Annotated in this window: 41 protein-coding genes (1 of these 41 running past the window's edge); 22 read left to right on the top strand and 19 right to left on the bottom strand. The window is 70.4% G+C overall.

Annotated features, from left to right (window positions below):
- Nucleotides 1–297 precede the first annotated feature (297 nt).
- Both lanKC and ACIBF5_RS12305 read left to right on the top strand, forming a co-directional pair.
- Nucleotides 298–2,928: a class III lanthionine synthetase LanKC gene (gene lanKC / locus ACIBF5_RS12310; RefSeq protein WP_396810843.1), complete on the top strand. Its 2,631-nt coding sequence runs from the start codon at nt 298–300 to the stop codon at nt 2,926–2,928.
- Nucleotides 2,929–3,009: 81 nt separating this feature from the next.
- Complete coding sequence (locus ACIBF5_RS12305; RefSeq protein ID WP_121153817.1) at nt 3,010–3,138, top strand: SapB/AmfS family lanthipeptide; 129 nt, start codon at nt 3,010–3,012, stop codon at nt 3,136–3,138.
- Nucleotides 3,139–3,225: 87 nt separating this feature from the next.
- Here the strand turns inward: ACIBF5_RS12305 and ACIBF5_RS12300 are convergent, their stop codons facing one another.
- Entirely contained in the window at nt 3,226–3,828 is a 603-nt protein-coding gene (locus ACIBF5_RS12300) for a response regulator transcription factor (RefSeq protein WP_396810841.1), read from the bottom strand.
- Between the two features lie 96 nt (nt 3,829–3,924).
- Complete coding sequence (locus tag ACIBF5_RS12295; protein ID WP_396810839.1) at nt 3,925–4,530, bottom strand: response regulator; 606 nt, start codon at nt 4,528–4,530, stop codon at nt 3,925–3,927.
- A gap of 145 nt (nt 4,531–4,675) precedes the next feature.
- On the opposite strand from ACIBF5_RS12295, the gene ACIBF5_RS12290 reads away from it, so the two are divergent.
- Nucleotides 4,676–5,848 carry a PLP-dependent aminotransferase family protein gene (locus tag ACIBF5_RS12290; protein WP_396810837.1) on the top strand — a complete coding sequence of 391 codons (1,173 nt, stop codon included), beginning with the start codon at nt 4,676–4,678 and terminating at the stop codon, nt 5,846–5,848.
- A gap of 34 nt (nt 5,849–5,882) precedes the next feature.
- Here the strand turns inward: ACIBF5_RS12290 and ACIBF5_RS12285 are convergent, their stop codons facing one another.
- Nucleotides 5,883–6,533, bottom strand: coding sequence for a hypothetical protein (locus tag ACIBF5_RS12285; RefSeq protein WP_396810835.1), 651 nt, complete (start codon nt 6,531–6,533; stop codon nt 5,883–5,885).
- 243 nt (nt 6,534–6,776) lie between these two features.
- On the opposite strand from ACIBF5_RS12285, the gene ACIBF5_RS12280 reads away from it, so the two are divergent.
- Nucleotides 6,777–7,286, top strand: coding sequence for a GNAT family N-acetyltransferase (locus ACIBF5_RS12280; protein ID WP_396810834.1), 510 nt, complete (start codon nt 6,777–6,779; stop codon nt 7,284–7,286).
- Between the two features lie 34 nt (nt 7,287–7,320).
- Here the strand turns inward: ACIBF5_RS12280 and ACIBF5_RS12275 are convergent, their stop codons facing one another.
- From ACIBF5_RS12275 to ACIBF5_RS12255, 5 genes are all read right to left on the bottom strand, one after another.
- Nucleotides 7,321–8,307 carry an aldo/keto reductase gene (locus ACIBF5_RS12275; RefSeq protein WP_396810832.1) on the bottom strand — a complete coding sequence of 329 codons (987 nt, stop codon included), beginning with the start codon at nt 8,305–8,307 and terminating at the stop codon, nt 7,321–7,323.
- A 131-nt stretch (nt 8,308–8,438) separates the two neighbouring features.
- On the bottom strand, nt 8,439–10,526 hold the full coding sequence (locus ACIBF5_RS12270) for an NPCBM/NEW2 domain-containing protein (protein ID WP_396810831.1): 2,088 nt from the start codon (nt 10,524–10,526) through the stop codon (nt 8,439–8,441).
- A gap of 323 nt (nt 10,527–10,849) precedes the next feature.
- Nucleotides 10,850–11,449, bottom strand: a complete 600-nt coding sequence (locus ACIBF5_RS12265; protein WP_396810829.1) for a hypothetical protein — start codon at nt 11,447–11,449, stop codon at nt 10,850–10,852.
- A gap of 249 nt (nt 11,450–11,698) precedes the next feature.
- The gene (locus ACIBF5_RS12260; RefSeq protein ID WP_396810827.1) at nt 11,699–12,565 is read right to left on the bottom strand and encodes a bifunctional 5,10-methylenetetrahydrofolate dehydrogenase/5,10-methenyltetrahydrofolate cyclohydrolase; all 867 of its coding nucleotides are present in this window, start codon (nt 12,563–12,565) and stop codon (nt 11,699–11,701) included.
- The gene (locus ACIBF5_RS12255; protein ID WP_396810825.1) at nt 12,562–13,182 is read right to left on the bottom strand and encodes a cyclodeaminase/cyclohydrolase family protein; all 621 of its coding nucleotides are present in this window, start codon (nt 13,180–13,182) and stop codon (nt 12,562–12,564) included. The genes ACIBF5_RS12260 and ACIBF5_RS12255 overlap by 4 nt, the downstream gene beginning before the upstream one ends.
- Before the next feature lie 271 nt (nt 13,183–13,453).
- Here ACIBF5_RS12255 and ACIBF5_RS12250 point away from each other — a divergent pair, with 271 nt between their 5' ends.
- Nucleotides 13,454–14,377, top strand: a complete 924-nt coding sequence (locus tag ACIBF5_RS12250) for a TIGR03620 family F420-dependent LLM class oxidoreductase (protein WP_396810823.1) — start codon at nt 13,454–13,456, stop codon at nt 14,375–14,377.
- Nucleotides 14,378–14,491: 114 nt separating this feature from the next.
- On the opposite strand, the gene ACIBF5_RS12245 is transcribed toward ACIBF5_RS12250, so the two are convergent.
- The 3 genes from ACIBF5_RS12245 to ACIBF5_RS12235 are packed head-to-tail and all read right to left on the bottom strand — an operon-like array spanning nt 14,492 to nt 17,956.
- Nucleotides 14,492–14,767, bottom strand: a complete 276-nt coding sequence (locus tag ACIBF5_RS12245; protein WP_396810821.1) for a DUF2087 domain-containing protein — start codon at nt 14,765–14,767, stop codon at nt 14,492–14,494.
- A 55-nt stretch (nt 14,768–14,822) separates the two neighbouring features.
- A complete protein-coding gene (locus ACIBF5_RS12240; protein ID WP_396810819.1) occupies nt 14,823–16,301 on the bottom strand; it encodes an ATP-binding protein in 1,479 nt (492 codons plus the stop codon).
- A complete protein-coding gene (locus ACIBF5_RS12235) occupies nt 16,298–17,956 on the bottom strand; it encodes an FAD-dependent oxidoreductase (RefSeq protein WP_396810817.1) in 1,659 nt (552 codons plus the stop codon). The genes ACIBF5_RS12240 and ACIBF5_RS12235 overlap by 4 nt, the downstream gene beginning before the upstream one ends.
- Nucleotides 17,957–18,160: 204 nt before the next feature.
- Between ACIBF5_RS12235 and ACIBF5_RS12230 the strand changes: the two genes are divergently transcribed.
- The 6 genes from ACIBF5_RS12230 to ACIBF5_RS12205 all read left to right on the top strand — a co-directional run bounded on the left by ACIBF5_RS12230 (nt 18,161) and on the right by ACIBF5_RS12205 (nt 25,287).
- Nucleotides 18,161–18,856 carry an SDR family oxidoreductase gene (locus ACIBF5_RS12230; protein ID WP_396810816.1) on the top strand — a complete coding sequence of 232 codons (696 nt, stop codon included), beginning with the start codon at nt 18,161–18,163 and terminating at the stop codon, nt 18,854–18,856.
- Nucleotides 18,850–20,457 carry an MFS transporter gene (locus ACIBF5_RS12225; protein ID WP_396810814.1) on the top strand — a complete coding sequence of 536 codons (1,608 nt, stop codon included), beginning with the start codon at nt 18,850–18,852 and terminating at the stop codon, nt 20,455–20,457. Before ACIBF5_RS12230 ends, ACIBF5_RS12225 begins: the two co-directional genes overlap by 7 nt.
- Before the next feature lie 2 nt (nt 20,458–20,459).
- Nucleotides 20,460–21,758, top strand: coding sequence for a low temperature requirement protein A (locus ACIBF5_RS12220; RefSeq protein WP_396810812.1), 1,299 nt, complete (start codon nt 20,460–20,462; stop codon nt 21,756–21,758).
- Between the two features lie 143 nt (nt 21,759–21,901).
- Complete coding sequence (locus tag ACIBF5_RS12215) at nt 21,902–23,122, top strand: M20 family metallopeptidase (protein WP_396810810.1); 1,221 nt, start codon at nt 21,902–21,904, stop codon at nt 23,120–23,122.
- Nucleotides 23,119–23,994, top strand: coding sequence for an NAD-dependent epimerase/dehydratase family protein (locus ACIBF5_RS12210; protein ID WP_396810808.1), 876 nt, complete (start codon nt 23,119–23,121; stop codon nt 23,992–23,994). Before ACIBF5_RS12215 ends, ACIBF5_RS12210 begins: the two co-directional genes overlap by 4 nt.
- An 18-nt stretch (nt 23,995–24,012) precedes the next feature.
- A complete protein-coding gene (locus ACIBF5_RS12205; protein ID WP_396810806.1) occupies nt 24,013–25,287 on the top strand; it encodes an enolase C-terminal domain-like protein in 1,275 nt (424 codons plus the stop codon).
- 127 nt (nt 25,288–25,414) lie between these two features.
- Here ACIBF5_RS12205 and ACIBF5_RS12200 read toward each other — a convergent pair whose 3' ends face one another.
- The 3 genes from ACIBF5_RS12200 to ACIBF5_RS12190 form a co-directional block, all read right to left on the bottom strand.
- On the bottom strand, nt 25,415–26,662 hold the full coding sequence (locus ACIBF5_RS12200; protein WP_396810804.1) for an esterase-like activity of phytase family protein: 1,248 nt from the start codon (nt 26,660–26,662) through the stop codon (nt 25,415–25,417).
- 108 nt (nt 26,663–26,770) lie between these two features.
- Nucleotides 26,771–27,805 carry a poly(3-hydroxybutyrate) depolymerase gene (locus ACIBF5_RS12195; protein WP_396810803.1) on the bottom strand — a complete coding sequence of 345 codons (1,035 nt, stop codon included), beginning with the start codon at nt 27,803–27,805 and terminating at the stop codon, nt 26,771–26,773.
- Between the two features lie 138 nt (nt 27,806–27,943).
- Nucleotides 27,944–28,807, bottom strand: coding sequence for an alpha/beta hydrolase (locus ACIBF5_RS12190; RefSeq protein ID WP_396810801.1), 864 nt, complete (start codon nt 28,805–28,807; stop codon nt 27,944–27,946).
- A 217-nt stretch (nt 28,808–29,024) separates the two neighbouring features.
- Between ACIBF5_RS12190 and ACIBF5_RS12185 the strand changes: the two genes are divergently transcribed.
- Genes ACIBF5_RS12185 through meaB form a run of 3 tightly spaced genes read left to right on the top strand, consistent with a single transcriptional unit; the run spans nt 29,025 to nt 34,089 of the window.
- Nucleotides 29,025–30,881, top strand: a complete 1,857-nt coding sequence (locus ACIBF5_RS12185; RefSeq protein ID WP_396810799.1) for a methylmalonyl-CoA mutase family protein — start codon at nt 29,025–29,027, stop codon at nt 30,879–30,881.
- A complete protein-coding gene (scpA, locus tag ACIBF5_RS12180; RefSeq protein WP_396810796.1) occupies nt 30,881–33,100 on the top strand; it encodes a methylmalonyl-CoA mutase in 2,220 nt (739 codons plus the stop codon). Before ACIBF5_RS12185 ends, scpA begins: the two co-directional genes overlap by 1 nt.
- Nucleotides 33,097–34,089 carry a methylmalonyl Co-A mutase-associated GTPase MeaB gene (gene meaB, locus ACIBF5_RS12175; protein ID WP_396810794.1) on the top strand — a complete coding sequence of 331 codons (993 nt, stop codon included), beginning with the start codon at nt 33,097–33,099 and terminating at the stop codon, nt 34,087–34,089. The genes scpA and meaB overlap by 4 nt, the downstream gene beginning before the upstream one ends.
- 8 nt (nt 34,090–34,097) lie before the next feature.
- On the opposite strand, the gene sthA is transcribed toward meaB, so the two are convergent.
- Nucleotides 34,098–35,501, bottom strand: coding sequence for a Si-specific NAD(P)(+) transhydrogenase (gene sthA, locus ACIBF5_RS12170; RefSeq protein WP_396810792.1), 1,404 nt, complete (start codon nt 35,499–35,501; stop codon nt 34,098–34,100).
- A 208-nt stretch (nt 35,502–35,709) separates the two neighbouring features.
- Here sthA and ACIBF5_RS12165 point away from each other — a divergent pair, with 208 nt between their 5' ends.
- The 7 genes from ACIBF5_RS12165 to ACIBF5_RS12135 all read left to right on the top strand — a co-directional run bounded on the left by ACIBF5_RS12165 (nt 35,710) and on the right by ACIBF5_RS12135 (nt 45,066).
- Nucleotides 35,710–36,651, top strand: a complete 942-nt coding sequence (locus ACIBF5_RS12165; protein ID WP_396810790.1) for a LysR family transcriptional regulator — start codon at nt 35,710–35,712, stop codon at nt 36,649–36,651.
- 242 nt (nt 36,652–36,893) lie between these two features.
- Nucleotides 36,894–38,051, top strand: coding sequence for an NAD-dependent formate dehydrogenase (locus ACIBF5_RS12160; protein ID WP_396810788.1), 1,158 nt, complete (start codon nt 36,894–36,896; stop codon nt 38,049–38,051).
- A gap of 378 nt (nt 38,052–38,429) precedes the next feature.
- Complete coding sequence (locus tag ACIBF5_RS12155) at nt 38,430–39,431, top strand: 2-dehydropantoate 2-reductase (RefSeq protein ID WP_396810786.1); 1,002 nt, start codon at nt 38,430–38,432, stop codon at nt 39,429–39,431.
- Nucleotides 39,432–39,733: 302 nt separating this feature from the next.
- Nucleotides 39,734–41,272 (top strand): aldehyde dehydrogenase family protein, encoded by a 1,539-nt coding sequence (locus ACIBF5_RS12150; protein WP_396810785.1) that lies wholly within the window; start codon nt 39,734–39,736, stop codon nt 41,270–41,272.
- A 100-nt stretch (nt 41,273–41,372) separates the two neighbouring features.
- Nucleotides 41,373–42,209: a hydroxypyruvate isomerase family protein gene (locus ACIBF5_RS12145; RefSeq protein WP_396810784.1), complete on the top strand. Its 837-nt coding sequence runs from the start codon at nt 41,373–41,375 to the stop codon at nt 42,207–42,209.
- A 114-nt stretch (nt 42,210–42,323) separates the two neighbouring features.
- Complete coding sequence (gcl, locus tag ACIBF5_RS12140; protein WP_396810782.1) at nt 42,324–44,048, top strand: glyoxylate carboligase; 1,725 nt, start codon at nt 42,324–42,326, stop codon at nt 44,046–44,048.
- A 262-nt stretch (nt 44,049–44,310) separates the two neighbouring features.
- Complete coding sequence (locus tag ACIBF5_RS12135; protein WP_396810780.1) at nt 44,311–45,066, top strand: GntR family transcriptional regulator; 756 nt, start codon at nt 44,311–44,313, stop codon at nt 45,064–45,066.
- 309 nt (nt 45,067–45,375) lie between these two features.
- Here ACIBF5_RS12135 and ACIBF5_RS12130 read toward each other — a convergent pair whose 3' ends face one another.
- Nucleotides 45,376–47,103, bottom strand: a complete 1,728-nt coding sequence (locus ACIBF5_RS12130) for a thiamine pyrophosphate-binding protein (RefSeq protein ID WP_396810778.1) — start codon at nt 47,101–47,103, stop codon at nt 45,376–45,378.
- 1,096 nt (nt 47,104–48,199) lie between these two features.
- On the opposite strand from ACIBF5_RS12130, the gene ACIBF5_RS12125 reads away from it, so the two are divergent.
- Nucleotides 48,200–48,406 carry a hypothetical protein gene (locus ACIBF5_RS12125; protein ID WP_396810776.1) on the top strand — a complete coding sequence of 69 codons (207 nt, stop codon included), beginning with the start codon at nt 48,200–48,202 and terminating at the stop codon, nt 48,404–48,406.
- 7 nt (nt 48,407–48,413) lie between these two features.
- Here ACIBF5_RS12125 and ACIBF5_RS12120 read toward each other — a convergent pair whose 3' ends face one another.
- The 3 genes in view from ACIBF5_RS12120 to ACIBF5_RS12110 are tightly spaced (at most 16 nt apart) and all read right to left on the bottom strand, a layout consistent with a single transcriptional unit that may run on beyond the window.
- Nucleotides 48,414–49,445, bottom strand: coding sequence for a TerC family protein (locus tag ACIBF5_RS12120; RefSeq protein WP_396810774.1), 1,032 nt, complete (start codon nt 49,443–49,445; stop codon nt 48,414–48,416).
- Nucleotides 49,442–50,005, bottom strand: coding sequence for a hypothetical protein (locus tag ACIBF5_RS12115; protein ID WP_396810773.1), 564 nt, complete (start codon nt 50,003–50,005; stop codon nt 49,442–49,444). The genes ACIBF5_RS12120 and ACIBF5_RS12115 overlap by 4 nt, the downstream gene beginning before the upstream one ends.
- Nucleotides 50,006–50,021: 16 nt before the next feature.
- Nucleotides 50,022–50,952, bottom strand: partial view of an Nramp family divalent metal transporter gene (locus tag ACIBF5_RS12110; RefSeq protein ID WP_396810771.1) — the 3' portion only. Its footprint extends 602 nt past the window's final position; the window shows 931 of its 1,533 coding nt (coding positions 603–1,533); the start codon falls outside the window, past its right edge — the gene reads right to left on this strand; it ends in the stop codon at nt 50,022–50,024.

Raw genomic sequence — 50,952 nt, 5'->3', positions numbered from 1 at the left:
GTTGCCGCCACCCCCCCCTTCGCCTTGTCGGCGTGTCCCCCGGCGCCACCTTCCCCACCGTTCCTTTGGCCGCCCCCCCGGGGGGGGGGGGGCCCCCCCCCCCCCCGCGCCCCGCCCCCACGGCCGTTTTCTGGTAGGTGGCCTCGGGCACGCTGACATTTGTCATGAATGGGTGTGCGTCCGGCACGTGCGGTGATGACTTAGCGCACTAGAGGCCCACGGTCCCGTGCACGAGACTCGAACCATCGATCGAGTCACGGAATCCCGCGCAGGGATCCGCCGGAGGAGCCGCCCACGATGGACGAACGCTACGACGCGTACTGCGCCGCCGACCCGCTCTTCTACGACTCCCTCGCCACCACCGGCGCGTCCACCGTCGAATTCGCGGTGGCGGCCCGACCGGTGCCGTCGGGCTGGCAGCGCGAGCCGAAGGACGACTGGTTCGTCTACGGGCCCGCCGGCGACAGGCTGCCCGCGCAGGGGTGGAAGATCCACCTCTCGGCCGGGCTGGAGAACGCCGAACGGGTGCTCGCCAGGGCCTGGGACTACTGCGTACCGCGTGGGCTGTCGTTCAAGTTCCTCCGGGGGCCGCGCCTGCTGCTGCTCCGCAACGCCAAGTACGCCCCGCGTGGTTCCAGCGGCAAGTTCGTCACCATCTATCCGCACGACGTCGCCGAGTTGGAACTGGCCTGCAAGGAACTGGACGAACTGCTCGCTGGCGAGGTCGGTCCGTACATCCTGAGTGACCTGCGGTACGGCACCGGGCCGGTCTTCATCCGCTACGGCGGCTTCGCCGCGCGGTACTGCCTCTCCCCGCAGGGGCAGGTGGTGCCGGCGATCGCCGACGCGGACGGGACCCTGGTGCCGGACCGCCGGGATCCGGTACTGCACGTGCCGCCGTGGGTGACGTTGCCGGACTTCCTCGCCCCGCACCTTGCCGCGCGGAACGCGACCACCACGAACGACCTGCCGTACCGGATCGAGCGGGTGATCCACTTCTCGAACGGTGGGGGGCTCTACGTCGGGCGGGACCTGCGTAGCGACACCCCGGTCGTACTCAAGGAGGCCCGCCCGTACGCCGGGCTGGACGCCACCGGCGCGGACGCGGTACGGCGGCTGGCCCGGGAGGCGGAGATGCTGCGCCGGCTCTCCGGGGTGCCACAGTTGCCCCGGGTACACGACGAGTTCGACCTCGGCGAACACCGGTTCCTGGCGATCGGGTTCGTCGAGGGCCGTGCGCTGAACAAGGTGCTGGTCGAACGGTATCCACTGATCGACGCCGACGCGGAGCCTGCCCAGGTCGCCGCTTACGCGACCTGGGCCCGGGACGTCCACCAGCAGGTCGAGGCGATCATCGACGCGATCCACGAGCGCGGCGTGGTCTACGGCGACCTGCACCTGTTCAACATCATGATCAGTCCGGACGACCGGGTGACCCTGGTCGACTTCGAGGTCGCGGCGCCGGCTGACGAGCCCGGTCGGCCCGGGTTGCGCAACCAGGGTTTCGCCGCGCCGCGCGACCGGACCGGCTTCGCCGTCGACCGGTACGCACTGGCCTGCCTTCGGTTGGCGCTGTTCCTGCCGCTGACCCCGCTGGTCCGGCTCGCGCCAACCAAGGCCCGACACCTCGCCGACATCATCGCCGCGCACTTCCCCGTGCCCCGGACCTGGTTGGCCACGGCGGTCGACGAGATCACCGGCGGCACCGCGCCGACCCGGGCAGCAGCAACGACAACGACGGCACCAACGACAGCGGCAGCGACGGCAGATCCGGCGGACTTCCCCGTCGATCCGGAGGGCTGGCCCCGGCTGCGCGACCAACTTGTCGCAACGATCCTGGCCAGCGCCACCCCGGACCGTCCCGACCGGCTCTTCCCCGGCGACATCGAACAGTTCCGGTCCGGAGGGCTCAGTCTGGCCCATGGTGCCGCCGGAGTGCTGTACGCGCTCGCGGCCAGCGGCGCCGGACGGTACCCGGAGTACGAGAACTGGTTGGTCGAGCGGGCGCTCGACCCGCCGTCGGGCAGCCGCTGCGGCTTCTACGACGGGCTGCACGGGGTCGCGTACGTGCTGGAACACCTCGGTCACCGGCAGCGGGCGCTGGACGTACTCGACATCTGTCTGCGTGAACCGTGGCGACGACTCGGCCACGATCTGACCGGCGGCCTCTCCGGGATCGCACTCAACCTGGCCGAACTGGCGGCGCGGACCGGTGAGCCGGGACTCTGGGACGCCGCGTGGCAGGCCGCCGACCTGGTCGGTACGCAGGTACGAGCGAGCGATGTCGACGGCGGCACCACGACCAGCGGCGGCACCACGACCAGCGGCGGGCAGCATCCGTACGCCGGGCTCACCCGGGGCCGGTCCGGCCCGGCGCTGATGTTCCTGCGCCTGTACGAGGTCTCCGGTGACCCGGCCCTGCTCGACCTCGCCGCGACCGCGCTCCGCCAGGACCTGCGGCGCTGCGTGGTACGCCCGGACGGGGCGATGGAGGTGGACGAGGGCTGGCGGACGATGCCGTACCTGGCGCACGGCAGCGTCGGCATCGGACTCGTCCTTGACCAGTTTCTGCGGCACCGCCCCGACGAGGAGTTCGCCCGGGCCGGCGCGGCGATCCGGCGGGCGGCCCGATCACCGCTCTACGTGCAGTCCGGGCTCTTCGCCGGCCGGGCCGGCATCATCGTCTACCTCGCCGCCCGCGCCGCCGAGGAGGACCGGCGGGAGTTGGACGACCAGTGTCAGCGGCTGGCCTGGCACGCGATGCCGTACCAGGGTGGTCTCGCCTTCCCGGGCGAGCAGTTGCTACGGCTCTCCATGGACCTCGCCACCGGGACCGCGGGCGTGCTGCTCGCGATCGCGGCGGCCCGCTCGGCGCAGCCGGTGAACCTGCCCTTCCTCACCCCGTGGGGCAGCCTGCCGCCTCGGTGACGCCACGGGCGGCACCAACTGAGACTCCCTCGCGTCCGTGAGGGTGGACAACCGATCGAACCGGAATTGAGGTGGCACGACATGGCGCTTCTCGACCTACAGGGCCTGGAACTGACCGCGGCCGAGCTCAAGGGGGGCGACCCGGGCGGAAGCCGGGCGAGCCTGCTGCTCTGCGGCGACAGCTCGCTGTCCCTGGTGACCTGCAACTGATCGGATCATGACCGGGCCCTGGGCGGGTGGGACATGCCGCCTGCCCAGGGCCGCTTTCTGGTCGGCCGTCGTCGGAGCGAGCCGCCGTCAGATCCAGCCGGCGTCGTGGGCGATCCGGACCGCCTCGATCCGGGTCCGCGCACCGGCCTTGGTCGCGATCCGGGACAGATGATTGCGTACGGTGCCCGGTGACAGACCGACCCGGGCCGCGATCTCGACCACCGGGCACCCGTCCGCGGCGATCTCCAGCACCTCGGTCTCCCGGGCGGTCAGCGGGCTCTCGGTGTTCAGCGCCGCCACGACCAGCTCCGCGTCGACCACCGGCTCCCCCCGGGCGAGCCGCCGCACCCCGTCGACCACCCGTTGCGGCGGTACGTCGTTGCCGAGGAAGCCGACGTTGCGGCTACGACTGTGCAGTGCCCCGCCAAGTGCCCGGGGCCGGCGGGTGTCGACCAGGACGAGCACCGGGCACGGCTGTTCGTACTGTGGCGCCGCCCCGGCGGGTCGGCCGGTGCCGTAGAGCCCCGAGTCGACGACGGCCACGTCGGGACGACTCGACCGGATGGCGGGCTCGACCTGTTCGATCCGATCGAGTTCGGCCACCACGTCGATGTCGTCCTCAATGGTCAGTACAAAGGCGAGCGCGCCACGGATGAGCGCGCCGTCGAGAGCCAGCAGTGTGCGGATCAATCTATCGTCGCCTCTTCCGGGTTCGACAGAGTCACCATATGTAGGGATTTAAACACGAACATTCATGCACCGCTCGTTGGCGCGGCGATCCACCCTTCACAGCCAGCCGTCCCGCTGTGCCCGCCGAACCGCCTCCAACCGGTTCCGGGCACCGGTCTTACGCAGGATCACGGTGAGATGGTTGCGCAGGGTCCCGTACGCGAGGTAGAGCCGGCGGGCGATCTCCCTCAGCGGCAACCCCTCCGCCGCTGCCCGCAGCACCTCCCGCTCCCGGTCGGTGAGCGGACCGACCGGGGGACTGAGCGCCGCCACCGCGGTCGCCGGATCGATCACCCGCTCCCCCGCCGCCACCAGCCGCACCAACCGGAGCAGCTCCGCCGGCGGCAGGTTCTTGTCGACGAATCCGCGTACGCCCGCGCGCAGCGCCGCCTGGAGGGTCTGCGGGCACCGGCGTCCGGTCAAGGCCAACACTGCACTCCCCCGCGCCCGTACGCCGAGTTGTCGCAGCACGGCGAGCGGGTCGACGTCCGCGAGCTCGATGTCGATCAGTACGACGTCCGGACGTTCGCGACGTACGACGGAGACGATGTCGGCGCGGGACGCGAGGTCGGCAACCACCTCCAGGTCGTCCTCGCTCGCGAGCATCATCCGGAGCGCGCCCCGGAGCAGCCCGATCTCCTCGACGATCAGCACGCGGATCACGAAGCCTCCCGATCTCGGTGCCGGCCGGCGATGAGCCTTCGTGTCAACTGAACCGCTCGACATCGTAACGTCCGGTCACCAAGTGTGCACGTTTAGCAAATTGCGGTACCTCGGACAGTTCGATGCCGGTGGTTATCTTGTGCAGATGCCAGCCAGCACCTCGAACGGGCTTCCGCTCGTGCAGTTCCAGAGCGCCCCGGAGACCATCGACCTCTCCTGGGGTCACCCCGACCCGGCGAGCCTGCCGGTGACGGAGTGGGCCGAGGCGTCCGGCGGCGCCCTGCGTCGGTACGGCGGCTCCGCGCTGGCGTACGGCTACGCGAACGGGCCGGGCCCGCTGGTCGAGTGGCTGTCGCAACGGCTGGGCCGGACCGACGGAGGCGCCCCGGACGCCCGACGGATCTTCGTGACGGCCGGCGCCTCGCACGCGTTGGAACTGGTGGCGGCGCTGCTCTGCCGGCGCGGGGACACGGTGCTGGTCGACGCGCCCACGTACCACCTGGCCTTCCGGATGCTCGCCGACCACGGCGTGACACTCGTACCGACCCCGTCGGACTCCGACGGCATCCTCCCGGCCGCGACCGGGGAGCTGGTCGAACGGCTGCGCCGGGAGGGGCGGCGGGTGCCGCTGCTCTATCTCGTACCGACCTTCGGCAACCCGACCGGGCGGTCCCTGGCGCAGGCACGCCGGACGGAACTGGTCGCGGTGGCCGAACGGACCGGACTCGTCCTGGTCGAGGACGACACCTACCGCGAACTCGCGTACGACGCCCCGGCTCCGCCGTCGCTGTACAGCCACGCCGAGGACGGGGTCGTGATCCGACTCGGGTCGTTCTCGAAGACCGTCGCACCCGGGCTGCGGCTCGGCTGGCTGACCGCCGCACCGGCGCTGGTCACCGCGCTCGCCCGGCGCGGCTACGTCGACAGCGGCGGCGGGGTCAACCACGCCACGGCGCTGTCGATGGCGGAGTTCGCCCGGCTCGGCTCGTACGAGCGCCACCTCGAACGGATGCGGATCCGCTACCGCGCACAACGCGACGCGCTGGTCGCCGCCGTACGGCAGCACCTGCCGGACATCGAGTTCACGGTGCCGGCCGGTGGCTGGTTCCTCTGGCTGCGGCTACCTGAGTCACTGCGCGCCTGGGCGCTGCTGCCGTACGCCGAGGCGAACGGTGTGTCGTACCTGCCCGGTACGCACTTCTTCGTCACCGCCACCGGAGACGCGTACCTGCGCCTCTCCTTCTCTCTCTTCGCCCCGGACCTGCTGGCGGAGGGGGCCCGCCGGCTCGCCAGCGCGGTGGCGGAGTCGACCTCGTGACGGGGCGCGGACCTCGTCCGCGCGAAACCCGACCTCAGCCGAGGGTGTCGCCGGTCGACTCCGGGGTCCCGGTGCCGGTCGGCGTCGGATCCGGGGTCCGGGTCGGGTCCGGCGCGGCCGTGACCGTGTCCGTCGGGGTGGGCGCCACCGGGTCGCTGGGGGTGGGGTCGGGAGTCGGCGAGGTCGACGGCGGTGGGTCGCTCGGCGTCGGAGACGCGGACGGGCTACCACTCGGCGTCGGGGTGACCGTCGGGGTCGACGACGGGTGGGTCGGCGGGGTACGCGGGGTCTGCGTCGGCCGCGGGCTGCCGGGGGTGCCGCTGGTCGGGCGCGGGGTCGACGGGGCGCCGGGCGTTCCGATCGGCTCGGCCGCTCCGCTGCCGCTGGTGTCGGGTACGAGTCGCGCCTCGACGGTGCTGTCGTTGGCGGTCGGGGTCATCGGCGCGCCGGTGTCCGTCGGTCCCGCCGACTGGCCTCCGACGGGCGCAACCGTCAACGCGGCGGGCGCGGCGGGGCCCATCTCCTGGGAGGTCTGGCTACCGGTTCGGGTCGGCACCCGGTGCGGGTCCGAGGTCTCGACGGCGGTGAACGCGACGCCGAGTCCGGCGCTGCCGACGAGGAGGGCAGCAAGCACCCCGATCGCGGGCCGGGGTGGGGGTGGCGTCGGACGGCGGTGGGCGGGCACCAGAACTCCCGTACGGGTGAGACGAAAAGGCCAGGTCAAAGCGGCAAAGCCTGACCCTGCCGGGGTTCGCGCCAGCACGCAACGAGACAGGGGAACCTGTGCCCTATCTCATAACCAATCAATGCCGATCCCCTGATACAAGCACTCGACCGGCAAATCGGATTAATCAGTTGCAGTTGACGAAACCAACCAAGGTAGGCTGCTCGATCGCACCATTCAGGGCACGTGGTCGAAGGGCGGGACATGACCGAGGTGCTGATCGCGCCGTGGGACGCAGGCGACCTCGACCTGCTACGCCGTCTCAACAGCCCCGAGGTCCGCCGGCACACCGGTGGCCCCGAGTCCGACGAGCAGGTACTCGTACGGCACGAGCGGTACGTGCGCTTCGCCGACACCGGCCAGGGGTGCATGTTCACCGTGGTTTCGCCGACGGAAGAGGTGAAGGTCGGAAGCGTCGGTTACTGGGAGCGCCTCTGGCACGACGAGACGGTCTACGAGATGGGTTGGGCGATCCTCCCCGAGCACCAGGGGCGGGGCCTCGCCACCTCGGCGGTCCGGGCGGTGGTGGAGGTGGCCCGCGACCGGCGCCGCCACCGGTACGCCCACGCGTACCCGTCGGTGGAGAACCCGGCCTCGAACGCGGTCTGCCGCAAGGCCGGTTTCACCCTGCTCGGCGAGACCGAGTTCGAGTACCCGCCGGGCCGGATGATGCGCTCCCACGACTGGCGTCTCGACCTGACCGGAGCGGACTGAGCCGTACCGCTCCGGTCAGGTCGAGGCGGGCCGGTCAGCCGGCCTGGTCGAGGCGGGCCCGCTGCTCGTCGGTCAACTCCAGCTCCACCGCTTCGATGCTCTCGTCGAGCTGGGCCACCGAGGAGGCACCGACCAGTGGGATCGCCGGTGTGACGCCACCCATCAGCCAGGCCAGCACCACCTGGTTGACCGTCGCCCCGGTCTGCGCCGCCACCTCGCGCAGCGCGGCCAGCCGGCCAGGGGCACTGGGCAGGTCGTACGCCGGGCCGAACGGCTTGTCCGGACGGGTATAGGAGCCCTTCACCAGCGGCGAGTACGCGACCAGGGTCAGTGTGGGCTCGACCCGCAGGTAGCTGGCGAGGTCCGGGCCGACCGAACCGATGTCGCCGTCGGGATCCAGCTCGCTCGGCAGGTCGGTACGCCGCGCCAGGTAGGTGTGGTGGTACTGGAGCACGTCGTAACCGGGAATGCCGGCCGCGGCGGCGATACCGCGCGCCCGCTCCACCCGCCAGGCCCGATGGTTGCTCGCCCCCAGCAGACCCACACTGCCCTCGGCGACCAGCTCACCGAAGGCTTCCACGGTCTCCTCCAGCGGCACCGTCCGGTCTTCGATGTGTGCGTAGAGCAGGTCGAGCCGGTCCATGCCGAGCCGTTCCCGGCTACGTTCGGCCGACTCGCGGATCACCTTGGCGGAGAGCCCCTCGGCGTTGTCGGTGTAGCTGGTGCCGGGAGCCAATGGGCGGGCGCCGAGCTTGGTGGCGATGACGATCTTGTCGCCGATGCCCCGGCTGTGCCGCCAGCGGCCGAGCAGTTCCTCACTCTCCCCGCCCTGCCCGCCGTTCTGCCAGAACGCGTAGTTGTCCGAGGTGTCGACGAAGGTGCCGCCGGCCTCCACGTACCGGTCGAGGATGGCGTACGAGGTGGCCTCGTCGGTGGCGGTGCCGAAGAGCATGGCCCCGAGGCTGAGGACGCTCACGTCGCGTCGGGTCCGTGGGTCCGTGCCGATCGTGCGGTACCTCATGGGTCTCCTCTCCGTCCCGGCCGTCACCGGGGCGTCGGAGTCCACCCTCGACCTTCGAGCACACTCGAAGTCAAGAGTTCTCACACGAGAGCGCGCCCAGGTGAAGATCACCTGGGCGCGACTCTCGTGGATCAGCAACTCGCGTTCAGGCCGACCCAGTTGGCACGGTCGTTGTAGCCGCCGTCACCCGCGTCGCCGACCACCAGGTCGAGCACGCGGACACCGGTCAGGTCGACGTCGAACTGGCGGGGGTCGTCCCGGCCCACCACCGCGCTGTCGAACAGGACCCGGCCGTCACCGACCACCTGGAAGGTCGCCGTCGCACCCTCGGGGCCGACGTTGCGCACCGCGTCGTCGATGCCAACGAGGCCGGTGAGCTGACGGCACTTGCCACCCGTGTAGTAACGGATCGTGGAGGGCGAGGCGACCCCGATCCCGGTCGGGTAGACCTGACCCACCACGCTGATCGGCGACCAGCCGCCGACACTCAGATCGATCGTCGGGCTCATCCAACCGCTGGTGGCACTGATCCAGGTGTGGTGCGAGAGCGCGACCTCACCCTGGGGCGGCGTCGGGGCGAGCACCACCGTCGAGACCGTGACCTGCCGCAACCGCCCGTGCCCGATCGCCTCGTACGTCGTGGTGGCGGTCAGGTCGGCGGTGCCGGGAGCGGTCCCCGCCGGCACCTTCACCGTGAAGGCGAGGGTGGTGGACTGGCCACCGGTCAGCGCCACCGGCGCCCGGCCGATCGGACGGACCGTCCAACCGACGGGTGCCGCCAGCGTGACCTGCGGCGCGAGGACCGGCAGCAGCCCGTCGTTGCGTACGACGACCTCGACTCGCGCCTCGTCGCCACCGGCGAGGACCGGTGCCGTGCCGCCCGGCAGGGCGTCGGCGCCGACCCGCGTCACCTGCGGAAGCCCGGAGGTGATGTGCGGTACGCCCGGCAGGCCACGGTTCGGGCTGACCCGGAACAGTGCCGCGCCGTGGGCCGCAACAGCCGCGCTGATGGTGCCGGCACTCTCGGTGACCTGGTTGGTCCACGCGTTCTCGACGGTGAAGCGGGCCCCGGAGAGGCCGACCGACGACGCCTTCGTGGTGAGGATCTTCGGGCTCTCGCCCCGGTTCAGCAGCATGACGGCCCGGTCACCGTCGGCGAGCCGCTTGACCCATGTCTCCGTCGTACCGGCGGCACCGACCCGCACGGCCTGCACGCCGGCGGGGTCCTGGTTGATCGCCAGCGCCTCACGGTCGGTGAGGGCGTCGATCGATGCCTGGTTGAGCTTGCGGACGTCGCTGCCGATGACCAACGGCGCGGCGGCCATGGACCAGAGCGTCATCTGCGTACGGAATTCCTCGTCGCTCATGCCCAGGCCGGGGGCCAGGTAGTCCGGGTCGTTGAAGTGCCCCGGACCGGCGACCTCGGGGTGCCGCGCGTTCGCGTCGTAGTTGCGCAGGACGTCCTTGAACTTGATGTCGCCGACGAAGCCGACATCGGTGTAGGTCCGCCAGGACTGGGCGATCTGTGGCGCGTAGCTCCAGGAGTACGTCGACTGCTGCTCTTGCGGGTAGTTGCCCCAGTCGGGCGAGGTCACGGGGTTGCAGAGGTTGAAGATGATCGGCCGGTGGCTGGCGTTGTTCCGCAGCGCCCGCGCGAACTCGGTGTAGACCGTCTTCGGGTCCAGGTCGGCGGCGATCCCGCAGAGGAAGTCCACCTTCACCGCGTCGAACTTCCAGGCGGCGAACTGGTCCGCGTCGCGCTGGTAGTAACCGCCGCCGCTGCCGAGTCCGCACTTGCCGGGGATGTACGGTCCGGCGTCGGTGTAGATGCCGGCCTTCAGGCCCTTGGCGTGGATGTAGTCGACGAGTGGCTGCAACCCGTTCGGGAAACGGGTCCGGTCGGCCTGGAGGTCGCCGGCGGCCGTACGTGGCTCGGGGTCCTGCCAGCCGCCGTCGAGCCAGACGATGTCGTAACCCGCCTTGGCGAGGCCACGGCTGACCATGGCGTCGGCGACCTCCCGTACGGACTGCTCGCTGAAGTCGCCGCCGAGACCGAAGTAGGTGTTCCACCCCTGGTACGGCGTCGGGCTGAGCACCTGGGCGGGTGCGGGCTTCCGACTGGCCGTGGTGTCCGCACCAGCGCTGGCCTGGGCGGGTACGGGTGCGACCAGCAGACCGGTGGTGAGGGCGAGTAGGCCGGTGAGCAGATGTCGTTTCACAGTGGATTCCTTTGCTGCGAGAGGGACGGGCGCCGCACCGGGACACTCACCGGTTGTGTCGGGAGCTGCTCGTGTTCCGGCTCGACCTCGCTCCGGGGCCCGCGCCGGTCGGCCGAGATCCCGCTCGTAATGTCCAAAGTGGACATGGCACACCTGCCGACTAGGACTGCGGCGCGCAGCGCCCGGAGATCTTCGAGGGAGGTGGGCCGGCCGCCGGTCGGGTAGGTCGTGCCCCGCTCCCGAGTTGCTTCCAAGATCCTGCAATCCGTTACGGGGGCGTGTCAATAATATTTCGTAAATTATGAGTTCCGGTGATGCCGGGATCAGAGACCGGCGGCCTGGTCGTAGCGCTGGCGCAGCTCACGCATCGACTGCTCGCCCAGCGACTCCTTCAACGCCTGCTCCTGGTAACGCTCCGGAAAGAGCTGACGCACCCGGTCGACGAAGGGCACCCCGTTGGTCGCCTCGGCAACCTGCACCACCGGTGGCTCGGTGCCCATCGCCACCACGATCGGGCCGACCAGCTTCACCGCCCACTCCCACGGCCGGTTCGGCTCCGCCACACCGCAGAGATGGAATCCGTACGCCGTCCGGACCTCCGAAACGGTGGTCGCCGCCGCCGGCTCGACGCCGAAGACCCGTACGCCGCAGACGATGCTCGTCTCCTGCGCCACGTCCCGCGCGTGCTCACCGTGGCCCTGGTGCTGCTCCGGCTCCAGTTGCTCCAGGGTCGCCACCAGGCGGCGATCAAGCTGGGCGAAGAGGTCGTCGGCGGGCGCCGGGCCGGAACCGGAGCGCCCGACCAGCAGTACGACGGTGGCCGAGACCCCCAACAGGATCACGGCGACCCAGACGAAGCGGTTACGCCACCAGGCCGAGGCAGGGGCCGTGGCCTGGCCGACACTCCCCGAAGAAGCTCGCATGATGTCCCATCACCGGTCGGACGCCCTGGCGGCAACGCCAGCACGGTCAGTTCACGCGGTGACGGCGACACGGAGCGCCGCACAGCATCCCGATCGAGCCCGGGGGATGCCATCGGCGCGGAGGTCGCCCACCACCTGGTGTCTCATCCGGCTCCGCCGACCGGCGCGGTTGCCCCCGACGCCGTGGCGATACCGCCCATCGGAGCACGCCGGGCACCGAGCGGTCAATGGCCGCCCGTCGATCCCCCACTATCGCGTGGCCGACGACCCGGCCAACGCGGTCGCCGCCCGCACGGTGTGGTTCAGCAGCAGTGCCGTGGTCACCGGGCCGACCCCGCCGGGAACCGGGGTGAGCCCGGCGGCCTGCTCGGCGACCGGGCCCGCGTCCACGTCACCGACGAGCCCACCGTCCGGCGTCGGGTTGGTGCCGACGTCGACCACCACCGCCCCCCGCTTCACGTGTCCCGCGGTGACCAGGCCGGGCCGGCCGACCGCGGCGACCAGGACGTCGGCGGTGCAGGTGACCGAGGCCAGGTCAGGGGTACGCGAATGGCAGACGGTGACCGTGGCGTGCCGCTCCAGCAGCAGATGGGCAACGGGTTTGCCAACCACGGTGGAGCGTCCGATCACCACCGCCCGGCGCCCGGCCAACTCGACCCCGTGGTGGTCCAGAACCGCCAGCACGGCCGCGGCCGTCGCGGGCGGGTACGCGGGCAGCCCGGCGACGAGCCGGCCGAGGCTGAGTGGGTTCGCCCCGTCGACGTCCTTCTCCACCGCGATCGCCCCGCTCAACTCCTCCAGCCTCACCCCTCCCGGGAGCGGAGTCTGCAGGATGATGCCGTGCACCAGGTCGTCGGCGCTCAGTGCGGCCAGGGTGGCCCGGACTGTCGCCAGTTCGGCATCGGCACCGAGGTCGAGCACCTTGCAGACGATGCCGAGCTTGACCGCCGCCGTGCTGATCGAGCGGACGTACCCGGCGCTGGCCGCGTCGTCGGTGGCGACCACGACCGCGAGTCTGGGCGGTGTCCCGGCGTCGGTGAGCGCGGCGGCCTGTCGGGCGGTGTCGGCACGGAGCGCGGCGGCGAGTTCACGACCGCTCAGGATCAGCCCGCTCATCCGGCGATCCCCCGCCGTACGGCGGCGGTCAACCGGTCCGCGCGGGTAGCGAGTTCGTCGACCCGGTCGGTTCCCGCGACGAGCGTGGCCCGGGCGGTGTGCTCACGGACACCGGCGAGGTTGACCTCGACGTTGACCCGGGCGGTCGTGGCGGCGGCACGGGCAGCCTCGGCGGCGGCGGCCACGTCGGTGCTGACATTCGGGTTGCCGATCGGCAGCAACTCCTCCGCCAACGTCAGCACCTCGGCGGCGACCGCGATCACCTGGGCCGGTGGCTGCGCCGCGCCGACCAGGGCGGTGGCGATCGCGGCCGAGCGGTCGGCGCGCTGCGCCTCGGAGTCCCTCGGCAGCCGGTAGGCGTCGGTGACGGCGGTGAAGGCGGCGGCGTCCTGCGCCGCCAGCCTGAGCGCGTCGGCCCGGAGCGCGTCGCTGGCGCCGATGATCCGGTCGATCGACGCCCGGTGTTCGGCGTACCGTTCGCCAGTGCTGTACCGGGCCACCATTGCGACCAGTGCCGCAGCCTGGGCGGCGTGCAGGGCCGCGGTGGCGCCGCCGCCGGGCGCTGGTACCCGGTCGGCGAGCCGGTCCAGGAACTCGCCGATCTTCTCGTCGCGCATCCGCACTAGTCCTCCACGTAGGGTGACTGGAACTGGCGCCGCCGGAACAGATCATGCCAGCACCCGTCGGCCTGCTCCGGTCACCCCGACGGCGCGTCCGGTCACGGTGCGTCGAGATGCGTGACGGGACGTCGTTTCTCCACGGACTCCCGGCCGGACCACGCCGACGTCCCCGGAGGATGACCGGACCGGGCCCCGGCGGGCGCAATAAGATCCAGATCAACGGCCGGAACGATGTCGGCCGACCTGAGAAGTGAGGCGGTGAGGGTCGATGCAGCAGGAACGCCCCAGCGGTGTGGATCTAGCCCAGTTGCGGCAACGACTGGGCCGGGTCGGGGTCTGGAGCAGCCGGTTGAGCCATGAGTCGGCAGCATCAGCCGGCGCGCTGGTTTCCGAGATCGAGGACCTCGGCTACGGGACAGTGTGGGTGGGCGAAACCCCGGCGAGCAAGGAGGCGCTCGTCCACGCCGGGCTCCTGCTCAACGCCACCCGAAACCTGATGGTCGCCACCGGCATCGTCAACATCTGGGGCCGCGACGCCACCGCCGCGTCAAACGGGGCGAACGCGCTGGCCGAGGCGTACGGAAACCGGTTTGTCCTCGGCCTCGGGGTGAGTCACGCGCCACTCGTCTCCACCCGCGGGCACGACTACCGCAAACCGCTCTCGGCGATGCGCGACTATCTCGACGCCATGGACGCGGTCCACTACGAGGGCCCCCTGTCGACCCCCGCGCCCCGGATGCTGGCCGCGCTCCGGCAGGGAATGCTGGAGCTGGCTGCGGAACGCACCGACGGCGCCCACCCCTACTTCGTCACGCCGGAACACACCGCCAAGGCCCGTACGATCCTCGGCCCCGAGCCGGTGCTCGCACCGGAACAGACGGTCGTGCTGACCACCGACCCGGACCGGGCCAGGGCCGTCGGCCGAGCCTTCACCACCGGGTACCTGGCGATGCCGAACTACTACCAGCACATGCGGGCGCTCGGCTGGGAGGAGCGGGACCTTGCCGACGGGGGCAGCGACGCCCTGGTCGACGCGATCGTGGCCTGGGGCGAACCGGAGCAGGTCGCCGAACGGATCCGGGCGCACCACGACGCTGGCGCGGACCACGTCTGTGTGCAGCCGCTCGCCAGCAACGCCGCCGACCAACTGGCCCAACTCCGGGCGCTGGCGCCGCTACTCAACCAGGGCTGAGCCGTCGCGGACGTCGACCCGACCGGATCGCGGCGGGTCGGCGTCCGGTCGGTCGGTCGGTCGGTCGGTCGGTCGGTCGGTCGGTCGGTCGGTCCGGGGTCGGGTCGCGGGCGATCAGACGTCGACCGGGCCACCGGTACGCCAGTAGATCCCGTTCTCCCGGGACATCAGCCCCTCGGCGATCAAATAGCGGCGCAACGACACCCAGTCCGGCTCGTAGAACGTCCGCAGCACCGCGTCGACCTCCCGTTCGGTCAGCCGCACGCCGGGCTCGAACGAGGTGACGATGTGTTCCAGCAGCACCCGACGCTTGCCAGCCCTGGACGGGATCGTCACCAGCCGGTCGTCCTTGAGGAATGTGCGCAGCACCTTTTCCCGGTCTTCGCTCATCCTTCGGACCGTAGTCGCCGGGGCAACCCGTTTTCCGGACCGCCGCTGGCGGTGGTCACCTACCGGCGGACGGCCCGGTGGTCGGCTCCGCGTCGGCGAGCACGACCGGCGGCGGGCTGATCGGTAGGTAGATCCGGAACCGGGTGTCGCCGGGGCGCGACTCGACCCGGATGTCGCCCCGGTGCTTGGTCACCACGATCCGGTACGAGATGTCGAGGCCGAGACCGGTCCCCTCGCCGACCGGCTTGGTGGTGAAGAACGGCTCGAAGATGCGGTCCCGGATCTCTGGCGGAATGCCCGGTCCGGTGTCGCCGACCTCGACCACCAGCATGTCGCCCTCGCGGGCGGTACGGATGGAGAGCGTACCGGTCTCCCCCATCGCCCCGAGCGCGTTGTCGATCAGGTTGGTCCAGACCTGGTTCAGCTCGGCCGCGTAAGCGGGAATGGGAGGCAGGCCCTGGCCGTACTCCTTGACCTTCCGCACCCCGGCCGGGATCTTCGCCTTCATGATGGTGAGCGTGGCGTTGAGCAGGTCGTGCACGTCGACGACCTGGTACGGCGCCCGGTCCAGTTGGGAGTACTGCTTGGCCGCGCCGACCAGCCCGGAGACGCGTCCAACGGCGTCGTCGATCTCCCGCATGAGCTGCTCGGTCTCGACCGTGTAGGTCAGCCACCGCACGGCCGGATCGAGGTTCTCCGCGCCGACCGCGACCGCGACCTGGTCCAACCAGTCGGTGTCGATGCCGGCGGCGACCAACGAGGGGGCCAACCTCCAGCCGTCCGCGAAACCGTGCTCGTCGAGCCAGTCGGTCAGGGTGTCCTCGGCGTCGCTGGTCTCCAGCGCGGAGAGTTCCGGCGCGCTGGCCGCCCGCTTGACCGCGTCGTCCTGCAACTCCACCAGGTGGTGCAACCGGGAGCCGTCGAGCCGACCGTCGGCGATCATGGCAAGCTTGTGCCGCATCCCGGCGACCTGCCCGCGCAGCGTCGCGGTGGCCCGTACGGCTGCGGCGGCGGGGTTGTTCAACTCGTGGGTCAGCCCGGCCGAGAGCGCACCGAGGGCGAGCAGTCGCTCCCGCTCGCCGAGTCGGGTCTGGGTCCGGCGCATGCCGTAGAAGAGCCCTTCGAGCAGGTGCACCGCCATCGGGAACCAGTCCCGCATGGCGGTGGCGAAGACCGTCGCCGGCAGCACGAAGAGCTCACAGTCGGTGATCGCGCGCAGCGTGTTGGCGTACCGCTGGTCCGGGTCGTCCGGCATGTACGCGCGGATCGCACCGCCGTAGACACCCCGCTTGCTGGTCCGGACGACCTCGACCTCCTCGCCGCGTACCCGGCCGGACTGCATCACGGTGCCGGACAGCAGCACGTAGAAACAGGTGGCGGGCTCTCCCTCGGAGAAGATGTTGGTCTCCGCCTCGCGCCGCTCGACCCGCCCCTGCTCGGCGAGCCAGTCGAGTTGCTCGTCGGTCAACGCCTCGAACAGGAACAGGGTGCGTAACTCTTCCCGACCCAGCCGGTCGGTCCCCTGGTCACTCACTGCGCCTCCAGATACCGGTGTACGACCGTGACGGCCATCGCGCCCTCGCCGACGGCCGACGCGACCCGCTTCACCGAGTCTGCGCGCACGTCGCCTGCGGCGAACACCCCGGGCAGGCTGGATTCCAGGTGGTACGGGTCCCGGGGCAGCGACCAGCCGGCGGGGCGCTGCCCGTCGCGCAGGAGCGCGGGTCCGGTGACGATGAAACCGCGTTCGTCCCGGGAGACCACGCCCTCCAGCCAGTTCGTCCGGGGCTCGGCGCCGATAAAGACGAACAGCCAGGACGTCTTGACGGTACGGGTGGCACCGGTGCTCCGGTCACAGAGCGTCAGCGTCTCCAGGTGGTCGTCGCCGTACCCGCCGACCACCTCGGTGCGCGGGTGCACGGTGATGCAGGGCTCGCGTTCGACCTGCTCGATCAGGTAGCGCGACATCGACGACGTCAGGCTGGCACCCCGGATGAGGATGTGCACCCGGCGGGCGTACCGGGCGAAGTGCAGGGCCGCCTGGCCGGCCGAGTTCGCACCGCCCACGATGTAGACGTCCTCGCCGCTGCAACTGGGTGCCTCGGTCGCCGCCGAGCCGTAGAAGACCCCGCGACCGGTGAGGTCGGACAGTCCCGGTGCGTCGAGCCGCCGGTAGGCGACCCCGGTGGCCAGAACCGCGGCGTGCGCGGCAAGTGAGGTGCCGTCACCGAAGCGGAGCAGCCGGGCGGTGCCGGCCGCTTCCAGGCCAACCACCTCCCGGGTACTGAGGATCTCCGCGCCGAACTTCAGCGCCTGCCGGCGGGCGCGGTCGGTCAACTGCGCCCCGGAGACCCCCTCGGGGAAGCCGAGGTAGTTCTCGATGCGGCTGCTCTGCCCGGCCTGTCCACCGGTGGCCCGCTGCTCGACCAGGACCGTACGCAGCCCTTCGGAGGCGGCGTAGACCGCCGCACCGAGTCCGGCCGGACCGGCACCGACCACGATCACGTCGTAGAAGTCGGACGCGGGTGTGGTGCTCAGGCCGACGTGGCTGGCCAGGTCCGACTCACTCGGCATGGCCAGCGCCTTGCCGTCGGAGGTGATCACGACCGGTACGTCGGCGGGGCTCAGGTCGGCTGCGGCGAGCAGCCGGCCACCCTCCGGCTCGTCGGCGAGCAGCCAGCGGAACGGGACCAGGTTGCGGGCGAGGAAGTCGCGTACGGCGAACGACGGCGCCGACCACCGGTGCCCGATCACCCGGGTCTCGGTGGCGCTGATGTCCGGGGTGGCGGCCCAGACCTCCAGCAGGTTGTCGAGCACCGGGTAGAGCTTCTCCTCCGGCGGGTCCCAGGGCTTGAGCAGGTAGTGGTCCAGGTCGACGATGTTGATCGCGTCGATCGCGGCGTCGGTGTCGGCGTACGCGGTCAGCAGCACCCGCCGGGCCCGTGGGAAGAGATCCATCGCCGATTCCAGGAACTGGATGCCGTTCATCACTGGCATCCGGTAGTCGGCCAGGATCACCGCGACCTGCTCGCCGCGTAACTTGATCTCCCGGAGCGCGGCCAGCGCCGCCTCACCGGAGTCCGCCCGAACCACCCTGTACCGGTCACCGTAACGGCGCCGGACGTCGCGCGCCACGGCTCGGGAGACCGCGGGGTCGTCGTCGACGGTCAGGATCGCCGGGTTCGCCATGAAGTTCCATCCTGAAGAGTCGCCACGAGGTTCCATGCTGAAGCAGTGCGGGCCGGCCGGGCCCCCGGCAACCCTAGATGACGCCGCCGGAAACGCCCCTCGACCTCACCCCGATCGGGCGACATCTCGACCGGCTCGCCACGCACCGCCGGGAGCGGATGACAGGGTCGATGGGTACGGCAGATCCGGCGGGCTGGAGGTGACATGGGCGCGAAGACGTTCGTCGTGGCCGGCGGCACGAGCGGCCTCGGACTGGAGATCGCCCGGATGCTCACGGTCGACCATCGCGTCTTCGTCCTGGGCAACGTCGCCGACGAGGTCGCCGCCACCACCAGCGAACTTGAGTGCGCCGGCACAACCTGCGACGTCTCCTCGTACGACCAGGTCGCGCACGCCCTCGACGAGGTCAGCCGCCGGTACGGCGCCATCGACGGGCTGGCGCACTGCGCCAGCATGTGGGCCGGCGGGGCCCTGGAGGAGATGTCGCCGGAGGCGCTGCACAAGGCGATCGACGTCAACGTCCTGGGCACGGCGTACCTGCTGCGCGAGACGCTGATCCGGATGCGGGAACAGGGCCGGGGCAACGTGGTGTACATCGGGGCCCTGGCGGTGGAGAAGCCCCGGCCCGGGATCCCGGTCTACCGGGCGACCAAGAACTTCGGCAAGAGCCTGGTCGAGTCCCTCGCCCAGGCCGAGGGAACCAGCGGCATCAAGGTGATGCAGATCCACCCCGGACCGATGCACACCAAGCTCCAGGAACGCGTCGGCGCCGAATTTCTCGACGAGATATACGCCGAGCCGGAACAGGTGGCCCGGGAAGTGGTGAGGCTGCTGCTCCTGGAGCCCGACGACCTGTACGTCTCGGGCCAGGAAGTCCTCCGCGCCGACGGCAGGTGGTAAGCGCCGGCCCCGCGACCGCCGAGCCTACGACCTCGGCCTGGGCACCACTGCGCGTAGCCGCGTACCGCAACCTGTGGCTGGCCCTGCTCGCCGCGAACATCGGCACCTGGATGCAGACCGTCGGCGCCCAGTGGCTGTTGATCGAGGAACGCAACGCCTCGACCCTGGTCTCGCTGGTACAGACCGCGAGCATGCTGCCGATCCTGATGCTCGCCCTGCCGGCCGGGGCGTTGGCCGACGCGTTCGACCGACGGCACCTGCTCATCGCGGTGCAGCTCTACCTGGCCGCGGTCGGCGTACTGCTGACCGTCCTCACCGCCGCCGGCCGGATGCCGCCGGCGCTGCTGCTCACCCTCACCTTCGCCATCGGAGTCGGGCAGGCGCTGACCCTGCCCTGCTGGGCGGCGATCATCCCGGAGCTGGTGCCACGCAACCAGCTCCAGTCCGCCTCCGCGCTCGGTTCGATCAGCGTGAACGCGGCCCGCTCGATCGGCCCGGCGATCGCCGGTCTGCTGATCGCCCGCGCCGGTGTCGCACCGCTCTTCGCGCTCAACGCCATCGCCGTACTGGTCTTCGGGTTCGCGCTGTACCGATGGCGTACCGACCACGCCCGCGCGGTGGAGGTGCCGGAGCGGTTCACCGCGGCGCTGCGCGCCGGGGGGCGCTTCGTCCGCCACTCCCCGGTGGTCCGGCGGTTGCTGTTCCGGGCGCTGCTCTTCCTCGTACCGGGCAGTGCGATCTGGGCGTTGCTCCCCCTGGTCGCCAACCGGCAGCTCGGCCTCGGCTCCAGCGGGTACGGCGTACTGCTCGCCGCCCTCGGAGTCGGCGCGATCGCCGGTGGACTGGTGCTGCCCTGGGTACGGGTGCACCTGACCGCCGGGGCGTTCCTGCTCGTCGCCAGTCTGCTCTACGGCGCGGCGCTGATCGTGGTCGCCCTGGCGCCGAGCCTGCCGGTGGTGCTGGTCGCCCTGGCTCCGGCCGGCGTGGCCTGGGTGACCGTGCTGTCGAACCTCAACGCGGAAATCCAGCTCTACCTGCCCGGCTGGGTACGCGCCCGTGGCCTCGCCGTCTACCAGGTGGTCTTCGCCGGCGGGCAGGCACTCGGCGCCCTGTCCTGGGGGGTGGTCGGCGACATGGCCGGGCTGGTCACCGCACATCTCGCCGCCGCCGCGCTGATGTTGCTCGGCGCGTTCACGGTGCGGCTCTGGCCCCTGCCCGACCTGCGCGGCGTCAACCAGGATCCGGAGAGCTACTGGCCGGCGCTGCGACTGACCCATGAACCGGACCCACGGATCGGACCGGTGGTGATCATCGTGACGTACGTGGTGCGGGCCGAGCACGAGGTGGCGTTCATCGACGCGATGGAGGAGGTACGGGGTTCACGGCAACGTACCGGCGCGACTCGGTGGGGTCTGTACCGCGAGGGCGAGTCACCGTCGTGTTTTGTCGAGGTTTACCAGCTCCCCTCCTGGGACGAGCATCTACGCCAGCACGGCGGCCGGCTGACCGGCGCCGACCGGGAGGCGGAACAGCGGGCGGTGGCACTGGCCGACGGTCCCCCACAGGTGCGCCACCTGCTGCCGACAGAGGCAGGCTCGTAACGGTGCACGATCGGAGCGCGCGGCGCCCGTTGCGGATCCGGGCCGCCACCGAGGGCACCCGGGTCAATCGGTTGGAGCTCTTCTTCGACCTGGTCTTCGTCTACGCCTTCTTCAACGTCGCCCGCGCGACCACCGACGACCTCAACGGGATCAGCCTGGTCCACGCCCTGTTGATCATATCTTTGCTCTGGTGGTGCTGGGTCGCCTACGCGTGGGCGGGCAACAGCATCCGCTCCGGCGAGGGCATGGTGCCGGTGGTCCTGTTCACCGTCATGGCCGCGATCTTCGTCGTGGCACTGACCATCTCCGAGGCGTTCGTCGACGTTCCCGGCGGCCTCTCCGGACCACTCGTCTTCGCCTGCTGTTACTTCGTGGTCCGGATCCTCTTCGTCGCGTTGCAGTGGCACGCCATCGCGGACCAGCCGCGGCTACACGCACACATGACCCGGGTCAGCGCGACGATCGTGCTCGCCACCGCGTTACTGCTGCTCGCCGCGTTGCTGCCGGAACACCTGCCAGCGGGGGCGGCCCGTACCTGGACCCAGATCGGTCTCTGGGGGCTTGCCGTCGGGGTCGAGTACGGCGCGGGCTACCTGTTCGCCCCACACGGTTGGCAGATCGCCTCGGCCGGACACTGGGCCGAACGGTTCTCGCTGATCCTGCTGGTCGCGTTCGGCGAACTGATCATCTCGGTCGGCGTGGGCGGCACCCAACTGCCGCACCCGATCACCTGGCCGCTGGTGATCGCGGCGGTCCTCGGCATCGTGATCACCGCCGCCCTGTGGTGGGCGTACTTCGACATCGTGGCGCTCGCCGCCGAACAGGCCCTGCACGCCGCGCGCGGAACCGACCGGGTGGTGCTCGCCCGGGACGCCTACATCTACCTGCACCTGCCGATCATCACCGGGCTGATGCTGCTCTCGCTCGGCGGCAAGGAGGCGCTCAAGCACATCGGCAACCCGAACGTCGGGCACGTCCCGATGCACCCGATCGCCGTCACCCTGCTCTACGGTGGGCTGGCGCTCTACCTGCTCGGCCACCTCTGCTTCCAACTCCGCATGCTCGGCACGTTGACCTGGACCCGGGTGGGTGCGATCGTCCTGACCGGCGTGTTGATCCCGCTCGCCGTCGAGATCCCCGCACTCCTGGCACTCGGCGTACTCGCCGGGATCTGCGTCGCGTTGGTCGGCGGTGAGCTGGTCCTGCTCGCCGGGTCGCGGCGCAACCTCCGGGAGGCGGTGCTGGAGGAACATCTCGCGCACGAGGCCCGGGAGACCGCCTGGCGACGCCGACACCGTTGAGGCCGGGCCGGGCAACGACGGAAACCCGGGCCGCGCGGACGGGCGCCGCGACCCGCCACGGTCGTTAGGATTCGATCGTGGCTGCCCGGCACCGGTTCACCCGTCGTCCGGTGTCCTGTCGGTGGCCCGACCGGGGAGGAAAGATGGGCCTGCGCGAGGACGCCGCGTCACTACAGGACGAGTTGGCGCTGCTGCGGCGGGAGCTGCACCAGATTCCCGAAGTCGGCCTCGACCTGCCCCGCACCCAGGAGCGGGTGCTCGCCGCGCTCGCCCCACTCCCGCTGGAGATCAGCACCGGAACCGGCCTCTCCTCGGTCACCGCCGTGTTGCGCGGTGGGCGCCCCGGACCGGTGGTGCTGCTCCGGGGCGACATGGACGCGCTGCCGGTGACCGAGGCCAGCGGTCTGCCGTACAGCTCACGCCACCACGGGGTGATGCACGCCTGCGGGCACGACCTGCACACCGCCGGCCTGGTCGGGGCCGCCCGACTGCTCAGCGCCCGGCGTGACGAACTCGCCGGGGACGTGGTCTTCATGTTCCAACCCGGCGAGGAGGGCCTCGACGGGGCAGCGCACATGATCTCCGAGGGGGTGCTGACCGCCGCCGGGCGCCCGGTCGACGCCGCGTACGGGCTACACGTCCTCTCCTCGACCGTCGCCCGGGGCGTCTTCTCCGCCCGTCCCGGACCGCTGATGGCCGCCTCCGCCGGACTCTTCGTGCGGGTGGTGGGGGCCGGCGGGCACGGCTCCACCCCGCACTACACGCTCGACCCGATCCCGGTCGCCGCCGAGATGGTCACCGCGCTGCAGGCCATGGTCACCCGGCGGTTCAACGTCTTCGACCCGGTGGTGCTGACCGTCGGGGTGTTCCAGGCCGGCACCAAACGCAACATCATCCCGGACGACGCGACCTTCGAGGCGACCGTACGCAGCTTCTCCACCGCCACCAGCGCCCAGGCCGGCGAGTACGCGGTCGCGCTCTGCGAACACATCGCCGCCGCACACGGGATGCGGGTGGAGGTCCGGTACGAGCAGGAGTACCCGGCGACGGTCAACGACGCCGACGAGTACGAGTTCGCCGCGTCGACCGTACGGGACGTCTTCGGCCCGGACCGGTTCGAGGACCTGGTCGACCCGATGACCGGCTCCGAGGACTTCTCCCGGGTGCTCGACCGGGTGCCCGGCGCGTACGTCTTCCTCGGCGCGTGCGCCGGTGACGATCCGAAGACGGCGCCGAGCAACCACTCCCCGCGAGCGGCTTTCGACGACAGCGTGCTCGCCGACGGGGCGGCGCTCCTGGCCGAACTCGCCGTCCGACGGCTCGCCGCACCAGCCGGGACGTCGCCGAAGGCACCTCGGGCGTGAGCACGGCTGCTCCGCGACGGGTCCTGGTGACCGGCGCCGCCGGACTGATCGGCCGGGCGATGCTGACCTTCCTGACCGCCCGGGGTGTGCCGGCGACCGCGCTGGTCCTGGAGAAGACCGACGACCTGGCGGCCGACCGGGTGGTGGTCGGTGACGCGGGCGACCCGGAGACGGTCCGGTCGGCGCTGGCCGGAGTCGACGGCGTGGTGCACCTCGCCGCGATCCCGGCCCCGACCCTGGACACCCCACAGGCCGTCTTCACCCGCAACACCCGGGCGACGTTCGCCGTGCTGGAGGAGGCCGGCCAGGCCGGCGTACGGCGCGCGGTGATCGCCTCCAGCTTCTCCGTCACCGGACTTCCCTGGTCGCAGGTCGACCTGCACCCGGCGTACGTGCCGGTGGACGAGGGGCTGCCGTTGCAGGTGACCGACGCGTACGCCCTCGCCAAGCAGGCCGACGAGGCGACCGCGGAGATGATGGTGCGGCGGCACGGCGGCACTGTCGTCGCGCTGCGGCTGCCGTTCGTGGGGCAGCGGGACGACCGGCTGGCCCGACGCGCCGCCGAGTTCGCCCGGAACCCGGAATCCGGCGCCCGGGAACTCTGGAGCTACCTGGACGTACGGGACGCGGCCCGGGCCTGCTGGCTCGGGCTGACCCGGCCGGGGCCCGGCGCGCACGTGGTCTTCGTCGCCGCCGACGACATCCTCGCCCCCTTCCCGACCGCCGAGTTGCTCGACCGCTACCACCCTGACGTGCCACGCCGCGCGGACCTGCCCGGGCGTTGCTCGGCGATCGACACCCGGGCCGCGCTGGAACTGCTGGGCTTCCAGCCCGAGCACCGGTTCGCGCCCGACCCCACGCCGCTGCCCTGACCCCCGGGAAGAGGATCGATGACCGAGGCTGAGCTGCCCGTACTGCCCGAGACCCAGGCGCCCTGGCCGGCCCGGGACGGGTTGCGGATCACCCGGGTACGGGCGATCGTCACCGCACCCGAGGGTCCACCGCTGGTGGTGGTCCGGATCGACACGAACGAACCCGGCCTGTACGGGCTGGGCTGCGCCACCTTCACCCAGCGTTTCACCGCCGTGGTCGCCACCATCGAACAGCACGTGGCCCCGATGCTGATCGGCCGGCACCCGGCCGACATCGAGGACATCTTCCGGATGGTCCACTTCTCCTCCTACTGGCGCAACGGACCGGTGACGAACAACGCGCTGGCCGGGGTGGACCTGGCGCTCTGGGACATTGCCGGCAAGAGGGCCGGGATGCCGGTCTACGAGCTGCTCGGCGGGCGGGTCCGTACCGCCGCCCAGTGTTACCTGCACGCGGGCGGGGCGACGGTGGCGGAGACGCTGGACCAGGCCCGGAAGATCATGAGCGCCGGTTACCGGCACGTCCGACTCCAGGTCGGACAGCCCGGCCTGGGCGCGTACGGCGCCGCCGGGGTCGGTGGCGGCTATCCGGGGCAGCCGTACCCGGACGGCTGGGACGTCCAGCAGTACCTGCGCACCACCCCGGCGCTCTTCGCCGCCGCCCGTCGCGAACTGGGCGAGGAGGTCGAGCTGCTACACGACGTGCACAGCCGGCTCAGCCCGAAACAGGTGGTGTTGCTGGCGCGTGCTCTGGAGCCGTACCGGCTCTTCTTCCTCGAGGATGTGATCGCGCCCGAGGAGTACGACCGGCTGCCGCAGATCCGGGCCGAGTCACCGGTGCCGATCGCGGTCGGCGAGCAGGTCAGCTCGGTCGCGGACGCCGCGCGGCTGGTCCTCGGCGGCGGGGTGGACCTGCTCCGGCTGCACATCACCGCGGTCGGCGGGCTGACCCCCACCCGCAAGCTGGTGGCGCTCTGCGAGCTGACCGGGGTGAAGACGGCCTGGCATGCGCCCGCCGACGTCTCGCCGATCGGCGCGGCGGCGAACGTGGCGCTGGACGTGACAACGCCAGCCTTCGGTATCCAGGAGGGACACGAGTACCACGAGGCGGCCATCGAGGTCTTCCCCGGCACCCTGGTGACCCGCAACGGATACCTCTACCCGAACGACGCGCCGGGCTGGGGCATCGAGCTCGACGAGCGGGTCGCGGCGAAGTATCCGCCGGTCACGCACCTGCACGAACGGTGGTCCGCACGGGTACGTCGCCCGGACGGCGGGATCGAGGCCCCTTAGCCTCGACCGTCCTCCGCCCCACCCGACGGGGCCGCCGGCGATCACCCGTCGGACGGCTCCCCCCGGCCGACGGCAGGCTGCCCCGGTCCGCGCTCGACGGACCGGGGCAGCTCGCGTCCGGCTCCGGTTACGGCAGGACGCGCTTGTCCGCGTCCAGGTTCGCGCTCAACCGGATGGTGATGAACTCGTTGTTGTCCGGCTTACCCGGGGTGCGGCCGTTCGACGACGGGAAGTTGTTGTCGTTGAGTACGCCGAGCGTCCGGTCGTCCAGGATGGCCAGGCCCTCGATGGTGGTGAACGGGAAGCGGAAGACCGGCCCGAAACCACCGATGTTGTGCGGGTTGTTGATGTTGAGCAGATCCGCGACGAGGGTCTTGTCGACCTTGCCGTCCCGGTCCCGGTCCCGCCGGTCGATCAGGTAGATCTTCTTGACCAGGGCGCTCGCGCCCTCGCCGCCGTCCCGCTCGATCACCAGCATGCGGTTGTTGTCGACGCTGATCGCGTCACCGATCGCGTGACTCGGCGAGTCGAGCTGGTACGTCCACCAGTTGTCGGTGTACCGGCCGGCGGCCAGGTCGAACTGGTACAGCCGCAGTGCGCCGGCCGGGTCACCGGAGACGGTCCCCTCCAGCAGCGGGTAGAGCGAACGGCCGTCCGGGGAGAGCGCCATGCCCTCGAAGCCCTTGCTGCTGGGCAGATTCGGCTGGCCCGCCGGGTTCTCCGGGGCCCGTACGCCGGGCAGCGGCACCGGAGCCTGGAGCAGTCGGCCGGCCCGGTCGAAGTGCAGCAGGTACGGGCCAAACTCGTCGCCGAGCCAGTACGAGCCGTCCTTGGCGCGGACCATCGACTCGACGTCGAAGTCGGCACCGGTGAGCACCCGGTCGGCGCGGGTCAGCGCGAACGGCACGAACCCGTTGGGGTCGGTGAGGCTCAGGCCACCGAGGACGTCGACGCCGCCGTTGCCGAAGTTCGGCGCGATCCGCTGGATCCGCAGCACGAAGTCGGCGCTGTTGGCCTTGTTACCGAAGCCGTTGTCGGAGAGCACGTCGAAGGTGCCGTCGGCGTTGCGCTGCACACCGCTGAAACCCTGCACCGGCTGGTCGGCGAAGGGTGCGGCGACACCGTTGACCGGGGTGGTGCCGAGCAGCGAACCGGAGGGCTCGCTGCCCGGAACCCAGGTCAGGGCCGGAAGTGAGGCGAAGTTGGTGAGCGTGGCCTGGCGGAACGGCTTCGCCGGTCCACCCTGCCCGGTGAGGTTGACCTCGGTACGGTCGGCCCCGATGAGGTTGGCCGCGGCGGTGGGCACGGCGAGTACGGCGAGCGTCAACGCGCCGATACCGAGGCCGAGCCCGAGCCGTCGAGCGGTAGCTGTCATGGCCGGCACGCTAAGCGCCCCGGTTGAACGCCGGTTGGCCGGCGGGGTAAGGAAGGGCCCCTTGTTATCGCTTTCTGTAGAGGAAGGGCCCCTTCCTAACAGCGCGGCTCAGCCGCCGAGGCGGCGCACCATGTTCATCACCGTCTCCAACTGCAATCCGCCCTTGATCGGGTACGCGGTGCTACCCAGGTAACCCCACCAGTCCCAGCAACCGTTCGGGTTGACCGCCGACGCGGTTGCCTGGGGGTAGAGCACGATCACCCGGTTGGTGTCGGCGTACTGGTTGAGGTTGGCCCGGTCCACGAAGGCCGTACCGACGGCGTTGTAGCCCTGCTGGCAGCCGTGCAGCGCCACCAGCAGACGACAGGACTGTCCGGCGGAGCAACTCGACGGCACGTACGCGAACCCGGTCGTGCCCATGCTCAGGCCGGCCGCGTACCCGTTCACCGCGAACGTGTTCTGGTTGAAGCTGGTCAGTGTGCCGGTCAGCGGACCGGTGTTCGGTGCGCTCACCGAGCCGAACAGTTTGCGCAGGAAGGTGTTCTGCGGGTCGGTGCCGCAGTCGTTCAGGAACGGTGACACGGTGGCGGCGCAGGCACCGGTGCCGTACGGCGTGACCCAGGCGTGCCCGGCCGACGAACCGCTGTCGTACTGCACGCTGGCGCCGAAGTTCTGGTAGTACCGGACCAGGTCGTCGGTGACCGACTTCTTGATCGCCGTGTCGTTGTTGCCGTGGTAGACGTACACGGGTTGACCGGAGAGGCGGCTGACCGGGTCGACCCAGCCGTACCCGGCCCAGGTGCGGGTGTACGCCTGCAGGTTGGTCAGGTACGTCGGCAGGCTGTTGTCCGCACAGCCGTAGAGCGCCTGGCTGACGTTGTTCTGGGCGCAGTAGTAGGGCCCGGCGGCGAAGACCGCGGCGCCCTTGATCCGGCTGGAGTAGGCGACCTGGAGCTGGGTCGCGAGGTAGCCGCCGGAGGAGACCCCGGCGACGTACACCCCGGACACCTGGTATGTGCCGAGCGTGCCGGGTACCGGGGTCTTGGTGTACGGGTTGGCGGCGGCCTGGGCCGGGGCCGTGCCGGGTACGAGCAGTAGCAGGGCCGCGACGGCGGCCGTGGCGGTGCGTGCGAGGAACCTCATGGGACGCCCTCCTGAGGGAAGACGCCGGCGGTGGGGCGCGGCGTGCACCGAGGCTAGGAGGTCGGTCGCGGGTACGACATCCTCGCCTGTGACATGTCTCGATGCGCGCCAGTGTGGTCGGACACCAGGGGCGGGGACTCAGTGGCCGGCCACCGGTGCCGGTTGCCGCTGGTAGTCCGGCTTGTGCGTCGCGGTCGCCTCGACCGCCCATTCGAGTGCGTAGTCGGCGACCTGCTGCCAACCCGGCTGTCCGAGGGTGAAGTGCGTCCGGCCGGGAAACTCGTGGTAGCCGGTGATGGCCCGGGAGCGCCGGTACCGGCCGGCGTTCGCCTTGTTCAGCACCGGCGGGGCGACGTGATCGGCGCCACCGGCGATCAGGAGCAACGGCGCTCGGTCGCTGTTGGCGTAGTTGACCCGCAGCGCCGAACGCGGGTTGAGGTTCGCCATTGCCCCCTCGAACAGCACTCCCCCGGCGCCGGCCACGTGGTAGCGCCCGTAGATCCGGTTGGACTCCTCCCGGCTCAGACTGTTGGTGAAGGCGTAGTGGAACTGCTCGGGGCTCAGCGGTACGGCCTTGTGCCGGTTACCCAGGCTGCGCAGGATCGGCCAGGAGGACCGCAGGGTCGACAGCGGCAGCCGTAGCACCCCCTTCACACCAGCGGAGTCGATCGCCACCGCCGCCGCGCCGAGTCCCCGGTCGGCGAGCACCTGGGTGAACGCCCCGCCGAAGGAGTGCCCCATGATGATCGGCGGCCGGTCCAGGTTCCGGATGATCCGGTCGTAGTGGTCGACGATCCCGGCGATGGTGAGCCGAGCGATCGGCGACGGGTCCCGTCGGAGTTGCTCGACCTCGGCGTCCATGCCGGGCCAGGCGGGGGCGAGCACCCGGAAGCCGGCGCGGGTGTAGTGGTCGACCCACTGTTCCCAGCTTCGCGGTGTCATCCAGAGACCGTGGATCAGCACGATGGTGTCGGCCGCGCTGCGGTCGGCGGGAGTCGTCATGGTTGGCCGCATACCCGCAGTCCGAGGGGCCAATCCACCGGTGCGCGGGCACCGGCCAACCCGACCCGAACGACCGATATGCCCGAATAGTGCCGTTAGTTCCCGGACGGCGGCAGCACGGAAGCGACTCTGGCAACGGGCGCCACAGCAGGCCCCCTTGCCCGCCGACCCACCCACCGGTGAGCGGGCCACTCGGCGCCCCCCTTAGTCTCCGTTCATGACCCGGTCACCAGGAGAGCTGAGCCTCGCCGCTGACTTCGTGCCCGCGACGCCGGCCCAGTGGCGCCAACTGGCCCTCGCCGTCCTGCGGAAAAGCGGCGTCGCCGACGAGCGGACCGGCCCGGAGGCCGTCGACGAACTGCTGTCCCGGACGACGTACGACGGCATCCGGGTGGCCCCGCTGTACACCGCCGCCGACGTCCCCGTACCGACCGGCCTCCCCGGACTGCCCCCGTTCACCCGTGGCGGCCAGCCGACCCGATCACTCGGACCCGGCTGGGACGTCCGGCAGCGTCACGCCGACCCCGATCCGGTTGCCACCCGCGAAGCCGTCCTGAGTGACCTGGAGAACGGCGTCACCTCGATCTGGCTGGCCCTGGAACCGGCCGGACTGGACCACGAGTCGCTATCAGCCGTACTCGACGGTGTCTACCTCGACGTCGCGGGCCTGGTCCTCGACGCCGGTCCGGCGACCGAACCGGCCGCCGCCGCCCTGTTCGCCCTCGCCGCCAAGCGGAAGGTCGACCCCGCCGAACTGAGCGGCAGCCTCGGCGCCGACCCGCTTGGTTGGCAGGCCCGCACCGGCACCCCGGCTGATCCGCGTACGGCGGCGACACTCGCCCGCCGCTGCGCCGCCGACCACCCCCGGCTGCGGGCGATCACCGTGGACGCCACCGTCTACCACGACGCGGGCGGCAGCGATGCCGAGGAACTCGGGTGCGCGCTCGCCGCCGGGGTGGCCTACCTGCGTGCGCTCACCGACGCCGGGCTCGACCCGGTCGACGCGCTGGGACAGTTGGAGTTCCGGTACGCCGCCACGGCCGACCAGTTCCTGACCATCGCGAAGTTGCGGGCGGCACGTCGGGTCTGGGCCCGGGTCGCCGAGGTATGCGGTGTCCCGACGGCAGGTGCGCAGTACCAGCACGCGGTGACGTCGTCGGCGATGATGACCGCGCGCGACCCGTGGGTGAACATGCTCCGCACCACCCTGGCCTGCTTCGCCGCCGGAGTGGGCGGCGCGAACGCGGTGACGGTGCAGCCGTTCGACGCCCGACTCGGGCTGCCGGACGGGTTCAGCCGCCGGATCGCCCGCAACACCCAGTCACTGCTGCTCGCCGAGGCCAACGTGGACCGGGTGATCGACCCCGCCGGTGGCTCCTGGTATGTCGAGCGCCTGACCGAGGACCTCGCCCAGGCGGCGTGGGCCTGGTTCACCGAGATCGAACGGGCCGGTGGCCTGGCCGCCGCACTCGCCAGCGGAATCGTCGCGCAACGGCTCGCGACCACCTGGCGACGACGTACGGAGAACCTCGACCACCGCCGTGATCCGATCACCGGCGTGAGCGAGTTCCCGAACCTCGACGAGGCCCGTCCGACCCGTGTGCCGGCACCCGTGCCGGTGGGCGGCGGCCTGCCCCGGCACCGGTACGCGGAACGGTTCGAGTCCCTGCGGGACCGGTCCGACGCGCACGTGGCGGGCACCGGCGCCCCGCCCACCGTCTTCCTCGCCACCCTGGGCCCGGTCGCCGCGCACACCGCCCGGGCATCGTTCGCGGCGAACCTCCTCGCCGCCGGTGGCGTGGCCACCACCCGGAGCGGAACCGGTGCCGACCCGGCGGTGATCGCCGCCGAGTTCGTCGCCAGCGGTGCCACCGTGGCGTGCATCTGCGGCACCGACAAGAGCTACGCCGCGCTGGCCTCCTCCGTCGCCGAAGCGCTCGCCTCCGCGGGAGCCACCCGGGTGTGGCTCGCCGGCAAACCCGGCGGGTACGACCACGTGGACTCCTACCTCTTCACCGGCTGCGACGCGGTCGCGGTGCTCGAAACAACGCTACGTGACCTGGGGGTGGCGTGATGATCCCGGATTTCTCCCACGTTGAACTCGGTACGCCGAGCCCCGGCACCGGGACCGACCCGGATCGGTGGCGGGCGGAGGTGCACGACCGGACCGGTGTGGACCCGGAGAAGTTGGCCTGGGAAACCCCGGAGGGGATCAGCGTCGCCCCGCTCTACACCCCGGCGGACCTCACCGGCGTCGACTTCCTGGACACCTACCCCGGGATCACCCCCTACCTGCGGGGCCCCTACCCGACGATGTACACCACCCAGCCGTGGACCATCCGCCAGTACGCCGGCTTCTCCACCGCGCAACAGTCGAACGCCTTCTACCGGCGTAATCTCGCCGCCGGCCAGAAGGGACTGTCGGTCGCGTTCGACCTGCCCACCCACCGGGGGTACGACTCCGATCACCCCCGGGTCACCGGCGACGTCGGCATGGCCGGGGTGGCGATCGACTCCATCTACGACATGCGGGAACTCTTCGACGGCATCCCGCTGGACCGGATGAGCGTCTCGATGACCATGAACGGGGCCGTGCTCCCCGTCCTCGCCCTCTACATCGTCGCCGCCGAGGAACAGGGCGTCGCACCGGAACAGCTCTCCGGGACGATCCAGAACGACATCCTCAAAGAGTTCATGGTCCGCAACACCTACATCTACCCACCCGGGCCATCGATGCGGATCATCTCCGACATCTTCGCCTACACCTCCGCGCGGATGCCCCGGTTCAACTCGATCTCCATCTCCGGCTACCACATCCAGGAGGCCGGGGCCACTGCCGATCTGGAACTCGCGTACACCCTCGCCGACGGCATCGAATACCTCCGCGCCGGACAGGCCGCCGGTCTGGACATCGACGCCTTCGCCCCCCGGCTCTCGTTCTTCTGGGCCATCGGCATGAACTTCTTCATGGAGGTCGCCAAACTCCGCGCGGCCCGACTGCTCTGGGCCAAACTCCTACGGGAGTTCAACCCCAAGAACCCGAAGTCGTCGAGCCTGCGTACGCACTGCCAGACCTCCGGCTGGTCGCTGACCGCCCAGGACGTCTACAACAACGTCATCCGTACCTGCGTCGAGGCCATGGCCGCCACCCAGGGCCACACCCAGTCCCTGCACACCAACGCCCTCGACGAGGCGCTCGCCCTGCCCACCGACTTCTCCGCCCGCATCGCCCGCAACACCCAACTCCTGCTCACCCAGGAATCCGGCACCACCAGCGTGATCGACCCCTGGGGCGGCAGCGCGTACGTCGAACGCCTCACCCACGACCTCGCCGCCCGCGCCTGGGAACACATCCAGGAGGTCGAAGCCGCCGGTGGCATGGCCCGCGCGATCGACGAGGGCATCCCCAAGCTGCGGATCGAGGAGGCGGCGGCCCGTACCCAGGCCCGGATCGACTCCGGTCGCCAACCGGTCATCGGCGTCAACACGTACCGGCCCGAGGCGGACGAACCGATCGACGTACTCCGGGTCGACAACAGCGCGGTCCGCGCCGAGCAGATCGCCAAGCTCGAACGGTTGCGCGCCGAACGCGACCCGAAGGCATGGGCGGACGCACTCGACGCACTGCGCCGGGCCGCCGCCGCCACCGAGCCCACCGCCGCCGGCGACCTCTCCGGCAACCTGCTCGCCCTCGCGGTCGACGCAGCCCGAGCCAAGGCCACTGTCGGCGAGATCTCCGACGCGCTGGAGGCGGTGTACGGCCGGCACGCCGCGCGGATCCGTACGATCTCAGGGGTGTACCGCAACGAGGCCGGCGAGGTGACCAACATCGAACGGGTCCGGGACGCCACCGCCGCGTTCGGTGCCGCCGAGGGACGTCAGCCCCGCATCCTGGTGGCGAAGATGGGGCAGGACGGGCACGACCGTGGCCAGAAGGTGGTGGCCACCGCCTTTGCCGACCTCGGCTTCGACGTCGACGTCGGACCGCTGTTCCAGACCCCGGCCGAGGTCGCCCGCCAGGCGGTCGAGGCCGACGTCCACATCGTCGGGGTGAACTCCCTCGCCGCCGGTCACCTGACGCTGGTGCCGGCGCTGCGCGACGAACTCGCCGCGCTCGGCCGCGACGACATCATGATCATCGTTGGTGGGGTGATCCCCGCGCAGGACTTCGACGCCCTCCGGCAAGCCGGCGCCTCGGCCATCTTCCCCCCGGGTACGGTCATCGCCGACGCCGCCCTCGACCTCCTCACCGAACTGGGTCGCCGGCTCGGCCATCCGGCGCCCACCGCATGACCCGAGCCGCACCTGACGTCGAGGCGTACGCCACGGGCGTGCTCGCCGGCGCCCCGGCCTGGATAGCGCGGGCGATCACCCTGGTGGAGTCACGGCGCCCCGACCACCGGGCGCTGGCTCAGCAACTGCTCGTCACGCTCACCCCGCATTCCGGCAACGCCCGCCGGATCGGGGTGACCGGGGTGCCGGGCGTCGGCAAGTCGACCTTCATCGACGCGCTCGGCAGCCTGCTCACCGCCGACGGCCACCGGGTGGCGGTGCTGGCGGTCGACCCCTCCTCCACCCGTACCGGCGGCAGCATCCTCGGCGACAAGACCAGGATGACCCGGCTCGCCACCGACCCGGCAGCGTTCGTCCGTCCCTCCCCCACCGCCGGCACCCTCGGTGGCGTGGCGCAGGCCACCCGGGAGGCGATGGTCGTGGTGGAGGCGGCCGGCTACGACGTGGTGCTGGTGGAGACCGTCGGCGTCGGACAGTCCGAGACCACGGTCGCCGAGATGGTCGACTCCTTCCTGCTCCTCGCCCTGGCCCGCACCGGCGACCAGCTCCAGGGGATCAAGAAGGGCGTACTCGAAATCGCCGACGTGATCGCGGTCAACAAGGCCGACGGCCCGCACGCGGCCGAGGCCCGTACGGCGGCGCGGGAACTGGGCGGCGCGTTGCGGCTGCTGCGTACGGCCGAGGGCGGGTGGCAGCCACCCGTGCTCACCTGCAGCGGTCAGGAGGGTACCGGCCTGACCGAGGTGTGGCGCCACCTGGTCGCGCACCAGGAGACGCTCCGCACCAGCGGCGAACTCGACGCCCGGCGCAGCCGGCAGCAGGTGCGCTGGCTCTGGGACCTGGTCCGCTCGGCGCTACTCGACCGGCTGCGGGCGGATCCGGCGGTCGCCGCGCTCGCTCCCGACCTGGAACGTCAGGTACTCGATGGGACCCTGACCCCGGCGCTCGCCGCCGACCGGCTGCTTGCCGCCTTCACCGCCCACGACTGACCCGACGGTCACTTCGGCAGTTGGGCGATGTGCCGCAGCTTGTTCATCGCGTCGAGTGCCGCGACCTTGTACGCCTCGGCCAGGGTCGGGTAGTTGAACACCGCGTCGACCAGGTAGTCGACGCTGCCGCCGCAGCCCATCACCGCCTGCCCGATGTGCACCAGCTCGGTGGCGTCGGTGCCGAAGATGTGCACTCCGAGCAGGGTGTGGTCGGCCGGTGCGACCAGGAGTTTCAGCATGCCGTGCGAATCTCCGATGATCTGGCCACGGGCGAGTTCGCGGTAGCGTGCGACACCCACCTCGAACGGCACCTGGGCCGCGGTCAACTCCTCCTCGGTCCGGCCGATGAAACTGATCTCCGGGATCGAGTAGATGCCGATCGGCTGCTGCTGCGAGAGTTCCCGTACCGGCTCGTCGCAGGCGTGGTGACCCGCCAGCCGCCCCTGCTCCATCGAGGTCGAGGCGAGCGCCGGAAAACCGATCACGTCACCAACCGCGTAGATGTGCGGTACGTCGCTGCGGAACCACTCGTCGACCTTGATCCGGCCACGCGCGTCCGCGCTCAGCCCGGCCCGTTCCAGGTCCAGCGCGTCCGCGGTGCCCTGACGTCCGGCTGAGTACATGACGGTGTCGGCGGCGATCCGCTTGCCGCTCTCCAGCACGGCGATGGCGCCCCGGGGATGCCGTTCCACCGATGCGACCGCCTCACCGAACCGGAAGGTCACCGCGAGGTCCCGCAGGTGGTACTTCAACGCCTCGACGATCTCCAGGTCGCAGAAGTCGAGCATCCTGTCCCGCCGCTCGACCACCGTGACCTTCGTGCCGAGGGCGGCGAACATCGAGGCGTACTCGATGCCGATGACGCCGGCGCCGACCACCACCATCGAGCCGGGGACCTGTTCGAGGTTGAGGATGCCGTCGGAGTCGACCACCGTACGTTCGTCGAAGGCGACCCCGGCGGGGCGGGCCGGGCGGGTGCCGACGGCGATCACGATCTTCTCGGCGGTCACTGCCGACTCGCGCCCGCCATGGTCGGTGACCGCGATGGTGTGCGGGTCGGTGAACCTGCCGGTGCCGCCGATCAGCCGGATCCGGTTACGGGACAACTGGTTGCGGATGACGTCGATCTCCCGCCCGATCACGTGCTGGGTACGGGCGGCGAGGTCGGCCACGGTGATGTCGTCCTTGAGCCGGTAGCTCTGGCCGTACGTCTCCCGTTGGCTCAGCCCGGTGAGGTAGAGGACCGCCTCGCGGAGGGTCTTCGAGGGGATCGTCCCGGTGTTGATGCAGACGCCGCCGACCATGTCGACGCGCTCGACGACCGCTACCCGTCGGCCGAGTTTCGCCGCCGCGACCGCCGCCTTCTGTCCACCCGGGCCAGACCCGAGCACGAGGAGATCGAAGTCATACATCAGTCCAGCATTTCAAGATCAGGTTTCCGTCGACCATGGGGTACGCGAACGACGCTCATCTGTCGACGTAACCGACACCGTTCGGTGACATGAGAACGGGCACCACCCCTCGGCATCCTAGGAGGCTAGGTGTCATGGGATGCAATGCTTGTCACCCGGCGCGACCGGGGGTCAAGCGGAGAGTTCGTGGACGAAGGGTTGGTGGGCCTTGTTCCTGCGGCACCTGGAATACCTCAGCGCCCTCGCCCGCGAGGGCCACTTCGGACGGGCGGCGGCTGCCTGCTGGGTCAGCCAACCCACCCTCTCCGACGGCATCCGCAAGCTGGAGGCGGAGTTCGGGGTCGCCGTGGTGCGTCGTGGACACCGCTTCGAAGGACTGACACCGGAGGGCGAACGGCTCCTGACCTGGGGCCGGCGCCTCCTCGCCGATCGGGACCAACTGATGGCCGAGTTCGGCCGGACCAGCCACGAGGGCCTGACCGGACAACTGCGCCTCGGCGCCGTACCGGCCTCGTTGCCCCCGGTCTCGCTGCTCACCGGGCCGTTCCGCGACCGCCACCCCGGCACGAACCTCACCGTACTGTCGCTGACCTCGGACGAGATCCTGCGCCGGCTGACCGACTTCGAACTCGACGCCGGTCTGACCTACCTCTCCGGTGAACCGATGGTGGGCTTCCGGACCGTACCCCTCTACTCCGAACGCTATGTCCTGCTCACGCCGGAGAACGGCGACTTCGCCGGCCGCTCCGAGGTCGGGTGGGCAGAGGCGGCCCGCCTGCCCCTCTGCCTGCTCACCCCGGACATGCAGAACCGGCGCATCCTCGACGGGCTGTTCCACCGGGCCGGGGTGAGCGTGACTCCCCGGATGGAGACGAACTCGGTCTCCACCCTCTGCTCGCACGTACGCAGTGGGCGCTGGGCGAGCGTGATCCCGCAGGCCTGGCTCGGCCTGCTCGGGGTGCCGCCGGGCACCCGGGTACTGCCACTGGCCCGGCCAGCCGCGACCAGCACGGTCGGGTTGGTCGTCCTCGACCGTGACCCGCCACCGCTGGTGGCCAGCGCGCTGCTGCGCGTCGCGGAAGGACTGGACCTGCAACGCAGCCTCGACGACCTGGTCCCCGTCGACCTGGTCGCGGGAGTCGACGACTGACGCCGGCGCTCGCCGCCGAACATCGGCGTTCGGCCACGGCATCCGAGTCTGGCCGTACTCGATAGGCGGCACCGATCGGGCGTTCGGGAACTGCTCATTGTGGCCGGATCCGGTACGGCGCAGGCTGGGAACTGTTCACGGAGCGACCCGGACACCCACCACCAGGAATGGGTGGTGAAGAACCGCCACACGAGTTTTCGGGCCGTGATCCGTCCCCGATCGTTTCGAGAGAGGACACCACCATGGCGAAAGTGCTGTGCGTGCTCTATGACGACCCGGTCACCGGCTACCCGAGTTCCTACGCCCGGGACAGTGTGCCGCACGTCGACCACTATCCCGGTGGGCAGAGCGTACCGAGTCCGGAAAAGATCGACTTCATTCCCGGCCAGCTCCTCGGCAGTGTCTCCGGCGAACTCGGCCTGCGCTCGTACCTCGAGTCCCAGGGACACACCCTCGTCGTCACCTCCGACAAGGAGGGTCCCGACTCGGTATTCGAACGGGAACTCGCCGACGCCGAGGTGGTCATCTCCCAACCATTCTGGCCCGCCTACCTGACCGCGGAACGAATCGCCAAGGCGCCGAACCTGAAACTGGCCGTCACCGCCGGCATCGGTTCGGACCACGTCGACCTGACGGCCGCCATCGAACGGGGCATCACGGTAGCCGAGGTGACGTACTCGAACAGCATCAGCGTGGCCGAACACGTGGTGATGATGACCCTCGCCCTGGTACGCAACTACCTCCCGTCGCACCAGTGGGTACGCGACGGCGGCTGGAACATCGCCGACTGCTCGGCCCGCGCGTACGACCTTGAGGCGATGGCGGTCGGCACGGTCGCCGCGGGTCGGATCGGGTTGGCGGTGCTGCGTCGGCTCAAGCCCTTCGACGTCGCGTTGCACTACACCGACCGGCACCGGCTCGCTCCGGAGATCGAGCAGGAACTGAACGTCACCTGGCATCCGGACGTCGAGTCGCTGGTCCGGGCGTGCGACGTGGTGACGATCAACTGTCCCCTGCACCCGGAGACCGAGAACATGTTCGACGACACGCTCTTGGCGAAGATGAGGCGCGGGTCGTACCTGATCAACACCGCCCGGGGGAAGATCGTCGACCGGGACGCGATCGTCCGCGCACTTGAGTCCGGCCAGTTGGCCGGTTACGCCGGCGACGTGTGGTACCCGCAGCCGGCGCCGGCGGACCACCCGTGGCGGACGATGCCGAACCACGGCATGACGCCGCACACCTCCGGCACCACTCTCTCCGCCCAGGCGCGGTACGCCGCAGGAACCCGGGAAATCCTTGAGTCCTACTTCCAGGGTCGGGCGATCCGCGACGAGTATCTGATCGTTGATGGCGGGAGACTGGCCGGGACGGGCCAGCACTCGTACAGCGCGGCGTAGTACGCCCGTGCTGTAGCCGCCCCGAGGCGGCGTGGGTCCGGTGGTGTCACGCCGGCCTACGCCGTCCAGGGCGCCCCCGAATGTTCCACCGTTTCCACCGGTCCCTCACCGGTACGCCGCCGCCGGCCCCGGGGTGCACGCCCCGAACCGCCCCGCCCAGGAGTTGCCTGGTCGGGGCCGCTGGCGTGGCCGAGGACGGCGGAGTACGGGGGCGCTGCGGCCGGTGTACCGCCGACCGGTTCCAGGCAAGACGTCACCCACGCCCGTTCCCGGCACGGGCGTACCGAGGGTTGTCAGTGACGAACCCCTATTGCATACTGTACTCCCCATAACGCATACAGAAGTCTGTCTTTTGTGTGCGCTCGAAGGGAGCAGCCCGTGCGAGTCGCAGTGCTCGGAGCCGGCGCCATCGGCGCCTACGTTGGCGCGGCCCTCTGTCGCGCCGGAGTGGACGTCCACCTGATCGCCCGCGGTGCGCACCTCGCCGCTTTGCAACAGAACGGAGTTCGGATCCTCAGTCCCCGAGGGGATTTCTCCGCCCATCCACACGCCACCGACGACCCCGCCGCAGTCGGTCCGGTGGACTACGTCCTCCTGGGCCTCAAGGCGCATTCGTACGCCTCGGCGGGGCCGCTCCTCAGCCCGCTACTCGGCCCACACACCGCCCTCATCGCGGCCCAGAACGGCATCCCGTGGTGGTACTTCCACAAGCTCTCCGGTCCGTACGAGAACCAGCGGATCGAGGCGGTGGACCCGGACGGCCAGACCTCGGCGGTAATGGAGCCGGAGCGGGCGATCGGTTGCGTGGTCTACCCGGCCACGGTGATCGAGTCACCCGGGGTGATCCGACACCTCGAAGGCACACGTTTCTCCATCGGCGAGCCCGACGGGACGATCTCCCGACGGTGTACGGAGTTCAGCGCCGCGATGATCACCGGCGGCCTGAAGTGCCCGGTCGAGCCCCAGCTACGCGACGACATCTGGATCAAGTTGATGGGGAACGTGTCCCTGAACCCGATCAGCGCCCTGACCCGGGCCACGATGATCGAGATCTGCGAGAACCCCGGCACCCGGCAGGTGGTCGCGCAGATGATGGAGGAGACGCTCGACATCGCCTCCCGGGTGGGCAGCCACCCGGAGATCTCCATCGAGAAGCGGATCGACGGCGCACAACGCGTCGGGCACCACAAGACCTCCATGTTGCAGGACCTGGAGGCGGGCAAGGAACTCGAACTGGACGCGATCGTCGCGGCCGTGGTGGAGATGGCCGACATCACCAGCGCGCCGGCACCCACCCTGCGGACCGTCTACGCCGCCACCGACCTGCTCGCCAAGTCCGTCGCACGGCGGGCCATGACGCCCACCATGACAGCGGCCTGAGACTCACCACCCACCCACCCGTCCCCCACCGCTGTGCCCACGGCGGACCGGTCGCGGTCGGACGGCCACCGGAGTTGGCCACGAAACCGCACCCCAGCAGCGAATACCCGGCCGAAGCCTTGCACTGGTCCGGGCGACAGAATACTGTATGCAGTACGCGCGAATGGCTCAGTCGTGAACACCGGAATCCGGTGCCGGCCAGCCAGCGGCGCGACGCCGGCGTCCTCGGCGTACCACCAGACGCCTGACGCGACCCGGCGCGCCAGCACATCCGCAGGACACCCGACGCCCTGGAGGCTCCCGTGCCCCTGATCCTCAAACCTGGCACCGCTTGGTCGGACGTCTACGCCCGTTGCCAGGAGGTAGCACCCGAGGCCTTCCACGACGGCCGCCTCTGCAACTACTGGGACGGCCGCTGGCAGGCCGACGGCGTGCCCGCCCTGGCCACCTCCCCCGTGGACGGTACGCCGATCGCCGGCCCGCCCCGGGTCACCAGCCCGACCGCGACCGCAGCGGTCCGGGCGGCCCTCGACACCCATCAGGTCTGGTCCCGGCTGCCGCTGGCCACGCGTAAGGCGCGGGTCAGCGCGGCACTGGACGAACTCGACGCACACCGCGACCTCCTGGCGCTGCTTCTGGTCTGGGAGATCGGCAAGCCGTGGCGGCTGGCCCGGGCCGACGTCGACCGCTGCATCGAGGGGGTGCGCTGGTACGTCGAGGAGATCGACGAGATGGTCGACGGGCGTGCCCCGCTCGCCGGCCCGGTCAGCAACATCGCGAGCTGGAACTACCCGATGAGCGTGATCATGCACGCGATGCTGGTGCAGGCGCTCGCCGGCAACGCAGTGATCGCCAAGGCCCCCTCGGACGGCGGGGTGAGCTGCCTGACCCTGGCGGTGGCCATCGCCGCGCGGCACAACCTGCCGTTCACCCTGATCAGCGGCGGTGGGGCGGAACTTTCCTCGGTGCTGGTCGCGGCCCCCGAGATCGGCTGCGTCTTCTTCGTCGGCGGGCGGGACGTCGGCGGTCAGGTGGCCGGGCTGGTCGACTCGGACAAGCGCCACGTCCTCGAGCAGGAGGGACTCAACTGCTGGGGGGTGTGGGAGTTCAGCGACTGGGACCTGCTCGCCACCAACGTGCGCAAGTCCTTCGAGTACGGCAAGCAGCGCTGCACCGCGTACCCGCGCTACGTGGTGCAGCGGTCGCTCTTCGACGAGTTCCTCGCCGCGTACCTGCCCGCCGTCCGCGCCGTGCGGTTCGGGCACCCGCTCGCGGTCGAGCCCGGTCAGGAGGAGCTACCCGAACTCGACTTCGGGCCACTGATCAAGGACGCCAAGGTCAAGGAGCTCGACGACGCGGTGCAGGAGGCGATCGCCAAGGGCGGGGTGCCGCTCTACCGGGGCTCGCTGGAGAACGGGCGCTTCCTCCCGGGTCAGGACACCTCGGCGTACCTGCCGCCGACCGCGATCCTGGCCCCTCCCCCCTCCTCGCCACTGTTCCACGCCGAGCCGTTCGGGCCGGTCGACACGATCGTCCTGGTGGATACCGAGGCGGAGCTGCTGGCCGCGATGAACGCCAGCAACGGCGCGCTGGTCGCCTCGATCGCCTGCGACGACGAGGCGACGGCGCACCGGCTCAGCGGCGAGTTGCAGGCGTTCAAGGTCGGAGTCAACCGGCCCCGGTCCCGGGGCGACAAGCAGGAGGTCTTCGGCGGCAAGGGCGCGTCCTGGCGGGGCGCCTTCGTCGGCGGAACGCTGCTGGTCCACGCGGTGACCGAGGGTCCGGCCGACGAGCGGCTCTACGGCAACTTCCCGTCGCACGCCCGTTACCCGGCGGTGTGACCTTCCACCGCCAGCCGCCGCCCGTGCCGTCGCGACCGGTACGGGCGGCGGCGCCGCTCCCCGACCCTCCGCCCGCCCCGACCCGCAGGAGTCTCCGCCCATGACGGCACACGATCTCCGGTTCGACGTGAACCTCTCCATTCTCTTCACCGAGCTGCCGCTGCTGCACCGACCGGCGGCTGCCGCCGAGGCCGGTTTCGACGCGGTCGAGTTCTGGTGGCCGTTCGCGGAGCCGGTGCCGGCCGACCGCGACGTCACCGCCTTCCTCACCGCGCTCGACAACGCCGGCGTACGTCTGGTTGGCCTGAACTTCGCCGCCGGTGACATGGCCGCCGGCGACCGGGGGCTGCTCTCCCAGCCGGCGAACTCGGCCCGCTTCCGGGACAACATCGACGTGGCCATCGGGATCGCGGAGGCGACCGGCTGCCGGGCGCTGAACGCCCTGTACGGCAACCGGGTGGACGGGGTCGATCCGGCCGCGCAGGACGACCTGGCCGCGGAGAACCTCGCGCTCGCCGCCGAGGCGGCTGGCGGTGCGGGTGCGATCGTGCTGCTCGAACCGCTGAACAGCGAACAGAACCCGGCCTACCCGCTGGCGACCGCCGCGGACGTGCGCGCGGTGATCGACCGGGTACGGGTCGGCTCCGGTCAGCACAACGTCCGACTGCTCTGCGATCTCTACCACCTGGCGAGCAACGGTGAGGACCTGGAGAAGGTGATCACCACGCACACCGGTCACATCGGACACGTACAGATCGCCGACGCCCCGGGGCGCCACCAGCCGGGCACCGGCGGCCTCGACCTCGACGGGCTCCTCGCCCAACTGGAACGGGCCGGCTACCGCGGCTATGTGGGGTGCGAGTACAAGCCCCTCGGCGCCAGCGCGGACAGCTTCGGGTGGCTGCCCCGGGAGCGCCGCGCGTCCGCCCGGCTCTGACCGTCCGTCGCCCCCGGCCCGCCCGCCGCCGGCGTTGCGGCATCCGTCGTCCACCGGTACCCGTCGCCCATCCGGCGCCGAGCGTCTCCCCCGCACCCGAGAGGTATGGAAACTATGGCCAAGATCCCCTGTATGGAAGCGGTGGTCGCCGTGCTCGCGTCGGAGGGCGTGGACATCGCGTTCGGCTGCCCCGGCGCCGCGATCCTGCCGCTGTACGCCGCGCTCAAGGACAGCGACATCAAGCACCTCATCGTCCGACACGAGGAGGGCGCCACGCACATGGCGGACGGCTGGGCCCGGACCAACGGCCGGGTCGGCGTCGCGATCGGCACCTCGGGGCCGGCCGGTACCAACATGATCACCGGCCTCTACACCGCGCAGGCCGACTCCATCCCGATGATCTGCATCACCGGGCAGGCGCCGACCACCAAACTGCACCAGGAGGCATTCCAGGCGGTCGACATCGTCGAGATCGCCAAGCCGGTGACCAAATGGGCGGTGCAGGTCAAGGAGGCTGCCCAGGCACCGTGGATCTTCCGCGAGGCGTTCCGGATCGCCCGCTCCGGCCGCCCCGGCCCGGTCCTCATCGACCTGCCGCTGGACGTGCAGCGGCAGGAGATCGAGTGGGACGCCTCGATCGACGCCCCGTTGCCGGTGACCCGGGTCGAGCCGCACCCGCCTCGGGTGGAACGCGCCCTGGACCTGCTGCTCGCCGCCGAACGGCCGCTCATCCTGGCTGGCGGCGGAGTCATCCTGGGCAATGCCACCGACCTGTTGCGCGAGGTCGCCGAGACACTGGACATCCCGGTCCAGGTGACGCTCATGGGCAAGGGGTCGCTCCCGGAGGACCACGACCTGTTCGCCGGGATGACCGGAATCCAGACCACCCAGCGCTACGGCAACGCGTCCTTCCTGGAGTCCGACCTGGTCCTCGCCCTCGGCGCCCGGTTCGGTGACCGGCACACCGGCGACCTGGAGACCTATCGGGGTGACCGGAAGTTCATCCACGTCGACATCGAACCGACCCAGATCGGCAAGGTGTTCGGACCGGACCTCGGGGTGGTGTCGGACACCGGCGCGTTCCTGACGGCGCTGCTCGACGCGGTCCGGCGCCGCGACGCCCGGGTCGACCGGACGGAGTGGGTGGCACGGGTGCGGGAGCTGCGCCGCACGCTCACCCGGCGGGACGACTTCGACTCGGTGCCGATCAAGGCGCCGCGGGTGTTCAGGGAGATCAACGAGTTCTTCGGCCCGGAGACCTACTTCGTCACTGCCATCGGCCTCTACCAGATCTGGTCCGGTCAGTTCCAGCAGGTCTTCAAACCCCGGCACTACCAGGTGTGTGGCCAGGCCGGGCCGCTCGGCTGGGAGATCCCGGCGGCGATCGGGGTGAAGTCGGCCAAGCCCGAGGCCGAGGTGGTCGGGGTGGTCGGCGACTACTCGTTCCAGTTCCTGGTCGAGGAGCTCGCGGTCGCGGCGCAGTACAACGTGCCGTTCGTGCTGGTGATGCTGAACAACGAGTACCTGGGTCTGATCCGGCAGGCCGAGATCGGCTACGACATGAACTTCGAGGTGGACATCCACTACGACGAGTACGGCACCGACAACGTCAAGATCATGGAGGCGTACGGCTGTTCCGGTCGCCGGGTCACCGAGCCGGCCGAGATCAGCGACGCGCTCGCCTGGGCGAGCAAGGAAGCGAAGCGCACCAGCCGTCCGGTGCTGGTCGAGGTGATGATCGAGCGTGAGGCGAACACCGCGCACGGGATCTCGATCGCGAAGGTCAACGAGTTCGAGCCGGTGCCGGAGAGCGCCGAGATCCCCGCGCCCTCCCGCTGAGGCACGTCCTCCTGGATCGACTGCTCACCAAGGGCACGCCGGCGCACGTCCACCTCCGGGTGGGCGTGCGCCGGTGACCACACGCCGTACAAGCACCGGACATCCGTACGGCTCCAACCCGACCGCGGGCAACGGCGCCAGCGCATCGACGCAGCTAAGCCTCATCGTGGTGGCGCCGAGGAATTGCATCTTGGCGACTGTATGCTATGAACACATTCGGACGGCATCGCGTCCGATCGATCCAGCAGAGCCGGAGGTTTCCATGACGGACTGGGACCCGAGCCCGCCAACCACCGCTAGCGGTGGACGACGGCTCGCCGCCGCACGAGCCGAGTCCCGAGCCGTACGCCAGCCGCTGGAGCGCCCCGCACCGCTACGCCAGGCGGTCTACGACGTGATCGCCGAAATGATCATCAATCGTGAGTTGCAGCCCGGCGAGCACCTGGTCGAGAACGAACTGGCGGCCCAACTCGGTGTCAGCCGCCAGCCGGTACGCGAGGCGTTGCAGCGCCTGCACAGCGAGGGCTGGGTGGACCTGCGGCCCGCGCTCGGCGCCTTCGTACACGTGCCGACCGAGTCCGAGGCGGACCAACTGCTCGCGGCCCGCACCCTGCTTGAGACCGAGTCGGCGCGGCTGGCGGCGCGCCGGGCGACACCCGAGAACATCGAGCACCTGTGGGGGCTGCAGCGCGCCGGCGAGAAGGCGCTCAGCGACGACGACCAGGAGGGCATGGTCGCCGCCAACGCCGCGCTGCACGCGTACGTGGTGTCGATGTCGGGCAACAACGTGCTCGCCGAGCTGATCGCGCTGGTCGACCGTCGGGTGCGGTGGTACTACGCGCCGATCGCGCGCTCCCGTGGCCGCGAGGCGTGGGACGAGCACGCGGCCCTGATCGAGGTGATCGCCAGCCGCAACGGCAAGCGCGCGGGCGACATGATGCGCCGGCACACCGAACGCACCCGGGAGAGCTACCACAAGCGCCGCAAGGAGGCCGCCGAGCGGGAGGCCCTGGCCTGACCCACAGTGCCCGTACCGCCACCATCCGACGCAGGGTGGTGGCGGTATTCGTTACGCACGGTTCGGCGCGCAGCGGCCACCACAGGCCGTTTTCCGCATGACTCACGGCAGCCCGGCCGGGTTCGATCCGACCGGGCCGTCCGCCGTTCCCGGGCCCACACGCCAGTGTCGACCGGTACGGCTTCCGCCGCGCCGGTCGACACTGGTCCGGCCAATCCCCACTGGCCGTCGGAACAAGCTGGCCTCAGCCGCGACCTGACCCGGTGGCCCCAACAGCGACCACCAATTCCGGTTTCGGGCCGAAGGCCCCTACTTGTACATGGTCTGGTTCATCGTGCCCGGGGCGTACGCGTCCGGGTCGACCCAGACGTTGATCAGCGACGGGAGCCCGGACTCGCGAGCCCGCTGTAGGGCCGGCCCGATGTCGGCCGGGTCGCGCACCTCCTCGCCGTACCCGCCGAGCATCCGGGCGAACTCGTCGTACCGGACGTCGCCCAAAGTGTTGCCGACCCGGGCACGGGCGGCGCCGTACTTCTGTGCCTGGCCGTAGCGGATCTGGTTCATCGAGGAGTTGTTCCCCACCACGCCGACGAACGGCAGGTTGAACCGGACCAGGGTCTCGAAGTCCCAGCCGGTGAGGCTGAAAGCGCCGTCGCCGAAGAGCGCGACGACCTCCTTGTCCGGTCGCCCGTACTTGGCGGCGAGGACGAACGGGATGCCGACACCGAGGGTGCCGAGCGGGCCCGGGTCCATCCAGTGCCCCGGCGACTTCGGCTGCACCACACCGCCGGAGAAGGTGACGATGTCACCCCCGTCACCGATGTAGATCGAGTCCTCGGTGAGGAACTCGTTGATCTCGTGGGCCAGCCGCAGCGGGTGGATCGGGCTGGCGTCGGAGAGCTGGCGCGGCAGCCGCTTCTCGTACGCCGCGGTCTCCTCCGCTCGCAGTTCGGCGAACCAGGGCTTCCGTCCGGCGGCCCCGTTGTCGATCCGGCCCGACGCGGCCTGGGTCACCGCGGCGAGGATCGCGCCCGGGTCGCCGACCAGCCCAAGGTCGATGTCACGGTTCTTGCCGACGGTGCGGTAGTCCAGGTCGATCTGGACCACCGTCGCGCCCTTCGGCAACCGGCGGCCGTAGCCCATGCGGAAGTCGAAGGGGGTGCCGACGATGATGATCACGTCGGCGTTGTTGAACGCGTACCGCCGCGACAGGTGGAAGTGGTGCGGGTCCCCGGGCGGCAGGGTGCCGCGCGCCGACCCGTTCATGTATGCGGGGATGTTCAGCGTCCGGACGAAGTCGATCGCGGCGTCACTGCCCCGCGCCGTCCAGACCTGCGTGCCGAGCAGCACGGTCGGCTTCTTCGCCTTGACCAGGATGTCGGCCAACTGCTGGATCGCCGCCGGGTCGCCGATGCTCTTGGTCGAGGCACGGTAGCGGCCGGGCTCGGGGATGGTGCAGTCGGCCAGGCGTACCTCCGCGTCGAGCACGTCGCGCGGGATCTCCAGGAAGGACGGGCCCGGCGCCCCGTTGTACGCCTCCCGGAAGGCCATCGACACCATGTCGGCCGCGCGCGCGGTGTGCGGCACGGTGGCGGCGAACTTGGTGATCGGCGTCATCATGTCCACGTGCGGCAGGTCCTGCAGCGAGCCCATCTTGTGCTGGTTGAGCGCGCCCTGACCGCCGATCAGGAGCATCGGGCTCTCCGCGCGGAACGCGTTGGCCACCCCGGTCACGGCGTCCGTCGTACCGGGACCCGCGGTGACGACGGCGCATCCGGGCTTGCCGGTGGCCCGGGCGTAACCGTCGGCCGCGTGGGCGGCGACCTGCTCGTGCCGGACGTCCACCACCGCGATGCCCTCGTCGACACAACCGTCGTAGATGTCGATGATGTGGCCACCGCAGAGGGTGAAGATGACGTCGACGCCCTCGGCCTTGAGCGCCTTGGCCACCAGGTGCCCACCGGAGATTCGCTCCGGGTCACGACTCGGCTCGGCCAGGATCGGGTCCACGACGGGTTCGGTCGCGGTCTGAACCATGTTTCTCAACTCCCTTGAGTCGCCGCCGGAGACCTGCGCACGGTGACGCGACGGGTCCGGCGGTGTTGGGCTGGAAAACTGCTCCGGGACGTACGCGGGCGCGGCGCGGCGGGCGCGCACGGCGCACGGCTCCACATCGGCTGCTCGACCAGGGCAACCTCCCCTGTCCACGGGTGAGCGCGGTCGTACTCCGGTGGCCGGGACGGGCCGACCGGCATGGGTCGCGCGTGAAACACGGCGCCAGCGGTGGTCGCCGCACGGGCTCGATGTCGCTGACGAGTCATGGGCTTCCTCCGCCACCCTCAAGGATTGCATACCGTATGGGGTAGGCAATATCGTGGCCCATGTAACAGCGGAGTGTCTAGGGGGTAGCAGAAGGTTTTCCGCAGGAGCGGTCGTCGCCTCCCTCCGGCCACCCTCGGGGCGAAGCGACGCAGCGCGTCACATCCGCACGGGTCGCACTCTCCCGTCTCGCTCAGCGCACCTCTCGCCACCATGGACAACCTGGATCAACGAACCCCTGCGCGGAGAAGCGATGTTTGGCTTCCATCACGCGGGGTAGTGGGATCGATTGAGGCACCATGCGGGCGTCCAGGAGGGAGGGTCGCCCTCCCGGCCCGGCGAGGCGAGCGCGGCGGCCCGGCGACGACGTCGTGGCCTTGGTCACTGGATCAAATTTTGCATACAAAAGCCTGTATGGTGGAGCCCAAGCGGGGGTCACGGGAATCGAGCAAGAAGCAGGTCTCAGCGGTGAACCGAACCACTTCGCACCCGGCCACCCCACCCGACTGGCGCCGAACCACCGACACGCCAGCGGGATCAACCGCTCGCACCACCGATCAGCGGCGGACCCAGCACACGCCCGGCCGCCAAGCGGCAGGACAACAGCCGCCGCGCCGGACACCGCACCCGGATCAACACCACAACGCCCGAGGGCCCGAGCCTGGCGGCCCGAGCCCTCGGCGACCACATCGAGCACACGCGCCCGTCCCCTGGTGGCAACGGAGCAGCCAGCAACAGACGCGCGTGGCGGTGCGCACCCTCCCACGGGGCGTCGTCCCGCGGGAACGCCAATAACCATCGAGGTGAGAAGGTCATGGCAACCCAAGGAGAGTTCGTTCGTTTCCTCAACCGAATCCAGCGCGGCCTCAACCTTCCGCGTGGATTCAACGCCGACGGTCGTACCCTCGGGCTCGGCCTGGCGCTCGCACTGGAATCCCAGCGGCGGGCCACCCGGCCGAGCGACGAGGAGATCGCGCGGCTCTTGCACGAGCACGCCGAGAACGACCTGGTCAAGGTGTGACAACCACTCAGGACGCGTCGCGTTCCGCCATGGCGACCTCCGGCGTACGTGGCTGATCGTCCGTAGTACCGGTCGGGACGGCGGTGGGCTGGGGGGCCCGCTGTCCGTCCCGCCGGGTCTTCAGGAGGCTGGCGACGGTGGTGATCAGCAGGGTTCCGATGATGACCGCGAGCGAGGCCAGGATCGGCACCTCCGGGGCCCAACCGACACCGTCGTGGTGCAACGCCTCCAGCACGAGCTTGACGCCGATGAACGCCAGGATCAGCGCCAGGCCCTTGCTCAGGTAGACCAGGCGATCCAACAGGGCACCGATCAGGAAGTAGAGCTGCCGCAGACCCATCAACGCGAAGGTGTTCGCGGTGAAGACCAGGTACGGCTCCTGGGTCAGGCCGAAGATCGCCGGGATGGAGTCGAGCGCGAACAACAGGTCGGTGGTTCCGATGGCGACCATCACGATCAGCATCGGGGTCACCATCCGCCGACCGTCGATCCTGGTGAGCACCGACGCACCGTGGTAGCTCTCGGTCGTCGGGAGCACCCGCCGCACCGCCCGCAGTGCGACGTTCTCCGAGAACTCGTCCTCCTGCTGCGGCCCGACCAGCTTGATCGCTGTGTAGATCAGGAACGCGCCGAACAGGTAGAAGAGCCAGTCGAACCGGGTGATCGCCTGGGCGCCCGCGGCGATGAACACACCCCGGAGCAGGAGGGCGATCACGATGCCGATGAGCAGCACCTTCTGCCGGTACTTCACCGGCACGGCGAACCGACTCATGATGATGACGAAGACGAACAGGTTGTCGACGCTGAGCGAGTACTCGGTGAGCCAGCCCGCGAAGAACTGTCCGCCGTACGTCGCCCCCGCCGTCCCGGTGAGGATGAGGCCGAAGACGACCGCCGCCATGATGTAGAAACTCACCCACGCCACGCACTCCCGGAACGACGGGTCGCGGGGATTGCGGGCCACCAGGTAGAAGTCGATGGCGATCATCACGAGGAAGGCAGTGATCGTCACCGCCCACACCCAGCCGGGAAGATTCATGCCCTACCTCCGGTCCGGGGCCGGATCAGCCGACCCCACCCCTGCCCGGCGCCGCGGTTCCGCCGCCGGTTCTCCTTGGCCCGCCACTGTGCCTCGGCGTGCTGCAGGTAGAAGGCGTACAGGCGCTCGGCCGACGGATTGCCGCGCCGGATCCGCCGCAACCAGCCCGGCGCGAACCGCTCGTGCAGCCAACTGAACCCGATCGCGAACCCGAGACTCACCATCGCCTGGTAGGCGAGGAAGCCGATTACGTCTGGCGGGAGCGCCGGCTGGCCCACGATCAGCAGGCCGGCCAGCGCCTCGTGGACGAGTCTGGCCACCGGGAAGCCGATGAACCAGTAGAGCCCGGCTGGCGCGAAGACGCCGGGCGTGACGACTCCCATGCCGAGCAGCACGCTGAAGCCGGCCCCGAGCAACGCCAGCGGCAACCCGAGCGCCACGCTGGTCGCGACCGCCCAACCGATGGACTGCCCCACGATCAGTGCCAGTCCACCCGCCGCCAGTCCGGCGCCCGCGCCGATCAGGGCGCCAGGCACCGCGACCTGACCGAGATCTCTCATCCGCCTGGTAGTCATCTCAACCCACTACCACGCCGAACCGGACCAGGCTGTAGATGAGCATGCCCAGGTAGAACACCGCACCGAAGCCGATGACCGCGTTCGGCAGGATGCCCGGGCGGATGGGTTTGGGCAACATCCGGTTGTTCACCAGGAGCAGCACCACGCAGTAGGTGCCCATGGCGAAGGTGGACAGGAAGGCCAGCACGTCGAGGATCGCGCCCGGACCGTCGGCGGGGCCGAAGAGCAGGATCAGGATCCCGAAGGTGATGACTCCCCAGAGGAATCCGGCGTACAGCTTCGACATGCTGAACCGCTTCGCACCGCGTACGAAGTGGTAGGTCATGTCCGCCTGGCCGCGCGAGAAGGAGTCGAACAGGCCGAGCGTGGCGTTGAGACCGATCAGCGCGATGAAGCCGAGGAAGATGCCACGCAGGACCGGCGCGCCAGCCGAGGCGAAGGCGTCCGCCATCGCGGTGAGGGCGACCTCCCGGTCACCGTCGCGGATCAGGTCCGCGACGCCCGGACTCTCCCGGGCCGCGGTCTGGGCCAGCACGGTGAACGAGATGGTGACCAGCATCGTGATGCCCCAGAAGAGCAGGATGGCGTCGAAGGTCACCCACTTGCGCCAGCCCTTCCACTTACGCATCTCGGCCGGGTTCTCGGTGTCGAACATGAACCCGCGCGACGGCATCTCCTCCTGCTCTCCCGCGGAGCGCAGACCCCGGATCTTCGGGATGTGCGCGCCCATGCCGGCGCCGGAGTCACGCAGGTGCAGCGTGTACCACATCTGTTGCATACCGGACGGCCCGGCGAACGCGATCGCGCCGACGAGTACCGGGAACCAGGCGGCGGACATCGCCTCTTCGGGGAAATAGCCGAACTGGAACATGCCGCCGAGGGTCGAGGTGACGTCGCTCCACTGGCCGACCAGCGAGGCCGCCACCGAG

This window comes from Micromonospora sp. NPDC050417 (genome assembly GCF_044458865.1).
Lineage (GTDB): Bacteria > Actinomycetota > Actinomycetes > Mycobacteriales > Micromonosporaceae > Micromonospora_G.
This window is presented reverse-complemented; position numbering and strand designations above follow the sequence as displayed.

Bases quoted from the DNA above. Each gene is read 5' to 3' on its own strand.
- lanKC (WP_396810843.1), top strand. From the start codon at position 298: ATGGACGAACGCTACGACGCGTACTGCGCCGCCGACCCGCTCTTCTAC.
- ACIBF5_RS12305 (WP_121153817.1), top strand. From the start codon at position 3,010: ATGGCGCTTCTCGACCTACAGGGCCTGGAACTGACCGCGGCCGAGCTC.
- ACIBF5_RS12290 (WP_396810837.1), top strand. From the start codon at position 4,676: ATGCCAGCCAGCACCTCGAACGGGCTTCCGCTCGTGCAGTTCCAGAGC.
- ACIBF5_RS12280 (WP_396810834.1), top strand. From the start codon at position 6,777: ATGACCGAGGTGCTGATCGCGCCGTGGGACGCAGGCGACCTCGACCTG.
- ACIBF5_RS12275 (WP_396810832.1), bottom strand. From the start codon at position 8,307: ATGAGGTACCGCACGATCGGCACGGACCCACGGACCCGACGCGACGTG.
- ACIBF5_RS12265 (WP_396810829.1), bottom strand. From the start codon at position 11,449: ATGCGAGCTTCTTCGGGGAGTGTCGGCCAGGCCACGGCCCCTGCCTCG.
- ACIBF5_RS12260 (WP_396810827.1), bottom strand. From the start codon at position 12,565: ATGAGCGGGCTGATCCTGAGCGGTCGTGAACTCGCCGCCGCGCTCCGT.
- ACIBF5_RS12255 (WP_396810825.1), bottom strand. From the start codon at position 13,182: ATGCGCGACGAGAAGATCGGCGAGTTCCTGGACCGGCTCGCCGACCGG.
- ACIBF5_RS12250 (WP_396810823.1), top strand. From the start codon at position 13,454: ATGCAGCAGGAACGCCCCAGCGGTGTGGATCTAGCCCAGTTGCGGCAA.
- ACIBF5_RS12245 (WP_396810821.1), bottom strand. From the start codon at position 14,767: ATGAGCGAAGACCGGGAAAAGGTGCTGCGCACATTCCTCAAGGACGAC.
- ACIBF5_RS12235 (WP_396810817.1), bottom strand. From the start codon at position 17,956: ATGGCGAACCCGGCGATCCTGACCGTCGACGACGACCCCGCGGTCTCC.
- ACIBF5_RS12230 (WP_396810816.1), top strand. From the start codon at position 18,161: ATGGGCGCGAAGACGTTCGTCGTGGCCGGCGGCACGAGCGGCCTCGGA.
- ACIBF5_RS12215 (WP_396810810.1), top strand. From the start codon at position 21,902: ATGGGCCTGCGCGAGGACGCCGCGTCACTACAGGACGAGTTGGCGCTG.
- ACIBF5_RS12205 (WP_396810806.1), top strand. From the start codon at position 24,013: ATGACCGAGGCTGAGCTGCCCGTACTGCCCGAGACCCAGGCGCCCTGG.
- ACIBF5_RS12200 (WP_396810804.1), bottom strand. From the start codon at position 26,662: ATGACAGCTACCGCTCGACGGCTCGGGCTCGGCCTCGGTATCGGCGCG.
- ACIBF5_RS12195 (WP_396810803.1), bottom strand. From the start codon at position 27,805: ATGAGGTTCCTCGCACGCACCGCCACGGCCGCCGTCGCGGCCCTGCTA.
- ACIBF5_RS12190 (WP_396810801.1), bottom strand. From the start codon at position 28,807: ATGACGACTCCCGCCGACCGCAGCGCGGCCGACACCATCGTGCTGATC.
- ACIBF5_RS12185 (WP_396810799.1), top strand. From the start codon at position 29,025: ATGACCCGGTCACCAGGAGAGCTGAGCCTCGCCGCTGACTTCGTGCCC.
- scpA (WP_396810796.1), top strand. From the start codon at position 30,881: ATGATCCCGGATTTCTCCCACGTTGAACTCGGTACGCCGAGCCCCGGC.
- meaB (WP_396810794.1), top strand. From the start codon at position 33,097: ATGACCCGAGCCGCACCTGACGTCGAGGCGTACGCCACGGGCGTGCTC.
- sthA (WP_396810792.1), bottom strand. From the start codon at position 35,501: ATGTATGACTTCGATCTCCTCGTGCTCGGGTCTGGCCCGGGTGGACAG.
- ACIBF5_RS12160 (WP_396810788.1), top strand. From the start codon at position 36,894: ATGGCGAAAGTGCTGTGCGTGCTCTATGACGACCCGGTCACCGGCTAC.
- ACIBF5_RS12145 (WP_396810784.1), top strand. From the start codon at position 41,373: ATGACGGCACACGATCTCCGGTTCGACGTGAACCTCTCCATTCTCTTC.
- gcl (WP_396810782.1), top strand. From the start codon at position 42,324: ATGGCCAAGATCCCCTGTATGGAAGCGGTGGTCGCCGTGCTCGCGTCG.
- ACIBF5_RS12135 (WP_396810780.1), top strand. From the start codon at position 44,311: ATGACGGACTGGGACCCGAGCCCGCCAACCACCGCTAGCGGTGGACGA.
- ACIBF5_RS12130 (WP_396810778.1), bottom strand. From the start codon at position 47,103: ATGGTTCAGACCGCGACCGAACCCGTCGTGGACCCGATCCTGGCCGAG.
- ACIBF5_RS12125 (WP_396810776.1), top strand. From the start codon at position 48,200: ATGGCAACCCAAGGAGAGTTCGTTCGTTTCCTCAACCGAATCCAGCGC.
- ACIBF5_RS12120 (WP_396810774.1), bottom strand. From the start codon at position 49,445: ATGAATCTTCCCGGCTGGGTGTGGGCGGTGACGATCACTGCCTTCCTC.
- ACIBF5_RS12115 (WP_396810773.1), bottom strand. From the start codon at position 50,005: ATGAGAGATCTCGGTCAGGTCGCGGTGCCTGGCGCCCTGATCGGCGCG.